The 57671-nt window shown below is 38.8% G+C and carries 55 protein-coding genes and 2 riboswitches (2 of these 57 only partly in view); of the genes, 44 read left to right on the top strand and 11 right to left on the bottom strand.

The genetic code is table 11. The features are described 5' to 3' along the window. Nucleotides 1-296 carry the 5' end (the start) of an AAC(3) family N-acetyltransferase gene (locus tag IRB43_RS13145; protein WP_203363940.1) on the bottom strand. It extends 532 nt beyond the left edge of the window, so 296 of the gene's 828 nt are visible here — the first part of the coding sequence; its start codon is at nucleotides 294-296; its stop codon lies beyond the left edge, outside the window. Between the two features lie 124 nt (nucleotides 297-420). Here IRB43_RS13145 and IRB43_RS13140 point away from each other — a divergent pair, with 124 nt between their 5' ends. The 26 genes from IRB43_RS13140 (at nucleotide 421) to IRB43_RS13015 (ending at nucleotide 27681) form a co-directional block, all read left to right on the top strand. Continuing rightward, nucleotides 421-1830: an anthranilate synthase component I family protein gene (locus tag IRB43_RS13140; RefSeq protein WP_203363939.1), complete on the top strand. Its 1410-nt coding sequence runs from the start codon at nucleotides 421-423 to the stop codon at nucleotides 1828-1830. 167 nt (nucleotides 1831-1997) lie between these two features. Next, the gene (pabA, locus tag IRB43_RS13135; protein WP_203363938.1) at nucleotides 1998-2585 is read left to right on the top strand and encodes an aminodeoxychorismate/anthranilate synthase component II; all 588 of its coding nucleotides are present in this window, start codon (nucleotides 1998-2000) and stop codon (nucleotides 2583-2585) included. A gap of 1 nt (nucleotide 2586) precedes the next feature. Beyond that, complete coding sequence (gene pabC / locus IRB43_RS13130) at nucleotides 2587-3417, top strand: aminodeoxychorismate lyase (RefSeq protein ID WP_203363937.1); 831 nt, start codon at nucleotides 2587-2589, stop codon at nucleotides 3415-3417. Nucleotides 3418-3696: 279 nt separating this feature from the next. Beyond that, nucleotides 3697-5133, top strand: coding sequence for an aspartate ammonia-lyase (gene aspA / locus IRB43_RS13125; protein WP_203363936.1), 1437 nt, complete (start codon nucleotides 3697-3699; stop codon nucleotides 5131-5133). 121 nt (nucleotides 5134-5254) lie between these two features. Further along, nucleotides 5255-6439, top strand: a complete 1185-nt coding sequence (ccsB, locus tag IRB43_RS13120) for a c-type cytochrome biogenesis protein CcsB (RefSeq protein ID WP_203363974.1) — start codon at nucleotides 5255-5257, stop codon at nucleotides 6437-6439. 58 nt (nucleotides 6440-6497) lie between these two features. After that, on the top strand, nucleotides 6498-6983 hold the full coding sequence (gene rraA, locus IRB43_RS13115; protein WP_203363935.1) for a ribonuclease E activity regulator RraA: 486 nt from the start codon (nucleotides 6498-6500) through the stop codon (nucleotides 6981-6983). 432 nt (nucleotides 6984-7415) lie between these two features. Next, on the top strand, nucleotides 7416-8669 hold the full coding sequence (locus IRB43_RS13110) for a phenylacetate--CoA ligase family protein (RefSeq protein ID WP_203363934.1): 1254 nt from the start codon (nucleotides 7416-7418) through the stop codon (nucleotides 8667-8669). A gap of 28 nt (nucleotides 8670-8697) precedes the next feature. Further along, the gene (locus tag IRB43_RS13105; RefSeq protein ID WP_203363933.1) at nucleotides 8698-10050 is read left to right on the top strand and encodes a phenylacetate--CoA ligase family protein; all 1353 of its coding nucleotides are present in this window, start codon (nucleotides 8698-8700) and stop codon (nucleotides 10048-10050) included. 65 nt (nucleotides 10051-10115) lie between these two features. Beyond that, nucleotides 10116-10892 (top strand): amidohydrolase family protein, encoded by a 777-nt coding sequence (locus IRB43_RS13100; protein WP_203363932.1) that lies wholly within the window; start codon nucleotides 10116-10118, stop codon nucleotides 10890-10892. After that, nucleotides 10885-12228 carry a phenylacetate--CoA ligase family protein gene (locus IRB43_RS13095; protein WP_203363931.1) on the top strand — a complete coding sequence of 448 codons (1344 nt, stop codon included), beginning with the start codon at nucleotides 10885-10887 and terminating at the stop codon, nucleotides 12226-12228. Before IRB43_RS13100 ends, IRB43_RS13095 begins: the two co-directional genes overlap by 8 nt. An 89-nt stretch (nucleotides 12229-12317) precedes the next feature. After that, the gene (locus IRB43_RS13090) at nucleotides 12318-13430 is read left to right on the top strand and encodes a 3-dehydroquinate synthase II domain-containing protein (RefSeq protein WP_203363930.1); all 1113 of its coding nucleotides are present in this window, start codon (nucleotides 12318-12320) and stop codon (nucleotides 13428-13430) included. Nucleotides 13431-13453: 23 nt separating this feature from the next. Next, nucleotides 13454-14299, top strand: a complete 846-nt coding sequence (locus tag IRB43_RS13085) for a class I fructose-bisphosphate aldolase (protein ID WP_203363929.1) — start codon at nucleotides 13454-13456, stop codon at nucleotides 14297-14299. Between the two features lie 25 nt (nucleotides 14300-14324). Further along, on the top strand, nucleotides 14325-14846 hold the full coding sequence (locus tag IRB43_RS13080) for a tetratricopeptide repeat protein (protein WP_203363928.1): 522 nt from the start codon (nucleotides 14325-14327) through the stop codon (nucleotides 14844-14846). Beyond that, nucleotides 14821-15762 (top strand): ABC transporter ATP-binding protein, encoded by a 942-nt coding sequence (locus tag IRB43_RS13075; RefSeq protein WP_203363927.1) that lies wholly within the window; start codon nucleotides 14821-14823, stop codon nucleotides 15760-15762. Before IRB43_RS13080 ends, IRB43_RS13075 begins: the two co-directional genes overlap by 26 nt. 15 nt (nucleotides 15763-15777) lie before the next feature. Beyond that, complete coding sequence (locus IRB43_RS13070) at nucleotides 15778-17124, top strand: ABC transporter permease (protein ID WP_203363926.1); 1347 nt, start codon at nucleotides 15778-15780, stop codon at nucleotides 17122-17124. A 10-nt stretch (nucleotides 17125-17134) separates the two neighbouring features. Then, nucleotides 17135-18604 carry a class I adenylate-forming enzyme family protein gene (locus tag IRB43_RS13065; protein ID WP_203363925.1) on the top strand — a complete coding sequence of 490 codons (1470 nt, stop codon included), beginning with the start codon at nucleotides 17135-17137 and terminating at the stop codon, nucleotides 18602-18604. Between the two features lie 57 nt (nucleotides 18605-18661). Next, on the top strand, nucleotides 18662-19414 hold the full coding sequence (locus IRB43_RS13060) for a tetratricopeptide repeat protein (RefSeq protein WP_203363924.1): 753 nt from the start codon (nucleotides 18662-18664) through the stop codon (nucleotides 19412-19414). 654 nt (nucleotides 19415-20068) lie between these two features. Beyond that, on the top strand, nucleotides 20069-20482 hold the full coding sequence (locus tag IRB43_RS13055) for an acyl-CoA thioesterase (protein WP_203363923.1): 414 nt from the start codon (nucleotides 20069-20071) through the stop codon (nucleotides 20480-20482). After that, on the top strand, nucleotides 20483-21448 hold the full coding sequence (gene fabD, locus IRB43_RS13050; protein WP_203363922.1) for an ACP S-malonyltransferase: 966 nt from the start codon (nucleotides 20483-20485) through the stop codon (nucleotides 21446-21448). Nucleotides 21449-21505: 57 nt separating this feature from the next. Further along, nucleotides 21506-22255, top strand: a complete 750-nt coding sequence (gene fabG, locus IRB43_RS13045) for a 3-oxoacyl-[acyl-carrier-protein] reductase (RefSeq protein WP_203363921.1) — start codon at nucleotides 21506-21508, stop codon at nucleotides 22253-22255. Between the two features lie 12 nt (nucleotides 22256-22267). Then, nucleotides 22268-22561, top strand: a complete 294-nt coding sequence (locus IRB43_RS13040; RefSeq protein ID WP_203363920.1) for a phosphopantetheine-binding protein — start codon at nucleotides 22268-22270, stop codon at nucleotides 22559-22561. 1 nt (nucleotide 22562) lies between these two features. Continuing rightward, nucleotides 22563-23057 (top strand): 3-hydroxyacyl-ACP dehydratase FabZ, encoded by a 495-nt coding sequence (gene fabZ, locus IRB43_RS13035; protein WP_238942004.1) that lies wholly within the window; start codon nucleotides 22563-22565, stop codon nucleotides 23055-23057. Between the two features lie 45 nt (nucleotides 23058-23102). Beyond that, a complete protein-coding gene (locus tag IRB43_RS13030; protein WP_203363919.1) occupies nucleotides 23103-24218 on the top strand; it encodes an aminomethyltransferase family protein in 1116 nt (371 codons plus the stop codon). A 16-nt stretch (nucleotides 24219-24234) separates the two neighbouring features. After that, nucleotides 24235-26649 carry a beta-ketoacyl-[acyl-carrier-protein] synthase family protein gene (locus IRB43_RS13025; protein WP_203363918.1) on the top strand — a complete coding sequence of 805 codons (2415 nt, stop codon included), beginning with the start codon at nucleotides 24235-24237 and terminating at the stop codon, nucleotides 26647-26649. A 19-nt stretch (nucleotides 26650-26668) separates the two neighbouring features. After that, on the top strand, nucleotides 26669-27073 hold the full coding sequence (acpS, locus tag IRB43_RS13020; protein ID WP_203363917.1) for a holo-ACP synthase: 405 nt from the start codon (nucleotides 26669-26671) through the stop codon (nucleotides 27071-27073). Between the two features lie 65 nt (nucleotides 27074-27138). Next, nucleotides 27139-27681, top strand: a complete 543-nt coding sequence (locus IRB43_RS13015) for a hypothetical protein (protein WP_203363916.1) — start codon at nucleotides 27139-27141, stop codon at nucleotides 27679-27681. A 326-nt stretch (nucleotides 27682-28007) separates the two neighbouring features. On the opposite strand, the gene IRB43_RS13010 is transcribed toward IRB43_RS13015, so the two are convergent. Next, a complete protein-coding gene (locus IRB43_RS13010) occupies nucleotides 28008-29282 on the bottom strand; it encodes an MDR family MFS transporter (RefSeq protein ID WP_203363915.1) in 1275 nt (424 codons plus the stop codon). A gap of 94 nt (nucleotides 29283-29376) precedes the next feature. Next, nucleotides 29377-29937, bottom strand: coding sequence for a biotin transporter BioY (locus tag IRB43_RS13005; protein ID WP_203363914.1), 561 nt, complete (start codon nucleotides 29935-29937; stop codon nucleotides 29377-29379). 107 nt (nucleotides 29938-30044) lie between these two features. Between IRB43_RS13005 and bioD the strand changes: the two genes are divergently transcribed. The 13 genes from bioD (at nucleotide 30045) to IRB43_RS12940 (ending at nucleotide 42654) form a co-directional block, all read left to right on the top strand. Next, the gene (gene bioD, locus IRB43_RS13000; protein WP_203363913.1) at nucleotides 30045-30776 is read left to right on the top strand and encodes a dethiobiotin synthase; all 732 of its coding nucleotides are present in this window, start codon (nucleotides 30045-30047) and stop codon (nucleotides 30774-30776) included. Continuing rightward, on the top strand, nucleotides 30754-32106 hold the full coding sequence (gene bioA / locus IRB43_RS12995; RefSeq protein WP_203363912.1) for an adenosylmethionine--8-amino-7-oxononanoate transaminase: 1353 nt from the start codon (nucleotides 30754-30756) through the stop codon (nucleotides 32104-32106). Before bioD ends, bioA begins: the two co-directional genes overlap by 23 nt. Before the next feature lie 411 nt (nucleotides 32107-32517). Then, nucleotides 32518-32660: riboswitch (cobalamin riboswitch) on the top strand. A gap of 119 nt (nucleotides 32661-32779) precedes the next feature. Next, nucleotides 32780-33751, top strand: a complete 972-nt coding sequence (locus IRB43_RS12990; protein WP_203363911.1) for an ABC transporter substrate-binding protein — start codon at nucleotides 32780-32782, stop codon at nucleotides 33749-33751. After that, the gene (locus tag IRB43_RS12985) at nucleotides 33714-34775 is read left to right on the top strand and encodes a FecCD family ABC transporter permease (RefSeq protein WP_203363910.1); all 1062 of its coding nucleotides are present in this window, start codon (nucleotides 33714-33716) and stop codon (nucleotides 34773-34775) included. Before IRB43_RS12990 ends, IRB43_RS12985 begins: the two co-directional genes overlap by 38 nt. After that, the gene (locus IRB43_RS12980) at nucleotides 34772-36241 is read left to right on the top strand and encodes an adenosylcobinamide amidohydrolase (RefSeq protein WP_203363909.1); all 1470 of its coding nucleotides are present in this window, start codon (nucleotides 34772-34774) and stop codon (nucleotides 36239-36241) included. The genes IRB43_RS12985 and IRB43_RS12980 overlap by 4 nt, the downstream gene beginning before the upstream one ends. Next, nucleotides 36242-37222 (top strand): adenosylcobinamide-phosphate synthase CbiB, encoded by a 981-nt coding sequence (cbiB, locus tag IRB43_RS12975; RefSeq protein ID WP_203363908.1) that lies wholly within the window; start codon nucleotides 36242-36244, stop codon nucleotides 37220-37222. Next, nucleotides 37179-38237, top strand: a complete 1059-nt coding sequence (gene cobD / locus IRB43_RS12970) for a threonine-phosphate decarboxylase CobD (RefSeq protein WP_203363907.1) — start codon at nucleotides 37179-37181, stop codon at nucleotides 38235-38237. The genes cbiB and cobD overlap by 44 nt, the downstream gene beginning before the upstream one ends. Continuing rightward, nucleotides 38219-38803 carry a bifunctional adenosylcobinamide kinase/adenosylcobinamide-phosphate guanylyltransferase gene (locus tag IRB43_RS12965; protein ID WP_203363906.1) on the top strand — a complete coding sequence of 195 codons (585 nt, stop codon included), beginning with the start codon at nucleotides 38219-38221 and terminating at the stop codon, nucleotides 38801-38803. Before cobD ends, IRB43_RS12965 begins: the two co-directional genes overlap by 19 nt. Beyond that, nucleotides 38800-40296, top strand: coding sequence for a cobyric acid synthase (locus IRB43_RS12960; protein WP_203363905.1), 1497 nt, complete (start codon nucleotides 38800-38802; stop codon nucleotides 40294-40296). The genes IRB43_RS12965 and IRB43_RS12960 overlap by 4 nt, the downstream gene beginning before the upstream one ends. Beyond that, the gene (locus IRB43_RS12955) at nucleotides 40293-41090 is read left to right on the top strand and encodes an adenosylcobinamide-GDP ribazoletransferase (protein WP_203363904.1); all 798 of its coding nucleotides are present in this window, start codon (nucleotides 40293-40295) and stop codon (nucleotides 41088-41090) included. The genes IRB43_RS12960 and IRB43_RS12955 overlap by 4 nt, the downstream gene beginning before the upstream one ends. Continuing rightward, a complete protein-coding gene (locus IRB43_RS12950) occupies nucleotides 41048-41674 on the top strand; it encodes a histidine phosphatase family protein (protein ID WP_203363903.1) in 627 nt (208 codons plus the stop codon). The genes IRB43_RS12955 and IRB43_RS12950 overlap by 43 nt, the downstream gene beginning before the upstream one ends. Further along, nucleotides 41626-42063, top strand: coding sequence for a bifunctional adenosylcobinamide kinase/adenosylcobinamide-phosphate guanylyltransferase (locus IRB43_RS12945; protein WP_203363902.1), 438 nt, complete (start codon nucleotides 41626-41628; stop codon nucleotides 42061-42063). Before IRB43_RS12950 ends, IRB43_RS12945 begins: the two co-directional genes overlap by 49 nt. A 3-nt stretch (nucleotides 42064-42066) precedes the next feature. After that, nucleotides 42067-42654, top strand: a complete 588-nt coding sequence (locus IRB43_RS12940; protein ID WP_203363901.1) for a cob(I)yrinic acid a,c-diamide adenosyltransferase — start codon at nucleotides 42067-42069, stop codon at nucleotides 42652-42654. Nucleotides 42655-43254: 600 nt separating this feature from the next. Here IRB43_RS12940 and IRB43_RS12935 read toward each other — a convergent pair. Then, the gene (locus tag IRB43_RS12935) at nucleotides 43255-45342 is read right to left on the bottom strand and encodes a sensor domain-containing protein (RefSeq protein ID WP_203363972.1); all 2088 of its coding nucleotides are present in this window, start codon (nucleotides 45340-45342) and stop codon (nucleotides 43255-43257) included. A 261-nt stretch (nucleotides 45343-45603) separates the two neighbouring features. On the opposite strand from IRB43_RS12935, the gene IRB43_RS12930 reads away from it, so the two are divergent. After that, on the top strand, nucleotides 45604-46569 hold the full coding sequence (locus IRB43_RS12930) for a lysozyme inhibitor LprI family protein (RefSeq protein ID WP_203363900.1): 966 nt from the start codon (nucleotides 45604-45606) through the stop codon (nucleotides 46567-46569). Nucleotides 46570-46726: 157 nt separating this feature from the next. Beyond that, a complete protein-coding gene (gene acsA / locus IRB43_RS12925; RefSeq protein ID WP_203363899.1) occupies nucleotides 46727-48451 on the top strand; it encodes an acetate--CoA ligase in 1725 nt (574 codons plus the stop codon). Nucleotides 48452-48488: 37 nt separating this feature from the next. On the opposite strand, the gene IRB43_RS12920 is transcribed toward acsA, so the two are convergent. Together IRB43_RS12920 and IRB43_RS12915 are read right to left on the bottom strand one after the other, a co-directional pair. Then, the gene (locus IRB43_RS12920; RefSeq protein WP_203363898.1) at nucleotides 48489-49052 is read right to left on the bottom strand and encodes a beta-class carbonic anhydrase; all 564 of its coding nucleotides are present in this window, start codon (nucleotides 49050-49052) and stop codon (nucleotides 48489-48491) included. 74 nt (nucleotides 49053-49126) lie between these two features. Further along, complete coding sequence (locus IRB43_RS12915) at nucleotides 49127-49447, bottom strand: thioredoxin family protein (RefSeq protein ID WP_203363897.1); 321 nt, start codon at nucleotides 49445-49447, stop codon at nucleotides 49127-49129. A gap of 96 nt (nucleotides 49448-49543) precedes the next feature. On the opposite strand from IRB43_RS12915, the gene queF reads away from it, so the two are divergent. Beyond that, on the top strand, nucleotides 49544-50041 hold the full coding sequence (queF, locus tag IRB43_RS12910; RefSeq protein ID WP_203363896.1) for a preQ(1) synthase: 498 nt from the start codon (nucleotides 49544-49546) through the stop codon (nucleotides 50039-50041). A gap of 158 nt (nucleotides 50042-50199) precedes the next feature. Here queF and IRB43_RS12905 read toward each other — a convergent pair whose 3' ends face one another. Both IRB43_RS12905 and IRB43_RS12900 read right to left on the bottom strand, forming a co-directional pair. Beyond that, on the bottom strand, nucleotides 50200-50400 hold the full coding sequence (locus IRB43_RS12905) for a cold-shock protein (RefSeq protein WP_203363895.1): 201 nt from the start codon (nucleotides 50398-50400) through the stop codon (nucleotides 50200-50202). Between the two features lie 162 nt (nucleotides 50401-50562). Further along, nucleotides 50563-50772, bottom strand: coding sequence for a hypothetical protein (locus IRB43_RS12900; protein ID WP_203363894.1), 210 nt, complete (start codon nucleotides 50770-50772; stop codon nucleotides 50563-50565). A gap of 76 nt (nucleotides 50773-50848) precedes the next feature. On the opposite strand from IRB43_RS12900, the gene IRB43_RS12895 reads away from it, so the two are divergent. Continuing rightward, nucleotides 50849-51487 carry a pentapeptide repeat-containing protein gene (locus tag IRB43_RS12895; RefSeq protein WP_203363893.1) on the top strand — a complete coding sequence of 213 codons (639 nt, stop codon included), beginning with the start codon at nucleotides 50849-50851 and terminating at the stop codon, nucleotides 51485-51487. 106 nt (nucleotides 51488-51593) lie between these two features. On the opposite strand, the gene IRB43_RS12890 is transcribed toward IRB43_RS12895, so the two are convergent. The 3 genes from IRB43_RS12890 to IRB43_RS12880 all read right to left on the bottom strand — a co-directional run bounded on the left by IRB43_RS12890 (nucleotide 51594) and on the right by IRB43_RS12880 (nucleotide 57215). Further along, entirely contained in the window at nucleotides 51594-51764 is a 171-nt protein-coding gene (locus tag IRB43_RS12890) for a hypothetical protein (RefSeq protein WP_203363975.1), read from the bottom strand. 164 nt (nucleotides 51765-51928) lie between these two features. After that, nucleotides 51929-55372 carry a methionine synthase gene (metH, locus tag IRB43_RS12885; RefSeq protein ID WP_203363892.1) on the bottom strand — a complete coding sequence of 1148 codons (3444 nt, stop codon included), beginning with the start codon at nucleotides 55370-55372 and terminating at the stop codon, nucleotides 51929-51931. Then, the gene (locus IRB43_RS12880) at nucleotides 55350-57215 is read right to left on the bottom strand and encodes a bifunctional homocysteine S-methyltransferase/methylenetetrahydrofolate reductase (protein WP_203363891.1); all 1866 of its coding nucleotides are present in this window, start codon (nucleotides 57213-57215) and stop codon (nucleotides 55350-55352) included. The genes metH and IRB43_RS12880 overlap by 23 nt, the downstream gene beginning before the upstream one ends. Before the next feature lie 138 nt (nucleotides 57216-57353). Next, nucleotides 57354-57463: riboswitch (SAM riboswitch) on the bottom strand. A 180-nt stretch (nucleotides 57464-57643) separates the two neighbouring features. On the opposite strand from IRB43_RS12880, the gene IRB43_RS12875 reads away from it, so the two are divergent. Next, nucleotides 57644-57671: the 5' portion of a PaaI family thioesterase gene (locus tag IRB43_RS12875; protein WP_203363890.1), read on the top strand. It continues 377 nt past the right edge of the window; only the first 28 of its 405 coding nucleotides appear in the window; the start codon lies at nucleotides 57644-57646; the stop codon falls past the right edge of the window.

The raw sequence follows: 57671 nt of genomic DNA, 5'->3' as shown, positions 1-57671 counted from the left end.
ATCATATAACGAATACTTGGCCACCATTCTTCAGGAACCGGTGGATTCTCCCAATATTTTGGATCTGTGTTATGAGTAGTTTGAGCAGGCATAACAATCGATCCTTTTATAGTGATTGTATCCATTAACGCTTGAATCACCGCAATCTCTCCGCCGGCTACCCAGCCGATGGAACTTAAAGAAGAATGAACAATTACATAATCTTCGGATTTGAGTCCAACAGCTTGCAAATCCTGTCTTAACGTTTCTCTTGTAATTAAAGACTTCGTCCGAGCCATTAAATCCTTACTTCCCATAGACATTCCCCCTATATTTAACTCAGTTTCTTCTATTATATATGAATCTTCCTTCGGAGAAAAAAATTTAGTATGATAAAAAAGCGGAAAACCTGTTTAGCGGAACAACACTATTTAAAAAAGGATGAAGCAAGTGAATAATCAACGTGTATTTTACCGAACGATTACTTATACGAAAGAACAATTTTTTCATCAATATAAAGCGTTAACTGTCAATCAGTCTCATCACGTCATTTTAGAAAGCGGGCGAGGGGGAAGATTGAGCATTGCAGGTCTTTCTCCATTTGCCATTGTGCAGTCTACAGAAAACGGCATTCAAATAGACAGCGTGACTGGCCAAGAAAGTCGTAAAGGAGTTCCACTTCATGAACTGGAACAGTGGATGAAGTCGTATGAACTGCCGAAAGCGAAAGAGTTACCAGACTTTCAAGGTGGTGCGATTGGCTATATTAGCTATGATTATGCTCGTTACATTGAGAAGTTGCCGGAACAGTCCGCTGATGACTTAGGATTGCCCCTTATTTATTTTCTAATGTTTGATGAATGGGCTGTGTTTGATCATGAAACGAAACAACTCTGGTTGATGACTTCTTCTAATGAGGAGGAAAAAGCGAAGGTAAAGCTAGATCGGGCAGAAGCAAGCTGGACCACTATAGTAGAAAATCAACCTTATTCTCCTGTTGCACTAGCGAATCAAGAGTTATCCGTTTCTTTTTCGGAAGAGTCATTTAAAGAAGCGATTGAGAAAACAAAGCATTACATTTCTCAGGGAGATGTATTCCAAGTCAATTTATCGGTTCGCCAGTCTCGGGAATTAACAGTTCCAGCTCTTGCCGTATATGAAGAATTGCGAGAGTTGAACCCTTCACCGTATATGGGGTATATTCATACGCCGGATTTTCAAATTGTCTCGGGATCACCCGAACTATTAATAAAAAAAGCAGACTTGGAACTTAGCACCCGTCCGATCGCCGGCACTCGTTCTCGTGGAAAAGACGAAGCGGAAGATTTGCGCCTTGCCAATGAATTAATTGAAAATGAAAAAGAGAGGGCAGAACATGTGATGCTTGTCGATCTAGAACGGAATGATCTTGGGCGTGTTAGTAAGTACGGAACAGTAGAAGTAAATGAGTTTATGGTCATTGAAAAATACTCTCATGTTCAGCATATCGTTTCGAATGTCCGTGGCGAGCTGGCAGAAGGAAAAACAAATGCTGATGTGATCGAAGCCGTTTTTCCAGGCGGCACAATTACGGGGGCACCGAAAATTCGCACGATGGAAATTATCGAGGAACTCGAACCCGTTCGCCGTGGCATTTATACAGGATCCATTGGCTGGCTCGGCTTTAACGGGGATATGGAACTGAATATCGTTATTCGTACGATGCTTGTGAAGGACGGACAATGCCATGTTCAAGCCGGAGCTGGTATCGTGATCGATTCTGATCCGAAAAACGAATATAAAGAATCCTTGAAAAAAGCAGTTGCTGTTTGGAAAGCGAAAGAAAGTGCTGAACGTAAACTAGTGAAGTAAGTGAAGAAGCTTAAGGGTCGAGGGCTCTTAAGCTTTCTTCATGCCAGAAAGTCGAAGAAAGTACCAGAACAGCGAACAATCTCTAGTCAAAATTTAGTGGTAGACGCAAAGGCTGCTTACGGGCGATAATAAAGCTAAATAAGTGATTGTTTCTGGAGGAATGAACAATGATTTTAATGATTGATAATTACGATTCGTTTACATATAATCTTGTGCAGTATTTAGGGGAGCTTGGTGAGGAGCTCGTCGTAAAGCGCAATGATGAAATTACCATTGAAGAGATTCGGGCAATGGCTCCGGATTATTTGATGATTTCACCTGGTCCATGTACCCCGAATGAGGCAGGAATAAGCTTGGAAGCGATTCGAACGTTCGCAGGAGAAATTCCGATTTTTGGTGTGTGCCTTGGTCAGCAGTCGATTGCACAAGTGTTTGGCGCTGAAGTGGTGCAGGCGGAGCGGTTGATGCATGGAAAGACATCGGATATGCTTCATGATGGCCAGACGATTTTTGAAGGACTGCCGAATCCATTTCCAGCAACTCGTTATCACTCGCTGATTGTGAAAAAAGAAACGCTGCCAGATTGTTTTGATATTTCGGCATGGACGGCAGAGGGGGAAATCATGGCAATTCGTCATAAAGAGCTACCGGTAGAAGGCGTGCAATTTCATCCGGAATCGATCATGACGTATGGTGGTAAAGAAATGCTCCAAAGCTTTATTCGTCGCTATCGTCGAGTAGAAGCTGAGGTGTAAAATGTATATTTTTTTAAATGGACAATGGCTCCCGAAAGAAGAAGCAAAAATCTCGCCATTTGATCATGGTTTTCTTTATGGACTTGGTGTATTTGAAACGATTCGTACATATGAAGGTCAGCCTTTTTTATTAGAAGAGCATATCGCGAGACTGCAGCAAGGCTTGTGTGAGATGCAAATTGACTGCTCTATCACAACAGAAGATGCATCGAAAATTATTACAGGGCTTTGTGAGAAAAACAACTTGCTTAATTCCTCTGTGCGACTAAATATTTCGGCAGGGGAAGGAGCGATGGGACCGCAAATTGAGCCTTTTAGTGAGCCGACAGTATTTGCTTTTCAGCGCCCTATTTTTCTGCCTTCTGAGATCGTGGAAAAAGAAGTGGTCTTATTGAACCTTCGCCGCAATACACCAGAAACTGAATGGAGAATGAAATCTCATCATTACTTTAATAATATTGCGGCCAAACGTGAAGTGGGTGCTGACCCAGCAAAGGAAGGTCTTTTCTTAACGAAGGAAGGCTATGTTGCAGAAGGGGTAGTATCCAACATCTTTTGGGTGAAGGCAGGGACACTCTTCACACCGGCTCTTGAAACGGGTATTTTGAACGGCATTACCCGAATGTTTTTGCTGAAGCGGGCAAAAGAATTGAAAATCCCTTTTGTAGAAGGTTTGTATTCTTTTGCTGAATTACTGACAGCCGATGAAATCTTTTTGACCAATTCAATTCAGGAAATTGCTCCCGTCCACTTGTTAGAGGGAAAGGCATTTCCGGGGAAAAAAGGGAAGCTTACTAAACTTCTTTATCAAGATTATCAGCGTTCAATATAAAGTCTCCTATACTAGGGGACTTTTATTGATTCTTGAATCCTTTTCCAATGACTGTTTTCTGTATGATAAGGGTTTCTAGTATCATCAGGTGCATTTCTTCATACTGTCTTTTTCAATCACATTAGCAAGCTCTTTATCAATCATTATTATTTTATTAATCAAAACTTTCTGGGTATTTTTCCATAAGTAATAATGGTAAGATAGGCTTGGGAGATATCCTCCACTTTTATTCACATGGTCCGGTTCTTGAGGATATACATATACTAAGGAGTGACTTTTATGGGAGAACAACTGTTGTTTCGGGTAGAGAAAGATTTTTTAGGGGAAAAAGAAGTACCTGCACAAGCGTATTATGGGGTGCAGACATTACGAGCTGTGGAAAACTTTCCAATTACAGGCTACCAAATTGATGAAAGCTTAATTAAAGCATTAGGGATCGTAAAGAAATCAGCTGCTCAAGCCAATCGGGATGTTGGTTCGCTAGATGAAAAGATCGCGGCGGCTATTATTCAAGCAGCAGAGGAAGTTATCGCTGGACAGCTTCACGATCAATTTATCGTTGATCCAATTCAAGGGGGAGCAGGAACGTCCATCAATATGAACAGCAATGAAGTCATTGCTAACCGGGCACTAGAAATTTTAGGTGAGGAAAAAGGAAACTACAAAGTCGTTTCACCTAACACGCATGTCAATATGGCGCAGTCGACGAATGATGCGTTTCCGACAGCGATTCATATTTCTGTTATTGAAAAAGTAAAGATCTTGCTTGAAGTGATGAAACAGTTGCATGCAGCCTTTCATGATAAAGCGTTAGAGTTCAATCATATATTAAAAATGGGACGTACCCATCTTCAAGATGCCGTGCCGATTCGACTAGGACAAGAATTTGAAGCTTATGCACGCGTATTAAGCCGTGATATTGACCGCGTGGGAATGTCTTTACAGCACTTATACGAGGTGAATATGGGAGCGACCGCTGTGGGAACTGGATTAAATGCGGAGCCACTTTATATTGAAAAAGTAGTGGAATATTTAGCGATAAACAGCGGATTTCCAATTGTCCAGGCGTCTCATTTAGTAGATGCCACGCAAAATACGGATGCCTATTTAGAAGTGTCGGCTGCTTTAAAGGTTTGTATGATGAACATGTCTAAAGTAGCAAATGACTTACGGATGATGGCATCCGGTCCGCGTGCAGGCTTAGGAGAAATTATCTTGCCGGCACGCCAGCCAGGCTCATCGATCATGCCTGGGAAAGTCAATCCGGTAATGGCAGAAGTGCTGAATCAAGTCGCATTTCAAGTTATTGGTAACGATCACACCATTTGTCTCGCTTCAGAAGCAGGGCAATTTGAATTAAATGTCATGGAACCTGTGCTTGTGTTTAACTTATTGCAATCGGTCAAAATTATGACAAATGTCTTTACTGTTTTCCGTCAATATTGCTTAGAAGGTATTCAAGCCAATGTGGAGCGGATGGAAAACTACGTCAATAACAGCGTAGGAATTATTACAGCTATCAATCCGCATGTCGGTTATGAAATCGCGGCATCTATTGCGAAAGAAGCGATTGATACAGGCAAATCCGTACGCGAAATTTGTGTGGCTCGCGGCGTTCTTACGCATGAACAGTTGAACATTATTTTACATCCGTATGAAATGACTGACCCTGGCATCGCAGGAAAAGAGCTATTAATAGAAAAGAGCCAATTATAAAGTAGAAAGCTGTCCAATCGGGCAGCTTTTTCAATTCTTCTAAATAGTCGGAATAGGGGAAACGTGGTATGTTAGAATGTAAATAAACATACATGGGAGAGAGAAAATGTCTACAACAACTATCATTCAATGGAGCAGTACATCATTGTATATTTCGTTTATCTTGTATTTAATCGCCATTATCCCTTTAGCACTCTCGGTCAAGTCAAAAAAGAGCCTATTTGCTAAAATAGGGATATCACTTACGGCCGTAGGTTTTGTTTTGCAAATCGTTTACTTTATCACTAGATGGTATGCTGCGGGTCACGCGCCTGTCAGTAACTTGTATGAATTTATGACATTTTTCGGCATCATGTTAGTAGGAAGTTTTTTAATCATTTATTTTATGTATCGTCAGCCCGTCATTGGCTTGTTTGTTTTACCGATTGCTTTGCTTGTACTCGGTTACGCAAACGCTTTCTCTAAAGATGTGTCGCCGCTCATTCCGGCTTTGCAAAGTGAATGGTTAACGATCCATGTAATCACCGTTGCGTTTGCGAGTTCTGTTTTATCGATTTCTTTTATCACAGGAGTCATTTATTTACTAAAAACGATCGATCCACAAGCAAAAGGGAAGAGACCTTTCTTTTTAGAATTAGTGATGTATTTTCTAGTCGTCGTTGTCGGGTTTATTACGATTACCACTACCTTTAACGTAGCCGGTTATTCCAAGTATATGCAATTCGAAAATCAGAAAAAACAAGCGGAAGTGGCAGAGTATACTTTGCCTGCGATCACGGCCCCTAACAATGCCATCGTTGTCAATAAGACGGGGGAAAATGAATACGAAGAGACGAAGCAACAAAGTGGTCTCATGGAGATTCCAGCAAGTATCGACGCGAAAAAATTAAATACAGTCCTTTGGTCATTTTTCACTGGCACGATTTTGTATGTGCTTATTCGCTTAATCACAAGAAAGAGAATTTTTACTTTACTGAGTCCATGGACGAGCAAAGTCAATGCGGATTTGATGGATGAAATTTCTTACCGAGCGATTGTTGTTGGCTTTCCGTTATTTGCTCTTGGCGGTTTAGCTTTTGCGATGATTTGGGCACAAATGGCTTGGAGTCGATTCTGGGGCTGGGATCCGAAGGAAGTATGGGCTCTTATCACCTTTTTGTTCTATGCTGCCTTATTACACTTGAGACTCGGACGTGGTTGGGAAGGCGAAAAAACGGCTTGGATGGCGATCGTTGGTTTCGGTATTATTATGTTCAATCAAGTATTTGTAAATTTAGTTATATCTGGACTTCATTCCTATGCATAAAGAGGAAAAACCGGGAAATTGTCGAATAAGTACAGCGATGAGGAAAGGGGAGATTTTAATGGTGAAAACAGCAGATTTATGCGATGATTTCGCAGAACAACTAAAGGTTTGTAAGTTGGAAATGAAGTCTTATGGCGGAAAAAAACGTTTTTCCGGTCCAATTTCTACAGTTAAAGTGTTTGAAGATAATGTGCTTATTAAACAAGCATTAGAAACCATTCCAGCCGGGCATGTTCTCGTGGTCGACGGCGGCGGGTCAAGAAATTGCGCCTTGCTTGGAGATCGTCTCGGAGCGATTGCTGAAGAGCGGCAACTCGCTGGAGTCATCGTTTATGGCTGCGTACGTGACACAGCTGACCTCTCCGAGCAAAATATCGGTGTCATGGCGATCGGCAGCAACCCGTTAAAAAGTATTAAAAAAGGCGAAGGCGAAAGCAATATTCTCGTTCAATTCGGTGACGTTGACTGGAAACCAGGCCACTACGTTTATGCCGATGAAGATGGCATCGTCATTGCCGAAAGTGAACTACCAGTGAAGCAGTAAATAGGAACCAGCACTCTTTATAAGGGTGCTGTTTTTTTGCGTCATCATGAAAAAGCAAGTTATTTAATAAAAAACGGTGTTTGGTTTTATGAAGTCATATATGTTTGATTTTTAAGAAAAGCTTAATCATATTGTAAATAAAACCAAGGTTCGTAGACGATTTTGAACGAAGTCTTATTTCCAAATAACAGCATCGCTTTTCTGTAGAGGAATGTAAATAATGTAAATTTTAATTTATATTTTTGTTAATTTATATTTTGTAAATGTTAATAAATTCCCAATTCTGTTGACAACTCATATTAGCTAATTCACAATAAAAATTGTTAAAAATATAAATAATAACCTTTATAATCAATATTATATTTATTTTTACATTTTAACCACTTTTTATACTACCATCTGATGATGTACTTTTTGGAGAGGAGAAAGTTTATGGAGTACGATAGTAATGCATTGAAAATCGTTGTAGAAAGAGCAATTAAATCTAAATATTACCAAAAAAAATTAAATGAATCAGTTATAGAAAATTTACATAATTTAAAACTGGATGAATTACCTTTTACATTCAAAAACGACCTAACATCCATAGGTAAGAAGGATATAATAACTTGCGATTCTGATCAGAGCGTAAACTATCATGAATCTTCGGGAACATCTGGTGTGCAATCCTATTCTTGGTTAACGAGAAACGATATTATTTCAAATGCCAAAAGCATACTTTCAAGAGGAATTCAAATAATTAACAGTGATAATGTATTGATTCGATTTCCATTTTCACTATCACTTCCAGCTTACTTTATGCAGGAAACAGTTTATCAATCAGGCGCTAATTTGATTCCAGCTAGCAGCAGAAACTCTATTGCCACTTATCCTAAGGTTTTGTCGTTGCTTGAGGAGTTAGAAGTAACCGTCTTTGCAGGATTACCACGTGAATTAGAATTATTAGCTGAAACGGCAAAATATACTCACACTAATTTTGAAAAAATCAAAAAAAATATGCGATTAATTATTTTATCAGGGGAGTTAGTTACCAAGAATAGGATTATGCATTTAGAAAAACTATGGAATACACCAGTTAGATTGATGTATGGGATGACGGAGCTAGGTAATATAGCGACCCATTGTGAATACGGAAAATTCCATTTCAATTCCTCTGATTATTTTATTGAAGTGTTTGACGATGAATTAAAAAATAGAAAAAAAGAAGGCGAAAAGGGGATTGCTGTAGTAACATCCTTAAATATTGAAGGGTCTGCAAAGTTAAGGTTTGTTACAAATGACATTGTCTCTTTACATAATAATCAATGTAAGTGTGGTACTACAGATTACGAAATTAGAATTCATGGCAGAGCATCGGAAAGAGTGGTGTTAAATGGATTATTTTATAACAGTGCTGATATTCATGAAATTGTTTATGGATTACCGAAAGTTCCTTTTGATTGGAAATTAAAAATTAATGAGAAACATCTAGTTTTTTATTTTCAATATGAAACAGTAAAAGAGATAAACAAACAGGAAATCGTAAGACATTTAAATAATAAGATTCCCAATACTGAAATCAAAGTTTATTTCGTAAACAATTTATTTGATATTGATACTTTATTAAGTAACACAGTAAGCGTAAAGCCTAGGTATATTGAAAACAATCATCCGTCAAATACATTGGAAAATATTATGGGGAACTAGAAGTTTCTTCCGAAAAGGAGTTGGTTACATGATAATCCTTGATGATTCTCGCTCAAAAAAAACAACAAATGAGTTTATTTCTTACGCTGCCAAGTTTAATGAAAAATTGAAAGAAGAAGGAAGGGATTTTGAGAGTATATTGATACATGAAAAACAAGAATATCACCTTGAAATGTTACAAAAGTTGCTTAGATATGCAATGGATAATAATAAACATTATCAGGAGTTTTACGGAAACTTATTAGATAAGGATTTTTATAATTTCTCCTTAGAAGATTTTGCTAAACTTCCCTTCTTAGAAAAAAAACATCTTTATGATAACCTACATGAAATTTTATGTGTCAATCAAGAGCTTATTGCTCAATACCATTCCACTTCAGGAACATCAGGAAAATCTATTTATACATGTTTAACACTAGATGATATGTATGTACACGAGACAATTCCAAAATATAAAACAAATATTTTTACAGATATACATGCCTCAGATGTAGTTGCAATTGCGCTTCCTTATGAATTAGCCCAGCCGGCTTTAGGGTTTCATAGAATGTTTCAAATAGGTTACGAAACTTCTATTGTCTCATTGGGAAAAGGCGGGTATATGGCACCACCGAAAAGATCAACAATCATCTTAAAAGATCTAAATGCAACGATATTAATAACTACACCATCGTATATTTCAATCCTGTTAGAAATGGCTGAGGAATTAGGGATCGATGTTAACAATGAACTAAAGGTGAGGAAATTAATTTTAACAGGAGAAGGATGTTCTACTACTTTTCTCAGTAGATTAAAAGAAATGTGGAATGTTGAAATAGAGTTTATTTACGGTTCAACAGAATGTGGGTTAGTAGGAGTTCAAAAAGATAGTCAATCTTATTATACCTTGCTCGAAGGAGGAAACTATGTAGAAGTTGTTAATCCTGAAACTTTAGAACCAGTAAAGGATAATCAACTGGGGGAAATTGTGATCACTACCTTATTGAAAGAGGGAATGCCTTTTATTCGGTATAGAACAGGTGATCTTGGCTTTCTGCAAGATTCAAATAAAGAAAATGGACTCAAGAAATTGTATTTAAGAGGAAGAAAAGGGAGCACAATTTTAGTAGAAGGTGTTGAGTATAATCCAATTGCTATTGAACATTTCTTATTAATGCATAAAGAGGTTGGATTATGGTATCAGTTAATTGTAGAAGATGAGAAATTAATCATAGAAATCGAGCCGAAAAGTAAAAATATTAGTGAAGATTACTTAAATGAACTTGTGTCTTCTGTCAAAAGGCATATGTTTAGTAAAGCAGGGATTCCATGTGATGTGCAAGTAAACTTAAAAATGGAAAGACAGTTTACTAAAGTTGTGCGAGTAATAAAAAATAAATAGAAACTTAGACATTAAAACAATGAATCTGATTATAGTACAAATAAATATTTAATGAGGTGGAGACATTGATCATTGATGGACATGTTCATATTTCAAACGAAAGTTATTCGAATTTAGAAGCTTTAGAAGCTGCAATGAAGGATGCTAATATTGATAAAGCAGTGCTTGTACCAGGTGGAATGATTGATGTTAGAATAATGACAAAATATGTAACTGGGAAAGAATTTCCTAAAGTAGAAGAACCACCAAATCAAGTTGTGCAAGATCTCATTACAAAATACCCTGATAAGTTTAAAGGATTTTTTATTGTAGATCCGAATAAAGGAACAAATCACTGTTTAACCAAAATAGATGAGTTTAAAAAGGCAGGATTCCATGGTATGAAATTTTCGCCTATAGTATTCCAATTCTCTCTTCTGGGAAAAGTATCAAAATCAATTGTTGATTATTGTGGACAATTAGATTTACCTGTTTATACACATACGTTATTTCATCCAAGTGCAAGTGTATCTGCTGTAGCAACACTAGCAAAGGAGTTTCCGCATACAATTTTTATTATTGGACATTTAGGGTTTGGTCCATCAGATCAAGAAGCAATGGAGTATGCGAAGGAACTAGATAATTTATATTTAGAAACATCTACAGGCAATTATTTAGCTGTGAAGGAAGCTGTAAAAATTTGCAGCTCTGAAAAGCTTATATTTGGTTCAGAATTCCCACTTTCAGATCCATGTGTTGAAAAACTTAAAATTGAAAGACTGCCAATTAGTGATCAAGCAAAAGAAAATATCTTCTCAAATACTATTAAGAATATTTTAAGAAAGGATTTACAACATGCTTAAGGAATTGAAAAGGGAAAAAGACGAATTATATTTAGATGCTTTAACCAGATGGTTTGATAAATTCGAAGAAGATGAAAGTATTGAGCAGTTCACAAGAGAGCAACTTGATCAATACCATGAATTCTGTTTAAGAGGATTAATGCAATATATAAAGGAGAAAAGTTCTTATTACGCTGAGAAGTTGGGTTCTTTGCTGAATGAAAATCCAACAAACTATATAGATTTTTTTGAAAATATCCCCTTTACGACAAAGGATGAGATCAGAGCTAATTTTAAAAAAATGATTGTGAATAAAGAAATTGCACAGGTATCAAAATCGACTGGTACGACAAGCGGTCCTCCTACTTATATAGGATTAACATTGAATGATTTAAAAAAATATTATCCAGCTATCCAATATAAGGATTTATTGGGGAAGATTAGAAAAAGTGTTGTTGCAAACGCACTTCCGTATGAAATGAGTTCATCGGGCCTTATTTTTCATCACTCTTTTCAAAATTCTCTTGACTGTAATGTTATACCGATTGGAAAAGGGGGAGCCTATTCAGATCCGAGAGATGCATTGCAATTCATGATGGACTGGGATGCTAATGTATTAGTAACGACACCGTCCTATGCAATAATATTGAGTGAAATGGCAGAAAGAGAAAACATAGATATCAGGAAAATAAAACTAGATTCCATGTTTTTAACAGGTGAAGGTACTTCAAATAGTTTTAGAAAAAGAATTGAAAAAATTTGGAACTGTAAAACGAATATATTGTTTGGATCTCTAGAAGCTCAATTAATAGGAGTTGAGTGTAATGAACAAAATGGACATCATCTGGCAGAAGGGAATCTTTATGTAGAGGTAATTGATCCTAAAACAGGGGCTAAGCTCGATGATGGAATGATTGGAGAAATTGTTGTCACCACATTATTAAGAGAAGGTATGCCTTTGATTAGATACAGAACGGGTGATATTGGCTACTTAGATGGAGCACGATGTCCATGTGGCGTCACTAGCAGAAGACTAATTCTTCGGGGAAGAAAAACAGATCAAATAAAATTAACAAATGGAAATTATTCTCCATTCTACTTAGAAGAAATATTGATGAGAAACGAAAAAGTTGGCAACTGGTATAAATTCCACATAACAGACAATAATTTGACCATAGAGGTTGAGCCTTTAGATAGCACTGTTGATCATGATGAGCTGGCAGATTCGATTATTAATACTTTTGAGTTTCACTTAAATGAGACAATTGATGTTTTAGTTCGTGATGTAATTGATAAAAATTATTCCAAAAAAGTAAAAAGAGTGTATTTTGATGAATTACAAATGATTAAGAAGTAGATAGAACAACTAGGATAGTAAATCGATTCTTCAATAATTATAAAATTATATCATTTTAATAATATTTCAATCTAATAGGGAGATAGGACATGGAACGTAAAATATGGTTGGATGCTAGAAGGAAAAATGCAAAAGAACTTGTTATTACAGCAAATCAAATATCTTGTTTTAATGGTGTTTTATTCAGTGCAGAAACCTATGAGGAAAATGCAGTGAATTTTTCAGAGAGAATGCAAATTGCCGTATTTCTAGAAACAAGAGATCAGCTAAAAAAATTATCTTCATTAAAAAAAGATAAGGTCACTATTATTTCTAAAGATACAGTTTTATTAGATGAAGCCAAGAAGTTGGGATATAAGACCGGCTTTTACATATTTATTGTAGACCAGAAAACGATGAATATGTCTTATGAGATAGGAGCAAATCATAGTATCGTTATCGCAGAGTTTAAAGACCCTACTAATATTCCGCTAGAACTTATCATTGCTAAATTACAAGCTACGAATGTAGATGTATTGAAGTATGTGGTTTCATTAGAGGAGGCCAAAATCTCATTTGATGTGATGGAGATTGGTTCAGAAGGCGTTTTGTTTGAGACTGATCAAGTTGAATCATTATTTGAGTTTAAAAATCAATTTCAGAATATAGAAAAAAATAAGTTAGAAATAGTCAAAGCAAAGATCACTAATATTGAACATATAGGACCAGGCTACAGATCATGTATTGATACGACAAGCATTTTAACAAATAAAGAGGCAATGATTATTGGTTCAACATCTAATGGCGGTTTTTTGGTATGCTCTGAAACGCACTATTTACCATATATGGATTTGCGTCCGTTTAGAGTGAACGCGGGTGCCGTACACAGTTATGTATGGTGTCCAGAAGATACTACTAAATATTTAACGGACTTAAAAGTTGGAATCGAAGTATTGGTAATCGATGTAGATGGCAATACTAGAAATGTTTCTATTGGTAGAGTAAAGACGGAAGTTAGGCCACTTTTGTTAATTGAAGCAGAGTACCAAAATCAAAAAATCAATACAATTGTTCAAGATGATTGGCACATTAGGATTTTTAATGGGAATAAAGAACCTCAAAGTGCTACAACATTTAAAATTGGAGATGAAATTCTAGCATATGTGTGTGAGACAGGTCGACATGTTGGAGTAAAGATCAATGAAACAATCGTAGAAAAATAAATGCTTTTTTAGGAGGAAAAGAGATGGGAAAGGCTCATAGATTAAATAAGCTAATTGATTTCAAATCCCAAAAATCAATATTTCTACCAATAGATCATGGCACTACATTAGGACCATTAAAAGGTATTAGATCATTAAATAAACTTGTAGATTTATCTGCAGAGAATAACATCCAAGCAATTATTGCTCATCAAGGGGTCATTCAAAATATAGTTTCCAAGGGGACAAATACAAAAAAAATAGAGTTTTTACTCCATATCTCCTGTTCAACCGAAATGTTTAAAGATCCATCTAGCAAGCAAATTGTCTCTTCTATTGAACATTGTTTGAGATTAGGAGCTGTAGGAGTATCCATTCACGTTAATTTAGGAGTAGAAAAAGAAAATGAAATGGTTAAAGATCTAGGTGCTGTATGTGAGAAGGCATACGAATGGGGATTGCCTGTGTTAGCGATGATTAATGTCCATGATCAAACAGATGGAGCATCACGAAAAGAATTTTCCAAAAAAATTTCTCATGGTGTTAGATTAGCTGGAGAATTAGGGAGTGATTTTGTGAAAATTCAGTATCCTGGTAACTTTCAAAATATAGTAGATGCTGTTTCAGCTTTTGATATCCCCATCTTACTTTCTGGTGGAGAGAACACAGAAAATAGTAGGGAATTGTTTATACAGTTGAGAGAAGCTCTAGATGCAGGTATCAAAGGTGCGTGTATAGGCCGTAATTTATTTGATGCCGAACATCCTAAGTTAATAAGCAGCTGTTTAAGTATGATTGTTCATGAAAATAAGTCTATCGAAGAGGTTTGGGATTATTATGAATCTTCAACATTACAAACAAAAGATAATGAGTTTATGAACTTAGTATAATTGTTATCGGATTATGAGGTGAACAATGAAAACACTTGAAAATCAAATGGTCAAGTATATCAATAATAGACAATATGATGAAGCCATTAACTTTTTAAAAGAGTGTCAAAAAGAGAATCCTACAGATGGGGAAATATATGCGTGGTTAGCAGCGGTTTATGGTGGTATTACTGGGGAAGTGAACTTTGCTGAAAAATTAAGTTACCTTGAATTGTTACAAAAAAACATATTAAAAGCAATTGAGTATAGCCCAAACTCCAAATTAGTAAGAAGAGTAAATGGTATTCGCTTAATTAAGACTCCTGATGAATATGGGGGCAATAGCGAAGAAGGCATAGCGATTTTGTTAGGGCTGATAAATGAAGGTGAAAGAGACTATGAAGTATTTTTAAATATTGCGGTAGCATATACAGAAATAAACAATATTGCATTGGCAAGAAAATATATTGAAACAGCACTAGCAATTGATCCACAAGGTGTAGAAGTACATGATTTAAAAAAATATATAGGGATTGTTGGAAATGAAGAAAATGATCGAACTGAGTAATGTCTCGAAATCGTATGGTGAAAATACAGTAGTTAAAAACATCAATTTGAATGTATACGAGGGAGAAATATTTGGTCTGATCGGACCGAATGGTGCTGGTAAGTCCACATCTATCTCTATGATGAGTGCACAGCTTCAACCTTCTAGCGGTAGTATAAAAATTGATGGTGAACAATTAACTAATCATAATGATTCGATAAAAAGCAAAATAGGCATAGTCCCTCAGGATATCGCGCTTTACGATACACTAAGCGCCTATGACAATCTTGATTTTTTTGCTTCTCTTTATGGAATTGGGAAAAAGCAGAGACAGGAAAAAATCAAATGGATATTACAAATGGTCGGTTTAGAAGATCGCTCAAAAGAATTAATAAAAAACTACTCTGGCGGGATGAAAAGAAGAATAAATATTGCTGCAGCACTCATTCATGACCCTAAAATTATCTTCATGGATGAGCCTACGGTGGGAATTGATCCACAATCCCGCAATAGTATATATGAACTGATTAAAGTATTGAAAGATATGGGCAAAACGATTATTTATACAACACATTATATGGAAGAAGTCCAGTCCATGTGTGAACGAGTGGCAATTATTGATGAGGGAGTCATCATAAAAGAAGGGTCAGTGGATGAGTTAGTCCAAATAATTTGTGATGGGTTATTAGAAATAAAGCTGGAAGAAAGCCTTCCTCGTACTATCATACATACTTTACAGGCATTGGATACAGTCATTCAAGTTGATGAAAATAATGAGACTGAACTATCTATCATTATTAAAGATCCTCAGCAAGTGATAAGTCAAATTATGAATGTATTAAACGAAAATAAAATCGTTGTAAAAAATATTCAATTATTACCTGCCAATCTAGAATCATTATTTCTTCATCTAACAGGTAAAAAATTGAGAGATTAAGGTGGAGTAGTAACTATGAAGCTAAGGGCAATAATTAAAAAGGACCTGAAGATATTATTCAAGGATAAGGCTGCTTTAGTCGTACTTTTTTTGCTTCCACTTATGTTTATTACAGTGATGAGTTTTGCATTAATGCCGGTTTTTAACTCTGATGGGGGGAATATTGTTAAAATTCTTGTTGTTGATGAAGATAAAACGGAACGATCACAAGAATTTATTAACCAGATTAATGAAGTAGGCGGAATAAAAGCTGTAACTGAAATTGATCAAAAAAACGTAAGTCTAAAGGAAGGTAAAGAGTATATTAAAAAAGGGAAGTACCCGATGCTCTTACAGATACCTAACCATTTTGAAGCTAGAGTTGTTAAAAATGAAAAGTTAACTATGAATGTTTATGAGGACCCCGCTCAAGCGAATACAAACTCTGTTATTAAAAAAGCAATAGAGGGAGTTTCTAGGGAATTTTCGGTGGAATTTTTAGTAGCTAAACTGGCAGATAATCAGATAAAGGATATTAAAAATACCGTTAATGAGGAAATCAATTCAATCAGAAATGAAACAAATGAGTTACTTCAAGCAGAACAAGATAAGATTCAGAAAGCAAGCGGTACTGTTATAGAAATGCCGGAGATTTCTCAAGGTAAAGAAGATATAGATTATGACGGAATAAAAAAAGAACTAGTAACCGCAGCAGAAAACTCATTAAATCAACCAGCTATTCAAACAAATTCTGTAAATGTGTCTGGAGGTAATAAAAATAAAAATCCAGATTCGTTTCAGCAAAGCGTGCCAGGATACACTGTTATGTTTGCATTTTTTATCGTATTGTTCGCTTCTCGTTCTTTTGTTACTGAACGAAATGAAGGAACTTTTAATCGAATTTTAGCTGCTCCAATTAGTAAAATGAGCTTGTTGGTCGGAAAAATGATACCTAATTTAATTATTGGACTAGTTCAAGTATTTACAATGTTTTTGTTTGGTAGATTTGTTTTTGGAATGTCACTTGGAGATTCTATACTAGGAATCGTTTTTTTATCAGTAGCAGTGGTTTTTGTGAGTTCAAGTTTAGGGCTATTTGTAGCTTCTTTTGTGAAATCAGAAGCACAGGTTGTTGGTGTATCGATGATGATTGTCTTGACTTTGGCTGCACTTGGCGGAACTATGGTGCCACTTTTCATTATGCCTGAATTCATGCAAAAAATTGCATTAATCACACCTCATGCATGGGCATTAATAGGATATCAGGATTTATTAGTTCGGGGCCAAGGGTTAGAAGATATCTTTTTAAATATTTTTGTCTTATTTTGTATTGGAACTGTGTTAACGGCTATCTCAACTTTTAAAATGAAGCTTGATCAATAGGTGGGAAACGATGAGTATTTTTTATTCACATTTGAAGATGTTTAGTCTGTTAAAAAAAAATCATCTTGCTTTATATCACAATAACAGGACAACCTCATATGGAGAATTATTCAGAAAAACCATTTCTTTAAACCATTATTTATATAATAAATTTGGAGAAGATAAATCGTGTTTTGTTGTTTATTTAGAAAACGGGATTGATTTGGCAGAAGTTCTGATTTCCCTAGATTATTTAAATGTAAATATTATTTTAGTTCACAATGACACATCTATAGAAGATTTATTGGATATCTTTAAAGACATAGATTCACAAGTATTGATAACCACTAGAAAGTTATTAAGTAGTTTTAGGAGTTTTTTTGAAAATATCAACATCGAGATAATTGAAGAAATAGACTGTACAGATGTGTCACAAAGCAGAAAGGTTTCTATAGAAAATAATAATTGTAAAATAATCTTTTATACTTCTGGCACTTCAGGAAAACCAAAAGGGGTGATATTCCCAAAATATATATTTCAGACTGCTACTTTAAGGAACTTTAGAGAACAGAAGAAAGTGTATTTAAATACAAGACCTCTTTATTTTAAAGCGCATTTTTCATTATTTACTTTGTATATTCAATCAGGGCATACGATAATTCTTCAATCTAAGGAGTATAACGAGGAGACTTTATACGATCATATTGAGCGCTTTAATCCAAGTGTTATTATTATAAGCCCTTATGAGTTATCTGCTCTTCTTGCTTACATATCAGATAACAATAAGCAACTTCCGAAGCATGTCAATGAAATTTGTTGTTTAGGTTCTAGTGTTTCTAAAAAGTTAGTTGATAATTTTGCGAAACTATGCAATTGCAGATTTACAACTATTTATGGAACGACTGAAACAGGAGCTATCTCATATAATAGTGATTTATTGACATCTGATGTAAAAAGTGTCGGTAACATACTAATGGGTGTAGACGTGAAAGTTCTTAGTGACAAGGGACAAGAGTTGGAAGTAAAGCAGATTGGTGAAATAGCTATAAAAAGCAAAGAGATGATTGAGAGTTATTTGGGAAGTTCAATCCCTATATCAGAATGTATGTTTAAAGGTTATTTTTTAACTGGAGATTTGGGTTATGTAAATGACCGAAATGAATTGTTTATCCTGTCAAGGAAAAATGGAAGGGTTAATAAGGATGGTAATCAACTCTATATTCAAGATATAGAGGATGTAATGGAACAACTTGATTTTATAAGAGAGTGCATTGTTTATTATCAAAAAAAAGATATAAAGGACAAAATAGTCGCCTTTGTACAATTATCTAAAGGGATAAATTATAAAGATGTTAAGCAACAATTGAAATTCTATTTAGATTTAAAATTGCCTAAATACATGCATCCAGATGAGATTATTATTGTTTCGGCTTTCAAACCCTCCCCTTCTGGAAAATTTAATACTCAATATTTAGATGAACTTGTAAATTCAAAGTATTAGTGAGCTTAATAACAAATTCCAATAAATAAAGAAGGATGGAAAATGAAGAGGTCATTCATGATTACAGTTTCTATTATTATTCTTTTAATCGTTTTGATTTTTGGGGTTTATTTCTACAAACAAAGTAAATTACATAATAGTAAAACTCAAACTATATCTAAAAGCGAGGAAGTGAAAAATGGAAAGATAGATCTTGAACAACAGAATGAATCCAATATTTCCTCAGCCAAGACCGATAGTGAAGATAAAAAGACTCATGAAAAGCTAAATGAAGAGAATACTTTGAATGATGCTGATGAAAAGCAGTCCACAGTTGTTGAAAATGAAGATGTGAATAATTTTACAATGGATGGAGAAGCGAAAGAAGCATTTATATTAATTGATGAAGGTAAAATTGATCAAGCTATTACTTTACTAGAGGAGAATGCAAATAGCAAACAAACAGCAGATAGTTTTGCTTGGTTAGCGGCAGCTTATGGGAAGAAAATAGACTCTACAGAAAATATAACAGAAATTATGACATTTAATAAAAAAATGATAAATTCTCTTAACACAGCTTTTAGTATAAAATCCGACTCGTTAGAAGCAACTTTTGTTAGAGGAAATAAATACTTGAATACTCCAAGCATGTTTGGTGGAGATGTAAAAAAAGCATTAGAGGATTTTCAAAAATGTTTAAATAGTGGAATCGTTAATGAAGACTTATATGCTGCCGCTGCAGAAGCATACAGGAAAATTGGTGATACTGAAAAAGAGAAAGAGTTTACTGATAAAGTTCAGCAAGTGATGCAAAATAAAAACACAAGATAAATGTAATGGGAGATTCATTTTAATATGAAGCTTATTATGATTATTGAAATAAAGTTTTGATTTTTCGAGAAAATAGAAAGGTGTGATCCATTATTATTCAACACAATAAAAGATATCTAGGTTATTTTCCTTTGCTCTATGGATTGTTGATCTTTGTTATGTTGTTTAGGATAGATCAGATTGCATTCGAGGATTTCTTTCCAATGTTTACGCTTATTCCTTTCGGAGTATTATTGATGATAATTTATTTGTTTTTATCGACAGCTCAATCGAGGTGGATATTGCTGCCAGCGGGAATACTCATTACTTTAGGCGCAATATTTCAACTATTTATTTTTATAGATATTTTAGAATATGCGTGGGTTGGCATACCTATAGCCTTGTTAGCAGGCTACCTTTTGTTAAGATGTTCTGGAGAAAAAAACAGAATAACGAATCGTATATTTTTTATAATTATCAGTGTCAGTTCCGTCGTTGTATTATTAATCTTGTTACAATTAATTGTCAGCAATATAGCTGTATATGTTATAGGGTTCCTGTTTTTAAGTATAGGATCTTATATTCTACTTTTTAACAGATGAATATCTTTGATAATAACATTGGAGTTTTTATCATAAATATTTTTTCGGTATAAAATAGGGTGGTGTGTGTAATATGAGAAAAACGATGATAAATACAGAAGTATTATTTCATGATTGTGATCCAACTGGATATACTCATAGTTCTCAACACTTTCTGTGGTTTGAACAAGGAAGAATAAAATTACTAAAAGAAGCCAATATTAATCTTAGTTTAGTTAAAGACTTTAATTTTATGACAGTAGAGAGCTATTGCAAATACAAAAATGCTATTAGATTTGGTGATCTATTAGTTGTTGAAACGGTATTAAAGCAAACTGAAATAAATAGAATAATTGAATTCGATTATAAGATCAAGAAGAGGTTAGGTGGAGCTGAAGTAGCTAATGGTAAAACGAAGCATGTCTTAACAAATATGGAAGGGAAATTAATTCCAAAAATTCCGGTGACAATTAAAGATAAATTAATGAGATATTTAGAAGGTGAGTAAATGAAACAAGCATTTATGTTTCCCGGGCAAGGTGTCCAAAATGTAGGTATGATCAAAGACTATTTTAGTAGATATCATTCTGTTTTTCAGCCTTTATTCGATGAGTCTAGTAAGATATTAGGCTTTGATATTAAAGAATATATGTTTAAAGGTCCTCAAAAAATCTTAGATCAAACTGAAATAACACAGCCCTCTATTTTAATTGCAAGTGTTGGAATATCTTTATTATTAAAAGAAAAAAATATTGTTCCTGATATTGTCGCCGGACATAGTGTTGGTCAATTTTCTGCACTAGTTGCTGCGAATGCGTTGACATTTTCGGATGCTGTAAAAATGACCTATCTTAGAGGAAAATGCATGAGTTCAGTCGAACGAGAAGGAGCAATGATCGCTGTTCATTCAAAAGATATAGAAAAAATAGAGGAAGTTATTCAGTTTGCCCATGAAAATACTGTTGATATTGCTGCGTACAACTCGCCTTTTCAAATTGTAATTTCCGGTGAAAAAGATAAGTTACAAGATTTACAAATGATTCTCTCTCAAAGGGAAGGCATTGTTATTAAACCTTTAAAAGTAAGCCAAGCTTTTCATTCTAGATTAATGGAAGCTGCGGAGTATCAGTTTTTACAAGAGGTGGATTTAAATGTAGTAAAAAAACCAACTATTCCTATAATTTTAAATAGTAAAGCGGATGTTTCTACATCAATAACAGAAATAATTGAAGATATTAAACTTCAATTTACCCAACCTGTATTATGGTCTGATACAGTTCAGAAGATGTCAAAAGAAGGTGTAAGTATCTTTACTGAGGTGGGGCCGGGTAAGGTATTATCAAAATCATTAAGGAGTTTTGATCTAAATTACACCTCTTTTTCAACTGACGCATTGAGCAACTTTAAAAAATTAATAAAGACAAATTTAGTAGAGGATATTTCTACTAATGAAAAAGAATTATTAAATATTTAGTAACTATTTGTTGAATAGATAAAGAAGAAATAATAATTAGAATGGGGGGACATGTCTTTGTTTAATGGTAGACAGATCGTTGTTATTACCGGTGCATCACAAGGGATTGGAAAGGCAATAGCAAAAGAGTTTGCTAATTATGATGAATTAACTATTATTGCTACTTATAACAAGAACAAAGAAAGTATGGATGAGCTTATTCGAGAGATTGATGAGATAGGGCAGAAAGTTTACGCTTACAAAGTTGATATTGGAAATGAAGAAGAAGTGAAAGAGTTTTTCAAAAATATTAAATTGAATTTTGGAAAAATTGATATCCTTGTCAATAATGCAGGGGTTACAAATGATGGATATGTTTCAATGATGAGTAGCAAAAAATGGGATGAAGTAATCGGTATCAATTTACGCGGTACTTTTATTTGTACAAGGGAAGCGGTAAAGCAAATGATTAGCAAAAAATGCGGTTGTATTATAAATATTTCTTCAACAAGTGGTGTTTTTGGTTCAAAGGGACAAAGTAATTATTCTGCTTCTAAAGGCGGAATCATCTCGTTTACTAAGAGCTTAGCTTTGGAGTTAGCAGAATATAACATAAGAGCAAATGTCGTAGCACCAGGATATATAGATACAAATATGACTAAAGTCCTTCCTAAAGATATGGTAAAAAATATACTCGAAATGATTCCATTAAAAAGATTTGGTACTCCTGAAGAGGTTGCTGGAATTGTGGCATTTTTAGCATCCAAAAAGGCGAGTTATATTACTGGTAAAACTTTCACTGTAGATGGTGGTTTAATCAATGGATAGGGGACATGAAATATGAATGATATCAATAAATTATTGTATCAAGCTAAGAAAAGAGTTCAGTTAACAAATTCTCTGAAAAAACTAATCATAGAGGCGCTAGATTTAGATATTGCCTTGGATTTTATTACAGATGATCAACCAATCTTTGGACGGGGATTAGGCTTGGATTCGATTGATGCCTTAGAATTATTTATTGCCCTTGAGGATAAATACGGTGTAACGATTTATGATGATGATGTAGAAGTATTTTCTTCCATTAATAAACTTGCTGATTACATTGAGAAACATGCAAAGGAGGAAGAATGACTTGAATAAATCTCTGAATATAACTGACATATTGAGAATACTTCCCCATAAATGGCCTTTTCTTTTAATTGATAAAGTAATCAATATTGAGCCTGGAAAAAGTGGGATTGGTATTAAGAATGTAACCATTTCAGAACCTTATTTTGAAGGTCATTTTCCTGAATTTCCAATAATGCCTGGCGTATTGATTGTAGAAGCAGCTGCTCAAGCAGCAGCAATAGTATATGCTGCCGGGGAAATAGAAAGAATTACGAAAGAAAGAAGGGAAGGGCGAGAGCAACTTCTGTTAGAAGATTCAAAAGAGAGCACATTCTTAGGCTATTTGTCTTCTATAAAGAAAATGAAATTTAAAAAACCCGTGGTACCAGGAAATCAAATGCTAATAAAAGTGAAAATTGGTGCTAGTTTAAATGGCTTAACTCAAGTCATCATCTCAGTTACAGTAGAAAAGGAAATCGTAGCTGAAGGAGAAATTATTATTGCCAGAAAAAAATAGCTTTACGTCAGAATATTTTTATTTATGTTGAAGGAGACGAGAAATTTGAATAAAACATTGAAACTCCCGTCTTTTACCAAGAGTATTTTTGATAATTATCAGTTGGTAGATAAAGGTGGATACGGTGTTGTACACAACTATAGAGATGTAGAGGAAGAATACGCAGCTATTCGTAATAAAGCGGGCATATATGACGCTACAGCGAATGGGTTATTTAAAATCACTGGAGATTCTTTTTTAGAATTTACAAATGAGTTGATTACAATTGATATCGAGTTTTTGGACATAGAGAAATCGGTATTCACATTGATGTTGGAGGATTCTGGAGACATTGTTGATTTAGTCACTTTATATTTAGATGAGGATCATATTCTTTTAGAAACTTCACCTGAAAGACGAGAAATTATTTTTCAAATGCTGAATGAACATAATTCCAAACAACAAGTAGAAATAGAAGATTTATCTGAAGAATTTGCTATTTTGCAAGTTGAGGGGCCTTTAGCTTGGAAGGTATGTGAAAAATTAATTGATTTTGAAATATCCGCTCTACCTTTCCAGTCTTTTTGTAAAACAGAGATTGAGGGTCAAAGTACAATGTTGGCTCGGACTGGTCTTACAGGAGAGTACGGATACAAAATATTTATTAGGTCTGATCAAGCTAACGGACTAGTAAATTTCTTATTGGATCAGCAAGAATCAGATGGTGATGTAATATTAGTTGGACATAAAGCATTGAGCATCACAATGCTAGAAATACGCCAACCAAATATTGAGTTTGATTTGAATGGCTTATCTGTCTTTGAAGCAGCTGTTGAGTGGTTAATTACTTCTAATAAAGAATATTTTATTGGGAAAGAGAACTTAATGAATAAACAAAGAAAAAATCACAGCAAAGTAGTTGTCGGATTCTCAGTAGAAGAGAATATTGGAATACAGCGTGGGGATGTAGTGCTTATGGATAAAATTGTTGGGGAAATTATCCAGATAGAATATAGTTATAGTTTAGGAAAATATATAGGCCTGATCCTTATAGCTAAGGAAATAGGTGTTTCAAATTTAACGATGGACGTAGTAATTGAAAGATTGAACTGTCCTATTCAACTGAAAACAATTTCTTCTCCATATGTAGTTCCACTGTCGTGGACAAACAAAATAACTTAATAAAGGATGGAGGAATATGTACATAAAACAAGAAATAGCCGTTACAGGTATGGGAATTATTTGCTCGAATGGACAAAATATTCATGAATTTTCTAGAAATATTAAAAAGGGTGTATCTGGGATTAGTCTTTCATCATTCAATAATGATGATTTCGAAGGGCTTTATACAGGAGAGATAAAGAAAATAAACCAAGAAATTATTGAGAAGTATAGCTTAGATCACTTGGATGATATTTCGAAATATTCTTTAATCTCAGCTTATGAAGCATTTAATATGTCAGAATTGGATTATTCTAAATTAGATCCCTATCGGATAGGGATTTTCTTAGGTACATCATTAGGTGGAATAATTAATGGAGAAAAATTCCTAAGACAGTGGCTTGAAGAAGGAATTGAAAAGGCGGATGGGTCTCTCATCAATCATTATCCTTTACACTCGCCCTCTGATGTAGTAGCTTCAGCGCTGGGAATAAAGGGACCAAAAACAACCATTTCAAATGCTTGTGCTGCTGGTTCAAATGCTATTGGAGTGGCTTTGAATTATATTCGAGCCAATATGATTGATGTTGCTTTGGTAGGAGGAGCTGATCCGCTTTCTAAACTATCCCTCTCAGGTTTTAATAGCTTGAATGCTTTATCTAATGGACAATGTGCTCCATTTTCAAAAAGTGACGGAATTAATATCGGTGAAGGTGCTGGGTTTCTGGTTCTTGAAAGAAAGGATAAAGCGAAACAAAGAAATGCCCATATTTTAGCTGAAGTATATGATTATGCATTGTCAGCTGATTGCTATCATCCAACAGCTCCTGATCCAGCAGGTTCGGGTGCCTTACAAGCAATGAGGGCAGCTTTAGAAAATGCGAAAGTGAAACCAGAAGAAGTTTCGTATATCAATGCTCATGGAACAGGAACATTAGCAAATGACATGTCTGAACCAAAAGCCATACGTTCATTGATGAAAGAGAATATCCCATCAATCTCTTCCACTAAATCAATGACTGGGCATATGCTGGGGGCTGCTGGAATTGTAGAGGCGATAACAAGTATATTAGCCATACGAGAAAATATGCTTCCGCCAACGATTAACTTTGATTTCAGCGTAGCTAAATATAACATGGACTTTGTACCTAATCGAGCCAAATCCGCTAAAGTAGATATTGTTCTATCCAACTCATTTGCTTTTGGAGGGAACAATTGTTCTGTTCTGCTAGGGAAATATAAAGAAAACTTAAATTGTACACAATCTTTTCCAGAACCTAAAGTAGTGATAACTGGTATTGGAGCGATAGCTGGAAACGCTGAAAATATTGATGAAGTTTTTCAAGTTCTATCAGGTGAAAGAGAGGCTCTATTGAATAGAAATTATGGAAAGATTAATGTCTTTACAGGTGAAATAGGTCAAATTAAATATGAGAAATTTATTAATCCAAGTTATGTCAGGAAAATGGATAAGCTGAGTAAACAAGCAGTTCTCACTGCTAAACAAGCACTAACTGATGCAGAGCTGAGATTTAATAAGAATAACAGTGAAAGAGTAGGATTAATTTTTGCTACTGGAACAGGCCCACTGGAAACAGTTCATTCATTCTACAAAAAAGTACTATTAGAAGGCCCGCAAAAGGCAAGCGCGAAATTATTTCCAAATACCGTAATGAATGCTGCTGCTGGGCATATTGGGATGAACTTAAAAATCAAGGGTCCCACATCTACTATATGTGCAGGTGGTGTTTCAGGAATTAATGCTCTATATTATGGGAACTTATTGATCAAACAAAATGTGTGTGATCAGGTAGTTATTGTAAGTTCTGATGAATTTAGTGAAACATTGTTATTAGGTGCATCAAGAATAAAAGATTTTTTATCTGCCAAGAGAGCAAGACCATTTGATAGGAGAAGAAGCGGTTTGAACTTAGGCTCTGGCAGTGTGGCAATTATTCTTGAAAATGAGGAAATCGCAAAAGAAAGAAATAAAGAACATTATGCTTCTTTATCTGGATTTGGAATGACAAGTGATAACGCGCGTAATGGATCTATTGACTCGAAAGGATCATCTTGGAAAAGAGCGATGGAATCAGCACTGACAAATGCGGGGTTAGTACCTGAAGAAATTCAATTAATATCTTCAGCTGGATCTGGACATAAAATAGATATTTTAGAAGCGAAAGTGATTGATAGTGTATTTAATGATAAGGTCATGGTTAATGCAACGAAATCATTATTTGGAGAAACACATGCCACTGCTGGTATGTTAGGTGTACTAGATGCAATTAATGCATTTTCAGGTACAGTCTCTGGTATTGGGAAAGAGTTAGATTCATTATTAGAGTTAAATTATGTAACAGAACCTTTATTCAATCAAAATATACAAAATGTATTCATCAATGCCTATAGTTTTGGGGGAAATTATCAATCTTTAATCCTGAGTAAATAATGGGAGGGGAATATAAAGTATGGCGATCGGGTTAGGAATTGATTTAGTTGAAATAGATAGAATAGAGGTTTTATTAGAAAGAACTTCAGGGAAAGTATTAGAAAAGGTACTACATCCTCAAGAATTGGAATTATATGATCAACTAGAACAGAGTAAAAGAAAAACGGAATGGTTCGCTGGAAGATTAGCAGTAAAGGAAGCAATTAAGAAAGCCATAGGATCCGGAATACAAAATAAGTTGCGATTAATAGATATAATTATAACAAATGACAGTTTTGGTAAACCAATAGCAACATTTTCTAACCATATAAAAACAATATACGAAGAATATCAGATAGAAATTTCTATTACTCATTCAGAAAAGTCTGTAGCTGCAATTGCTATTCAATATCCTGCAAAAACCGTACATGATCATATTAGCTAAGATAACAAAGGGTTATATTAGAGGGAGTATCAATTTAGAAATCTTAAGGTCATGGAGGCGAATAGATGCTTACTAAAATAAGATCTTCTAAAGAGATCATATTCGAAATGTTACTAATTTCAGAGAATAGAACAACTGATATTTTAGAAATCATAACGAATGAAAAAATATATCCAGTTGTATTAAATCAACAGGAAGCTACAGATATTTTTAACGAAAAAATAAAAGATGAGGCTCGTAAGGGTAAACATGTTATTTTACGAGAAACCTCTTTGTATACTAGGGATACACATCGTGTTGTTTCTGTTAACTCAGGGTTTATTTGTAAAGAATATGTACCGCCAGAACTTTATTTAGGGATTATCGGTAAAGAAAAAGGCATCGGAGAAATAATGGCGGGAATGAACATAAATTCTTCTAGGAGAATTTTACAAAAAGGATGGCGTAGCGAGGATAGTTTAGTTGACATATGTGATAAAGGCTTCTCTAATAACTTTGGAACAGTTGAAACATTAATACCTTTTAAAAAATATGAACTAATGTTTGCGGGGTATGCCCAACCAGGAATTTACTTAATAGAATACTATAATCCTTATGTTTTAAACTGATAACCGAAGGTGCAAAGGTTTTTTGAGAATTTTTTCAACAGAGCAGCACCGATATGTGTGAAGTCCAATTTCATTTTTTGATACGGCTTTCGATTGAATGAAAGTAGAAACAGGCTGACTATAGCTTTGGTTTTTAGGGTGGGAAAAATATCAGACATTTTTCATTTATCCAGCATTAATGGGGTTGCAAGACCCCCACCTCAACATGGCAGAAGCAAAGCATACATGCAAGTGGGGAACCCCCCTTTTACACCTATGCCCAAAGCATGAAAAAGTCACAATCTTATCGCATGTAAAACCATACTAACATTAGTATGGTTTGTCTATTATTCCACTGAGTTAATTACTCGCTGCCGCTCATATTTTATAAACATATAGTAGTATACGCCAGCACTGATAAGAGAGAGCAAGGCTAAAATAGTAAACGTCCATAAGTAGCCAAACCAAACGGTCATTGGGATAGAGACGGGTGCGATCGTTCGGCCGAGCGTGTAGCGCAGGCTAGCCGCCGCAAAATATTGTCCGCGCATATCTTCTGGAGCGAGCTTAGAAATGAAGCTTTGCTGAAGCCCGACGATCATTAATTCACCGAATGTGAAAATTCCCATAGCTAGCACCAGTCCCCAGAACCAATTTGTTAAGCCGAACATCCACATGGATAATGCATATAGAATAGAAGAGAAAGCAAATACATTTTTTTCCGGATAGCGAGTTGCCCATTTAGAAATTGCAACAGTCATTAAGGCGACAAGCAGTCCATTTTCTGAGATAAGCAAGCTGAAGGCTTTTTCACCTGTAATAGTCAAGTTCCAGTTGCCTATGGAAAAAATGGATTGCACATCGATGACTTCTTTCGTATAAACAGGGATCAATAAGTCCAACTGCATAAATGTTTGCGAACTTAAGATGCCAGCGATAATAAAAAGCATAAATAGTTTGTCGCTAACAATGATTCGGTAATCCTTTATTTGAGCTATGATGACAGCCCACCATGTTTTTTCTTTTACTGAGATTTCTGCCTGAGTATCCGGAACAGTTTCCTCCGTCCATTTAAATAAAATAAATGCAAGAGTAAAACAGACGAGTGCGGCGAATAGCATTAATTCAAAGCGATAGCTGAAAAAGAAGATGCCTCCAAGGATCGGACCGAGCACGACAGCTATATTAATCGAGGTGTAGAAAACAGCAAATACGTCACTTCGGTCTTTTTCTTCAACGACATCCGCAATCATTGCTTGACTTGCTGGCCAATAAAGCGATCCAAACACGCTGGCGATAGAAAAGGCGATAAAGCCGAGCAGAGCGGATTGATACGAAGGAGAGTTAGCGAAAGCAAAAAGCAGAAAGGAGAAGCCTTGGCCGATGGAAGCAAGAATCATCATATACTTGCGGCCGAAGCGGTCGGCACAATATCCGCCAATTAAATTAGCTACGACGGAAAATACTTGAGAAAGAATGAGTAGCAGTCCTGCTTTACCTTTACCAAACGCCTCCGCAAAATAAATCGCGAGAAACGGAAAAAACATCCAAAATGTTACATTCATAATCCCTTCACCTAATAGACGTACCTTTAAACTTTGATCCCAATCCCGAATTCTCATCATTTCACTCCCAAGCTACCAATATATTTCTACTATACAGAGATAATGAGAAAATAAAAAGAGGTTCTGTCTCCGTTGGAAACAGAACCTGGGATCAGGCAGTTCGAATATTTCGTTGTTTTAACGCATTTCTCAGTTTGGGCAAAGTGATTAAAGAGGCAATGATGACAATAGTATCGAGTGGAAGATAGGCGGCCATCCATGTCCAAGCCACCGCATAACTGAACCCTTCAGGAGCGTCAGCCCACCATTTAAAAGCGGCATACATAAAATTGGTGCCAATTCCATAGTTGAGCAGCAGAGTGAGTAGCCCCGCATAGAGATAGTTCGCTTTTTGATTGCTGTGCTCAAGGCATTTTCCAACGGCATAAGCGACAAAAATAAAAGAAATGATGAAGCCAAATGTCGGACTTAATACACTTGCAGGCCCTCCTTTAAATTGAGCAAATACCGGGGCTCCAGCTAACCCGATAAACATATATGTGATCATCGACCAAGCACCTAAGCGGCTGCCTAATAATCCTCCCGCCATCATTGCAAACATTAATTGCAGCGTCACCGGAACGCCACCAATTGTTAAAAATGGTGATACATTGGCTCCCACAGCCATTAAAGCAGCAAATAAAGCACCTAGCACAATTTCATTCGCTTTCATGTAAGCGATCCTCCTTTTTTTAAAAAAAATATAATTGTCTAATATTTTTTCATATGTTAACATTTTTGTAAATACAGTTAACAAATGTTTTAAGGAGGGTAACATATATGTCTGGAGTGTTTTTGACAGGAACGGATACAGACGCCGGAAAAACGATTGCTACGCTTTTGTTGACCCATGCGCTACGGCGAAGAGGAGTAGATGCTTGTCCTTATAAGCCGGTGCAAAGCGGAGCGGAAGAAAGAGACGGAAAGCTTATAGCTCCTGATGCGGAGGTTTATCATTTACTGTCAGAGCTTAAAGATCAAGAATTATCTACATATTTATATAAAATGGCCAGTTCGCCTCATTTAGCCGCTGAACAAGAGGGAGTGGCTATTCCGATCGAAGCAGTACGGACAAACATTCAAGAGAAAGCAAGCCAAAAAGAAATAGTGCTCGTTGAAGGGGCAGGTGGACTGTACGTCCCTCTTACTCGCAGCGGATATTGCATGATTGATTTAATGGAAGAATTAAAGTTTCCGGTCATTATCGCTGCTAAAGCGAGTTTAGGCACCATTAATCATACGATGATGACGGTTGAATCATTGAAAAATAGAGGGCTGCATGTAGCCGGTATTATTTTATCAAGTACGGTACAGGAAGATGAAGCGATAGAGAGTGATAACCGGCAAATGATTGAACAGTTGACAGGCGTGCCGATTATCGGAACGATTCCTTTCATTCCAAACATCTCGAACTATTTAGCCGATGAATCAGCCCGTTCAGAAATTACGAAAAATTGGAACATTAAATCGTTACAGGAGGTACTTGCTGATGGATACGAAAAGACTATATGAAATTAGTAAAAATCATATGTGGCTTCCATTTACTCAAATGAAAGATTATGAGGAGGCGCCGCTCATTATTGAAAGCGGGGAAGGAATCAAGCTCAGGGATATTCATGGCAAGGAATATTTAGACGGCTATTCTTCCCTTTGGCTCAACGTTCATGGCCATCGCCGCCAAGAAATCGATGAGGCGATCAAAGAGCAGCTTGATAAAATTGCGCATTCTACCTTGTTAGGAGCGGCTAATGTTCCATCCATTCAACTCGCCGAAAAATTAGTGGAACTGACACCCGAAAATTTAACGCGTGTCTTTTATTCCGACAGCGGAGCGGAGTCTGTAGAGATTGCGATTAAGATGGCATATCAATATTGGCAAAACAAAGGGGTTACAACGAAGACGAAATTTGTGACCATGTCTAACGGTTATCACGGGGATACGGTAGGAGCGATCAGTGTTGGAGCGATTGATATTTACCATCGCGTCTACAGCTCGTTAATGTTTAACTCTTATGTCGTGCCATTTCCTGCTGTGTATCGCCATCCGTCTGGCGATGAAGAAACAGTGAAACAAGAATCATTGTCGGCTATTCGCCAATTGTTTACAGAGAAACATGAAGAAATTGCAGGTGTAATGGTGGAGTCGATGGTGCAAGGGGCAGGCGGAATGAATATGATGCCACCAGGTTATTTAAAAGCATTGGAAGCACTTTGCCGCGAGTTTAATATTTTACTTGTTGTGGATGAAGTAGCCACAGGCTTCGGTAGGACAGGAAAAATGTTTGCTGTGGAGCATGAAGGTGTTCAACCGGATATTATGACGATTGCTAAAGGAATCACTGGAGGCTACTTGCCAATTGCGGCAACAATGACGACGGAAAAAATGTATGAGGCTTTTTATGCAGATTATACGGAGATGAAAACCTTTTTCCACGGTCATTCTTATACAGGTAATCAACTTGGCTGTGCCGCTGCTTTAGCGAATTTGGAGGTTTTTGAGAAAGAATTGTTAGTTGATCAAGCGGCCAAAAAAGCGGAATATGTGAAGGAGATTCTAGCGGAAATCGCTCAATTGCCTCATGTTGGGGATGTTCGTCAACTTGGTTTGATGTGCGGGATTGAGCTCGTACAGAATAAGGAAACGAAAGAACCGTTCCCGTGGGAGGAGCGTGTTGCATATAAAGCAACGTTGCGAATGAGAGAGCTGGGGATGCTGACAAGACCGCTCAGTGATGTCATTGTCTTTATGCCGCCGCTCGCTACTAGCTTTGAAGAACTCACACAAATGGGACGAATTATGAAACAAGCGATTGAAGAAATTCAGCTTGTTCAGCAATCATAAAAAATCCGCAGAGTTGATCTCTGCGGGTTCTTTCATCTTCAAGCGGATTCATCCAATCCATTCGCCGCTAAAGAGCGTCTGCCGCTTTAGAATTTACATACTTGCGTCTTGGCCGGTACCTTGTTTTGTAAAGTGATTGCTAGGAATCTTGTCTACTTTTGATGCGTCATGAGAGTGTAGGACTTGACGTAAACCAAATACTAGGTAAACCCCGATAGCCATTAACAGAATGAATAGTCCGATAACGATTACCAATTTCATATATATTCACTCCTTTCTATTTATGGAAAACATACACGCTACTATTCTATCTAATATATATAGAAAATTCAAACTTACCTTCATGAATCTTCTAAGAAAAAAATAGAATGGAAGTAAGGGTGAAATTGTGTATAATTAACCTTAACAAATACTACATATGCTTGATCAGGTGGAGCCGTTATGAAGCGGCTTCTTAAAAGGGTAAGCTGGTGCAAGTCCAGCGCGGTCCCGCCACTGTAAGCGAAAGAACGAATTTCGCAAGCCAGAAAACCTGCCTGCATCACAGCACCGGTAACCTACGAGGATAGGGTGGTGTGAAAGAGTGGATTTCGCTCTTTTTCACTGCACCTCTCTGTTTGTAGAGGTGTTTTTATTTTTTTCATATAAATAATGAAAGAGGAGAACAGACAATATGAACAAAGTATCGACTTCTATTTTATCTATGCTGCTAGCAGCGGGCGTATTAGCTGGCTGCGGCGGAGAGAAAGCAGCTCCAGAAAAGGAGAAAACGAATCAGCCGAAAGAAACACAACAAGCGGCATTTCCAGTGACTATTAAAGATGGTCTAGGTAAAGAGGTTGTGATTGAGAAAGACCCTGAGCGCATTGTTTCACTTATTCCGAGCAACACAGAAATCGCTTTTGAACTGGACTTAGATAAAGAAGTTGTTGGTGTAACGGACAATGACAACTATCCAGAAGAAGTAGCGAAAATCGAAAAAGTGGGCGGCATGGAATTCAATGTTGAGAAAATTATTAGTCTTGATCCGGATCTTGTGTTGGCTCATGCGTCAGGTGCCCATAATTCCAAAGATGGCTTAAAGCAATTAGAGGATGCTGGCATTGAGGTGCTTGTTGTGAATGATGCTCAAAACTTTGATGAAGTGTATGAATCAATCGAAATGATTGGGCAAGCGACGGGCAAAGCAAAAGAAGCGGATGAAATCGTTGCTGATATGAAAGAAGATGTAGCAGAAATTGAGAAACAAGCAGAAGTAATTACTGAGGATCAAATGAAAAATGTGTTTGTAGAAGTCTCACCAGCGCCAGAAATGTATACGCCAGGAAACAATACATTTATGAATGAAATGCTTGAAATGATTCATGCGAAAAATGCTTCAGCCGACTTAGATGGCTGGCAACCAATTACAGAAGAAGCGGTCATTGAGAAAAATCCAGATGTAATCGTGACAACTTACGGCTATTATACTGAAAAACCAGTAGAGCAAGTGTTAAGCCGTAAAGGGTGGGAAAATGTTTCAGCGATCAAAAATAAAGAAGTGCATGATGTCCATTCTGACTTAGTATCTCGTACAGGTCCACGTTTAACAGAAGGATTAGAACAACTTGCTGAAGCGGTTTATCCGGATGTTTTTAAGAAGTAAAATTTCCGCTTATTTGATGTCTGTTGTTTTTTTTATCATAGCGGTATTAGCCGGTATCTCGATCGGAACGATGCACGTTCCGATTCGGGATATCGTCTTCTTATTATCCCACCATTTTTTTGGCACATCGATTAATGGTATTGATCCTTCTTTTGACAATGTCGTTTGGAAGATTCGCCTGCCGCGCGTATTGCTAGCTGGATTAGTTGGTGCATCTTTGGCAGTCGCTGGTGCGGCGTTTCAAGGGTTGTTGCGCAATCCGCTCGCTGATCCTTACACGTTAGGGGTATCGTCTGGTGCATCGGCTGGTGCAGTGATGGTACTGTTTTTTAATCTTCAGCTTCCTTGGTTTGAACAATTCACCTTGCCGATTGTGAGCATTTTTGCCGCTATTGGGACGATTTTTATCGTTCTCTTATTTGCTCAAACGATTGAACGGTCATTAAAAGTAGAGACGATTATTCTCACAGGAATCATTTTCAGTTCTTTTTTAGGGGCGATTATTTCCTTAATGATTGCGCTTACAGGAGAGGAGCTACGTCAAATCATCGGTTGGCTGCTCGGGAGTGTTTCGATGAGAGGATGGGATTATATTCAGTTGATTTTCCCGTTTTTCCTGATTGGGACGCTGTTGTTAGTCATCCATTCGTCTGAATTAAACGCGATGACGTTTGGCGAGGAGAAAGCGCAGCATTTAGGTGTGGACGTGCGAAAGAAAAAATTGCTCATTTTGGTTGCCGGTTCGATTTTAACGGGAGCAGCGGTGGCTGTTTCAGGGACGATCGGCTTTGTTGGCCTCGTTATTCCTCATTTGATCAGGTTAGTGTGGGGGCCGGATCACCGCCATTTACTGCCATTATCTATATTCATTGGCGCTGGCTTTTTAATTTTAACAGATTTAGTGTCACGAACGATTATTTCGCCGACAGAATTGCCGATCGGTGTCATTACTTCAGTGATTGGCGCACCTGTATTCGCCGTAATTCTACTTCGTAAGCAAAGGAAAGGGAGGGGAGCAGCATGATTCGTGTAGAACACATTGTTGGTGGCTATGGTCATAAACCGATCGTCCAACAGCTTTCTTTTTCCGTACAAAAGGGGGAGTTGTTTGGGATACTAGGCCCTAATGGCAGCGGCAAAACAACTTTAATGAAAATGCTGAGCGGTGTCGTCCCGATCCAAGCGGGAGAAGTCACGATTCAAGGGAGAAAACTGAGTCATTTTTCTCCAAAAGAATTAGCGAAAGTGATTGCGGTGCTGCCGCAAGACACCTCTTTGCCCTTTGCGTATACGGTAAAAGAAACGGTCTCTCTTGGACGCTATGCTCATCAAAGCGGGCTGTTTCCGGTATGGAGGAAAGAAGATGAAGAGGCCGTGCAGCGAGCAATGGAAGGAACGGGAACGAAGCATTTTGCCGATACGCCTCTAGATGCGTTATCTGGCGGTGAGCGGCAGCGCGTGTATTTAGCGCAAGCACTGGCGCAAGACCCGGAAATTTTGTTGTTAGATGAACCGACAAACCATCTTGACCTTTCGTTTCAAAAAGATTTACTCGATTTGTTGAAAAAGATGACTAGAGATACAGGATTGACGGTGGTTTCTATTTTTCATGATTTGAACTTGGCCTCGCTTTACTGTGATCGTTTGCTGATGATGAAGGCGGGACGCATTCATAAATTAGGTGCGCCAAGCGAAGTGTTAAAGGAAGAACATATTCATTCCGTTTATGAAACCGCTGTGCAAAAACGGCCGCATCCAGAAGTACCTAAACCTCAAATGAGCATTATGCCGCTAAAAATTGAGGAAGATGAGACGCCAGTTGAAATTGATAGCTCGCTCATTCGGCAAAATGAAGCCTTTATCGCCTTAGATTCACCGATTTTATTAAAAACTTTATCAGCAGGAGTGATCGGAGCTGGTTGGGGCTGGCATCGAAGTTTTGTGAATCGTCATGTGGATAAAGATTATAACCATGATGACTTTAAAGAAGAGATGAAGCAATTTCTGAAGGCTCATGATTTTGATGTGAATGAGACAGTCGGTATGATGACAGCGGTGGATCTACAATACGCTGCACATCAGTTTATTGAACAAGAGGAAATGTCTGTACTGGCTGTCGTAACTGCGGGTGTTGGCAATGCGGTTGACGTGTCACGAGCGATCAAATATGAACGGATGATGCAACCTGGGACAATTAATATATGGGTCTTTGCCAACGCTTATCTATCGGATGAAGCGTTTGTGCAAGCTGTGATGACGGCTACAGAAGCGAAAGTGAAAGCGCTAATGGAACGAGGAGTCACAGATCCGCTCACTGGTACACTAGCTACAGGTACATCAACGGATAGCATCTTAATTGCAGCAACCCAGCGCGGGGTAAAGCAAGATTTTGCCGGAACGATCACACCGATTGGCCAAGCGATTGGAAAAGCAGTGTATGAAGCAACCATTCAAGCGCTTGAAAATAATCAGGGGAGGGGGGCATTATAATTGCTTTATCATTTATTGGCGATGACGCTCGCGTTGATTATTGACCGCTTGATTGGAGATCCTCCTCAATGGCCGCATCCGGTTCGCTGGATCGGTTCATTGATAGCGTTTTTAGAAAAGCGGCTCAATAAGGGGATACAAAGAAGGCAAAAAGGTGTATGGATGCTGCTAGCTGTTCTACTGGTCACTGGAGGCTTGAGCTTGTTGCTGATTTCATTAAGCTATGTCATTCACCCGATCGTTGGCGTGTTAATTGAAGCGATCATTATTTCTACGACGATTGCTTGCCGAAGTTTAAAGGAAGCGGGAGCAAGTGTTTATGAACCGCTTCAGGCAGGCGATTTACAAGAAGCACGAGTCAAATTATCCTATATCGTTGGCCGTGATACAGACAACTTAGACGAAGCAGATATTACGCGCGGCGCGATTGAGACGGTGGCGGAAAACACGAGTGATGGCGTAACGGCTCCGCTTTTTTGGGCTTTTCTTTTGGGAGGCATGGGAGCGATGATGTACCGGGCTGTGAACACGTGTGATTCGATGGTCGGTTATCAAAATGAGCGTTACGGCGAATTCGGTTGGGCTTCCGCTAAATTCGATGATATTGTCAACTGGTTCCCTGCTCGTCTAACTGGCTGGCTGATGGTCTGGTCTTATCCAGAAAGTGACTACTCCAAAAAGCAAGTGTGGTCGATTGTCCGCCGCGATGCGAAGAAACATCCAAGCCCAAATAGCGGCTGGTGTGAAGCGGCAGTGGCCGCCCAGCTAGGCATTGAGCTTGGCGGAATGAATACATATAAAGGACAAGTCTCTCATCGGGCGAAAATGGGGGAACCGTTACACGAAAAGAAAGCAGCCCACATTTTGCTCGCAAACAAAATTATGCAGCGGTCATCGTTATTATTTTTACTCACTTTGTGGATAGGAGGTCTGCTTTATGAACTTGCCCGCACATGGGGCGAATCCGGCTTATTTATATGAAAAAATGAATCTAGCTCGGCCTGCTCGCATCATTGATTTTAGCGTCAATACAAATCCGTATGGGCCTCCACCATCGATAAAAGCAAAATGGAGCGAGTGGCTTTCAGCCGTTGTTGATTATCCCGATCCAGAAGGGCGATCGTTGACGCAGTTGCTGGCATCTCAAAATGATGTCACCACTGATCAAGTGCTTCTTGGAAATGGAGCGGCAGAAGTGATTCAATTCATTGGTCAGCATTTGCAAGGGAAACGTGTAGGAATCGTGCAGCCGGCATTTTCTGAGTATGAAACAGTTTGCCGGACGTATCAATGCCACTTGGAGTTTCTTCGTTTTGAGGACGAAGTGGAACGAATGATTGCAGCGGCAACAGAACTATCCGCTTTATTTATTTGCACACCGAATAATCCGACGGGCTTAGCTTTTCCGAAAGAGAAACTTCTGTACCTTTTAGACAGCTTAAAGGAAAGCTCATGCTTGGTGATTGTGGATGAAGCTTTTTATGACTTTGCTGGGTCCTTTACATTTGCTCCTTATTTGCAACACTATCCACAGCTTATCATTTTGCGATCTTTGACAAAAATGTATGCGATCGCAGGGCTGCGAGTCGGTTATGCCCTTTCTTCAAATGAAGTAATCCACAAGCTGGCTCGCTTCCGGCCGCAGTGGAATGTGAATGCCTTAGCTTTGCTTGCCGCGGAAACAGTGTTAGTTGATCAAACATTTGTCGAAAACACGCGCCAGCGCATTCAAGCAGAGCGTGAACAGATGTTTGAATTTTTAGAGAAAGAGGGCTTCTGCTTTACTCGTTCGATCGTTAACTTCTATTTGTTTCGTGACCCAACACAATCCGATCAGCGGCTTTTGCTTGACTTTTTAATGAAAACAGGGCTGGTGCTACGCCATACATACAATTATCCGACCTTAAACGGCCGATGGCTTCGGGTAGCTGTGAAAACAAAGGAAGAAAATGATCAACTGAAAGAGGCGCTTCTAGCATGGAAAAAGCAAAGTTAACCCTTATTATCGGCGGTGTTCGCAGCGGAAAAAGCCGTCTTGCAGAAGAGCAAGCAGTGAAGACGGCCAAACGGCTAGGAGGCAGACTTCATTATATTGCTTGCGGAACAGTGACAGATGAGGAAATGGCTCAGCGTGTGAGGCTTCATCAAAAGCAGCGGCAACAAGCGGATATCGCTTGGACGACTTGGGAACAGCCAACCCAATTAGATCAATTATCCGATCGGTTCAACGCTAACGATGTGATCTTGGTTGATTGTTTAACCACTTTAGTGACGAATGAATGGTTTTCAAGTAGTCATGATGAAGCGGAATGGGAGCAACCTGTCTTTCATACAAAGATCAAACAGCGAGTGATCGCAGAAGTGAACAGTCTGAGGCAAGCGGCGTCTGAGGTAATCATCGTTTCCAATGAACTGGTCTTTGAACCGCTCTCATCTCCGCTCGTTTTCTTTTATGCGAAAACATTAGGGGAGCTGCATCAGTACTTTGTATCAGAAGCGGATACAGCCATTGTTGTAGAACATGGGTTTCCGCTACTTTTAAAAGGAGGGGATGAACGATGAAAGGCGTCATGCTTCAGGGGACGGCTTCCGATGTTGGAAAAAGCTTAATCGCTACCGCTCTTTGCCGGTTACTTTGGAAAAAAGGCTTTAAGCCAGCTCCATTTAAATCTCAAAATGTCTCAAATAATTCCTATGTGACGGCCTCAGGGAAAGAAATCGGCCGCGCTCAAGGGTTGCAGGCCGAAGCTTGCAGGCTCGAAGCGATTCCGGTTATGAATCCGATTTTATTAAAACCATCCGGCTCTGGCCGTTCCGAACTTGTTTTGCGAGGCGAGCGGCAACAGACGATAGCTGGCATGGCTTACCGTGAACACTATTATGAAACAGCACTGCAAGTGATTGAGCAATCACTCGATGAATTGAAGGGACTGGCTGACTTTCTTGTCATTGAAGGTGCGGGTAGCCCAGTGGAAATGAATTTGAAGAAGCGGGAAGTCGTCAATATGAAAGTAGCGGAAATGGCGGATGTTCCCGTCATTTTAATTGCCGATATTAATCGAGGAGGGTTGTTTGCTAGCGTTGTTGGGACGCTAGAACTACTAGAGCCACATGAAAAACAGCGGGTGAAAGGGTTGATCATTAATAAATTTCACGGCAATCCAGATTTGTTTGCAGAAGGAAAGAAATGGCTGGAGGAACGGACCGGTCTCCCGGTGCTGGCTGTGTTGCCGTACTTGCCTAATCATCAGCTTGAAGGAGAAGATTCACTATCACTGTCAGCTCGCTTTTCTTCACAAACACAAAAAGAGCTGGATATTGTAGCGATTAAACTGCCTTACGTATCGAACTATAGTGATATGGAACCATTCTTACTTGAAGAAGATACGAGCGTTCGCTGGGTCGATTCACTTGAAGCATTTGGTGAACCGGATGCAGTGGTGCTACCCGGAACGAAAAGCACGCTGCATGATTTGCAGTTTTTAAAAGAGAACGGATTAGCGGATCGCATCATTCAATTTGTGCAGGCAGGAGGGACGGTTGCTGGCTTATGCGGCGGCTATCAAATGCTTTGTGAGCAACTAAATGATCCGGATGGGTATGACGCTGGCGTGAAGGACTATGCAGAAGCTGGGCTTGGATTAATTCCAGGAAAGACGACCTTTTTTAATGAAAAAACAACGGTCCGTATGCAAGGGAAAGTAGCGATGCTCCCAATGATTGAGGTGAACGGCTATGAAATTCATATCGGCCAAACGGTAATAGATGATTCCGCGCCATTTATTATAAGAGAAGACGGCAGCGAGGAAGGATATTGCTCTAAGGATGGACATATTATCGGTACTTATATGCATCACGTCTTTCATAACGATGCGTGGCGTTCTGAGTGGCTGAACCGTTTACGCCGAAAAAAAGATCTGCCGCTTCGAGAGTTGAATATTATGAAAGAAAAGCAGCAAGCTTTTGATCAGCTAGCGGATCATTTAGAGAAGCACCTCGATTGGGTCGCCTTTACAGCAATTATTGATTCAGATGAAAAGGAAAAACGGCAATGAAGTGGAAAACTTATATTAATGGATTATTATTAAGCTTTCAATTTTTCACGATTGTTCCAATCCACCGGGCGCTGCCGATGGATGCTGTACATTTGCGAGCAGTATTGCGGATGTTTCCCTTGTTCGGTTTAATAAGGGGATTGCTGTATGCTAGTGTTTTTTTTGTACTCATTGAATGGTCACCGCTTTCTACCTTAGGTAATGCTTTTCTGTTTTGGCTGTTGCCGATCGTTTGGACAGGAGCCTTGCATTTAGATGGTTGGATTGACACGAGCGACGCCTTTTTCTCGTATCGAGATCGTGAGCGGCGGCTCGAAATATTAAAGGATTCCAGAGTCGGCGCTTTTGGGGTGCTTTCACTCATTGTGCTGCTCGCTGCTCGCTTTCTTTTCTTTTATGAAATCATCGCAGCTGGTCGTAGTGAGCTTGCTTGGTTCGTCGCCTTCATCCCATTTTATAGCCAAATGACGATGGGATTATTACTAAATGGTGTGCCGCCGGCTAAAAAAGAAGGGCTTGCTTATTATTTTCAGCAAGGAAAGGATGCAACTATTGGACTTCGTTACAGCGTATGGCTTACTGTTATTAGTGCGATTGTCATTTGGTTCGGCGGTGATCTTGCTTTATTTCTTATTTTTTTGATCGTGACAGGTTTATTCTTCGCCTTTGCGCGGCGCGGCACAATGAAGCATTTTGGCGGGATTACCGGGGATGTGCTCGGGGCCAGCTTGGAAGGAGTGGAAACAGCATTATGGATGACGTTGTGGTTATTGGTCTCTATCGGCATGGGATAACGACAGACAATGAACGAAAAGCGTTCAGCGGCTGGACGAACTCGATGTTAAGTGAACGGGGAATACATGATTTGCATACAATTCAGTCGCTTATTCCCCAGTATGAAAAGGTCATTGCCAGCGACCTGCAGCGCTGTGTCGATACAGCAAGTATTCTGTTTCCGAAAGCAGAGGTTGACCTTTGGTCGGAGTTTCGGGAAATGAACTTCGGAATATTAGAAGGAAAACGGCATCAAGAGCTTGAACATTTAGAGGAATACACGGCTTGGGTGAATGATCCGTTTACAAGCTTTTTGCCGGAAGGAGAGTATTTTCATGAGTTTGGCAGTCGCATTCTCTCCGCCTGGAACAAATGGATCGATGTAATGGAACAACATGAACTGAAACGCGGAGCAATTGTCACTCACGGCGGTGTCATCCGCCATTTATTAACGGAGTTCGCTCCAGAAGAAAAGCAGTTTTGGGAATGGAAAGCAGACAACGGTCGCGGCTATGAGCTGACTGCCTCTCTTTCTGCATTAAGGAGGGGTGAGCGATGCATTTCATTACAGGCGGTGCCTTCAATGGAAAAAAGCAATGGGTAATCGAAACATACGAGCTGCAAGCGAATCCGCATCAGTGGGTATCATTTTATCAAAAACAACAACCAGAATGGACGGAAAATTTCACCGTGCTTGAAGGAATCGAAGGCTATATTAAGCGGCTCGTTGAACAAACGAAAGATGCCCAGCAAGCAAGGAAGCAATGGATACAAGATATGCAAAACTGGCTGGAGTGGGAGAAAGAAGAGCCTGGCCGAAAGCTTGTGTTAATCGGTTCGGATATTACAAAAGGCATTGTCCCGATCGAGGCAATAAACCGAATGTGGCGTGATGCTGTCGGCTGGTGTTTTCAAGAAGTGGCGAAACAAGCGGAACAAGTAACTGCTATTTCATATGGCATCCCGCAAATTTTGAAAAAACAGGAGGAATAATAAATGAGACTATATACGCGAACTGGAGATAAAGGAAAAACAAGCATCATTGGCGGACGAGTGGATAAAGATGATTTACGAGTAGAAGCTTACGGAACAGTCGATGAAACGAACTGCTTCGTCGGTCAAGCGATGACAGAACTAGATCCTGAACTATTTAAGGACATTTTAGAAGATCTTGAAACGATCCAGCACGAGCTGTTTGACTGCGGAGGCGACTTAGCGACAGTTTCAGGAGCAAGAGGATGGAAGCTCCAAGCCGAGGCTGTGGAAGAACTAGAAAAGAAAATCGACCAATACATTCAAGAAGCCCCCGCACTAGAGCGCTTCATTTTACCAGGCGGTTCCAAAGCAGCGAGCATCATTCACGTTGCTAGAACCGTCGTGCGTCGCGCGGAACGCCAAGTCGTCAGCTTAATGAAAGTCGAACCAGATATCCATCTAGTTACCTTGCAATACTTAAACCGTTTATCCGATTACTTCTTCGCCATCGCCCGCGTCATCAACGCCCGCCTTGGCGTCAAGGACGTCGAGTATGTAAGAAGCGCGAAGGTGTTTAGAGAAGGGAAGCGGATGGAGAATAAGGAGTGAATATTCATAGGCGTCCAGGGCTTGTTTTACTGTATTTGCAAATGAACCAATTTGCCACAGAATAGATGAATTCTTGATAGTTAATAGAGCTGTTAATAAAGATGAGCTATAATAAGAAGTGTAGAACAAATTGTTTGGTAATTGCAGTGGATCGGATTTTTTTATAAAACCTGAAACCCCTTGATGTATATGGGTTCAACGAAGATTTTAATCGTTTTTCCAAAACACGATTGCCGATCCACTGCAAACAGTTGAAAGTTGATGTGACAGAAATGTTGATAAATCAAGGGTTTAAGCGTGTGAAAATGAGGCGTTTATCTGAACGTAGTGGGATATAAATTTTGATCCGGCTGTTTATCGCTATGAAGTTGGTGCTATGTTTTACCTCAACTAAGTAGAAATTAAATAAACTTGACGGTGGCTTGTAAATCTCTATCAAGAAGAATATAGTAAATTTGAAAAAATAGTAGGCGAAAAAGAAATCGAACTCCGAATGTAATGCTTAAAAAGCAGATATATTCGGAGTTCGATTTTTTTAAATTAGACATGTATGACAGAAAAAAGCATTGGCATAGGGCCATTCAATATTTTGTTCGGCACTCACCCCACAACACTCATCTTCTTCCGCAAATACTCCTCAAAATCTTCACTACATAATGGTTTGCTGAAGAGATAGCCTTGTCCTTGAATACATCCGTCTTCGATGAGGATTTGGAGCTGATCAGCGGTTTCGACTCCTTCTGCGACGACGTTTAAGCCGAGTGCGTGCACAAGGGTGAGCATAGCTTTGACGATGGTTCGGCTTTCTTTGTTTTCGTGAATGTCGTGGATAAAAGATGCATCAATTTTTAACGTATCGATTGGCAGTTCTTTCAGGTAGTTGAAAGAACTGTAGCCTGTGCCGAAGTCGTCGATCGAGATGGATATGCCTAGGTCTTGCAGTTGTTGCAAAACTAATGTGGCGCTATCAATGTTGATAAAGACGCTCTCGGTAACTTCGATTTCAAAGGATGAGGCATCAAGGCCAGTTTCTTTTAGAATGTTTTGGACACATTGGACAAAGTTTGGTTGTTCTAGTTGATAAGGTGATACATTGACAGATAGTTTCAATGAAAATCCTAGGTCGTTCCACTTTTTTGCTTGTTGGCAGCTTTCGCGCATGACCCATTCGCCGAGCGGCAAGATGAGACCTGATTCTTCGGCAAGCGGGATGAATTCAGCAGGAGAGATTCTGCCGAGTTCTGGATGGTTCCAGCGAACGAGCGCTTCCATACCGATGGTTTGTTTTGTCATTAAGTCTAGCTTTGGTTGATAATCGAGATGGAATTGGTTGTTTGTTAATGACTCTTTTAAGGCGTTTTCTCTTAAAATTCGTTCAATGGACTGCCGCTCCATCTCCTTATCAAAAAATGCATAATCGTTACGATTTTGGTTTTTTACTTTATATAAAGCCATATCAGCGTGAGTGAGCAGAGTCCCAGCATCTTTGCCGCTTTCCGGAAAAACAGCGGCTCCAATGCTGCATGATATCGGGTAATGTTGGTCAAACACTTCAATCGGGTGACTGAAGCTTGAGCGAATTCGTTCAGCTATTCGCTCCACTTCTTCTTGACTCTTAATATTTTTTAATAAAATAGTAAATTCATCACCGCCATGCCGAGCGATAATGTCATTTTGACGGATACTATTTTTAATTCGTTTCGCTGCTTCTACTAAGACACCATCTCCTTTATCATGGCCTCCTGAATCATTAACGTTTTTAAAATGATCGAGGTCGATGATCAATACAGCTAAAGCTGTATTCTGTTTTTTCACGATTTCTATTTCATCATATAGTGAGTTCATAAAACAGCGTCTATTAGGCAAGTTAGTTAAAGGATCGTGATAAGCAAGATGATGGATCAATTCATCTGACTTTTTTCGATCTGTTATGTCACGGGTCACAAGTACAAAATTTTGACTTAAATTGGCATTGTCATAAATAGGATTTAAGTTTGTTTCCCCATCCATATATGAGCCATCCGCCTTTTGGAAACGAAATTCTAATTTCGCAGATGTTTGCTTTTTTTGAGCAACTTTTTTTAATTCGTGCAACACTTTCTTTTGGTCGTCTTTATGTACTAAGTTTAGTAAAGTCCGAGACTGTAATATTGAAAGGTCATATCCAAGTAGGTTTTCGTGTGAAGGGGATAAATAATGAAAATGCCCTTCTACATCGATGATAGAAATAAGGTCTGATGAGTTTTCAGTAATAAGCCGGTACTTTTCCTCCATGGATTTGCGGGCTGTAATATCATTGCGAATAGAGACATACTGATAAGGAAGCCCTTTTTCATCTAGAAACGGGACAATCGTTGTATCCACCCAATATAAAGAGCCATCCTTTGCTTTATTTCGGATTTCCCCGTGCCATATTTGACCTGAACCGATCGTTTTCCACATTGTTTTGAAAAAGGATGGGGGATGGAAGTCGGAATTTAAGATATTGTGATTTTGCCCGATTAATTCTTCGCGACTATACTTTGAAATATGACAAAACTGATCATTGACATAAAAGATATTTCCTTTTTTGTCTGTCATAGCAACAATTGAGGATTGATCGAGTGCATATTGTATGTCAACTAGTTCTTTTTTCATTCTTTTAAATAATTCATCTTCAGTGCAAAAATTATAAACAGTACTGTCCATCAAGTTAGTTTCCTCCTATTTATCTAGTTGGATCACACTAAATTTACAAAAAATTAATAATATATTTACATAAAATTTACTTTGTGTTTTTATATTAACTATATCACAAGTAGTCGGGTTTATTTTTCGTAAAAGGGAGAAGGATCAAGATTTTTGTGTTATTTTGTCTAAAATAGAAATTTCCTTGAAAAGTAGAAAGTGATACTATATGAGTAGGATCATTTAATGGGATAAATTCCAATTTGAGGATGGGGAAGATAGATGAAGAGATTATTAGTGGTGGTTTTGGTTTTGATCGTTTTAACAGGCTGCGGCAGTAGTCTATATGATGAGTCGATGGAACAAGCGAAATTAGCGATGGCTAATGGGGAGTTTGACAAAGCGAAGGTATCATTTGAATTGGCACTGGAGGAAAAACCGGATGACCCAGAAGCTTCAGGAGTGTATCAGCAATTAGTTGTATATGAAGATGCTCAAAAAGCGCTTGAAGATGGTCAATGGGATGAGGCGTTAACGAAAATCAAGGGGTTGCTGAAAGAAAAGAATATTGAAAAAAGTCTTAGACAACCGTTTGATGAACTAGTAAAAGCTGCAGAAACAGGGAAGGAAAATGAGCGAATTCTATCAGAAAAAGTAGGGAGCATAAAAAAACTAGTGCAGGAAAAGAGCTATGAAGAAGCTCAAAAGTTAATGGATGAAATAAAACAAAATGAACAGATGAAAACCGTCTATCATCTTTTCTCTGAAGAGGTTGATCAGCTGTCTGTGGAGATTCAGTCAGGTATGAATCATCAGGTAGAGGTGGAGAAGGAAGCGGCGATTCAGGAAGCTGAAGCGAAAGTCGCTCAACAAAAAGCTGCCAATGAAAGTAGAAAGGCCGAATACTATTCAAAGCTAGAGCGGACTGAAATGGGGATGATAGACTTTGAATATATATATGAACAAGGTACGACGGTTGAAGTGAGAGAGGCAGAATCCGAGCGTTATAAACGTTGGGATGACTTGTTAAATGAGATATACGGTGTATTAAAGCAGCAGTTGTCATCCAATGAAATGGAGCAATTGAGAACAGCACAGCGCAAATGGATCACGTATCGGGATGAGTCAGCAGAAAGTGCGGCGGCTAGCTTTGAAGGCGGATCATGGGCGTCGGTACAATATGTTAGCACACAGGCTGATTTGACGAGGGAAAGGTGCTATGAGCTTGTGGAGCGGTATATGAAATAGGGAAGATTAGAAACGACAGAATGGAGGACATTGTTCTTTTAAGCTGTCGTTTTTTGTTTTTCTAAAAAACAAAAAAATATTTTGAAAATTCAAATGGTTTTGTTGTATAATAATTTTTAAATAAACACAACTGTTATATAACATAGGAGGGGTACATATGGGAGGAACGGTTTTTACAAAGGAATTAGCACCTGTTTTAGAGAATGCGAATTTGCAAGATTATGAGGAAGCGGTGCGTCAAGCCGATTGGGAGAAAGTGGCTGAGCATTTTACTTGGTTTCAAACAGGGAAAGTCAATATGGTGTATGAGGCGATTGATCGTCATGTGAACGAAGGAAAAGCAGAAAAAACAGCCTTATTTTTTACCGATGGGGATCGGGAGGAACAGTATACATATAAGAATGTTCAAGAACAGTCTTGCCGCTTTGCGAATGGATTAAAGTCGCTAGGGGTAGAGAAAGGGGATCGTGTCTTTATTTTTATGCCGCGCAGTCCAGAACTTTATTTTTCTTTACTGGGTATTGTGAGAATAGGCGCGATTGCGGGACCGCTGTTTGAAGCATTTATGGAGGAAGCGGTGAAAGATCGCTTATTAGATAGCGGAGCGAAAGTAGTAGTCACAACGCCACAGCTACTAGAGCGGATCGCAGTTGATCAGCTGCCGAGTTTGGAAAAAGTGATCGTGGTTGGATCTGATGAGAAAACGGCGGATTACATTGTACCTTTCAATGAGTTGATGAATGTATCAGATGAGTACACGATGGAGTGGGTTGAACGTGAGGATGGTATGCTGTTACATTACACATCTGGTTCAACCGGAAAGCCAAAAGGAGTCCTGCAAGTTCACGATGCGATGCTGCATCAATACGTGGCAGGAAAATGGGTGTATGATCTTCATGATGATGATATTTTTTGGTGTACGGCCGACACGGGGTGGGTAACAGGGACATCTGCGGGAATTTGGTCTCCATGGTTAAATGGTGTGACAAATGTATTGCGAGGCGGACGTTTTAAAGCAGAGGACTGGTTTGCGACGCTTGAAAAATATGGGGTTACCGTTTGGTTTAGTGCGCCAACCGCTTTCCGTCTGTTGATGGCGAGCGGAAATGAAATGCCGAAAAACTATGATTTATCTAAGCTACGCCATATTTTATCCGCAGGCGAGCCGCTTAATCCGGAAGTTATTCGCTGGGGACTGGATACATTGAATTTACGCATTCATGACAATTGGTGGATGACAGAAACCGGTTCTTCTATTTGCGCCAATTTCCGCTGTAACAGCATTCGCCCAGGCTCCATGGGGAAACCGCTGCCGGGAATTGAAATGACCATCATTGACGACGACGGTCAAGAATTGCCGCCTAATCACATGGGGAACTTAGCCATTAAACCGCAATGGCCGGCGATGATGCGTCAAGTGTGGAACAATGAAGAAAAATACGAAAGCTACTTTTTAAATGGCTGGTTTGTGACAGGAGATTCGGCTTACCAAGATGAAGATGGCTACTTTTGGTTTGAAGGTCGTGTCGATGATGTCATTAACACATCGGGTGAACGCGTCGGACCGTTTGAAGTTGAAAGCAAGCTAGTGGAACATCCAGCTGTAGCTGAAGCAGGCGTGATCGGTGTGCCGGATCCGCTGCGTGGGGAAGTCATTAAAGCGTTTATCACTTTGCGACCAGGTTACACTGAAAGTCCAGAATTGCTTGAAGAGATTCGTCAGTTCGTAAAAACGCGTCTCGCAGCTCATGCGGCACCAAGACTGTTTGAAGTGCGCGACAAGATGCCAAAAACTCGTTCAGGCAAGATCATGCGCCGCGTGTTAAAAGCGTGGGAGCTTGGGTTGCCAACTGGCGATTTATCGACAATGGAAGATGATTAATAGAAAAAGCCCGGGAGCGTTCCCGGGCTAATTGCATTTAGTTTGTATATCCATCCACAATCAAATCTAACTTTCCGCTTGCTGGATTGATGACTAATCCATGAACAGGAATATTCTCTTGCATTAATGGATGATTTTTCACCATATTTACACTATGAGACACACTTTCTTCGACACTATTAAACCCTTGAAGCCAAGTGTCAATATCGATGCCTGCATGTCTTAACGTGTCGATTGTTTCTTGTTTCACGCCGCGCTCTGTCATCGCTGATAAAATGTTTTCGCTTTTTAGCGAGCTCATGCCGCAATCATGATGTCCTACGATGATGACTTCATCTGCTTGCAATTGGTAGACGGCTACAAGTAAACTGCGCATAATGCTTCCGAACGGATGGTTGACAATGGCGCCGGCATTACGGACAATTTTCACATCGCCATTTTTGAAGTTCATCGCTTTTGTTACAAGCTCCACAAGACGAGTATCCATACAAGTTAAGATTACTACTCGTTTATCGGGAAACTTATCGGTTGCAAATTCTTCATATTGCTTGCTTGCCACAAATTTCTCATTATACGTTAATATTTCTTCTAGTAATGTCATCTCGTCATTCCCCTTTCTTACATCTACTATTTTACACGAAATTGAAGAAAGTGAGAATTTTTAATTTATTTTTTTTAGATTAAATCAACAATTTTTCGGATTGAATAGTTAAGCTCTTCCATCGGAATAAATCGTGCTTTACGAAACATTTCTTTACCTTCGACGAAGAAAAGAACGACAGGAATCGTGAAAATCGAATATTCTCCAGCAATTTCAGGTACCTCATCGGCGTTGACCTGGAAGGACTGGATTTCAGGATAATTTGTTAATAGCTTTTCTACTTGAGGTAAAACCGCATGACACACTGAGCAATTAGGACGTGAAATATAAAGCAATGTTAATTTATTTTCAGTTATTTTTTCATGAATTGTGGATAATGATGTGATATTTTCCATGTGAATTACCTCTCTTTTTTATTCAATTATACCAATAGGGGTATGTTTGTGCAAGAGTGATGGCTTTATAATACGAATAGACAAGGAGGAATCAACATGGCAGGAAGAAAAGAAAACGAATTACAAGATATCACCCTTTTAGGTAATCAAGGGACAACATATAAATTTGCATACGATCCATCGATCCTTGAAACATTTGATAATAAACATCAAAATCGTGATTATTTCGTGAAATTCAATTGTCCAGAATTCACAAGTCTATGTCCAATGACGGGCCAACCTGATTTCGCAACGATTTACATCAGCTACATTCCAGATGTGAAAATGGTCGAAAGTAAAGCATTAAAGTTATACTTATTTAGTTTCCGCAATCATGGCGACTTCCATGAGGACTGTATGAACATCATCATGAATGATCTGATTGAACTAATGGACCCGCGCTATATTGAAGTATGGGGCAAATTCACGCCGCGTGGAGGCATTTCAATTGACCCATACACGAACTACGGTCGTCCAGGTACGAAATACGAGAAAATGGCCGAATACCGCATGATGAATCATGATTTGTATCCGGAGAAGATTGATAATCGGTAAAAATAATTAGTGATGGTAAGGATACTATGCTATACTAACCTTACCATTTACTATTACTTGTTTCGATATTCCCTATTCATTCGTGAGTAGGGTTTTTTATGTTCTATGAAAACAAAAAACAGACTCCATGTGTAGAGTCTGTTTGTATATGGTAGCAATTATGCTTTTTGAACGTTAGTCGCTTGTAATCCACGTTGACCTTGTTCAATATCAAATGTTACCGCTTGACCTTCGTCTAAAGATTTGTAACCTTCACCTTGGATAGCTGAGAAGTGAACAAATACATCGTCTCCGCCTTCACGTTCGATAAATCCAAACCCTTTTTCACCATTAAACCATTTCACTTTACCTTGTTCCATTGTTGTTTCCTCCTCGTGTGATTTACACACATTTTGTTACTATCCTTGCTCTCAAATCTTCCAGACGGAAAGTTGCAACACTTATCAATCTTTACTGAACAAAAATAATTCTACTTAAACATAGCACACAATGTTATACAATACAACAAAAACAAAATATGGTTATTTTTCGCAGGAAAAAGAGTACTCTAAATTCATAAAGCTCATTTCTACAGTTGGCAGTCCGTTCATAGTATGGCAGTTCTCAGATAAGCTATGCAATTCTTTCGTGTTAAAATAGCTTTTAGAACCGATTAAAAAAGCAACCAATACAAGAGCTAGTGACATGATCAGTGATAAACGCTGTAAGTTTGTTAGCCTTGTTCGTTTCATAAAATTCCGTCATTTCCAATGTTTTTTATTTTACCATATATGTAATTAAATTCACTTTAAGAAAGTGGGCGAGAAAATGGCTAATTTATTTAAACTTCAAGAACCGAAGCTTCCGCAACAAGTAAGTTCAGCTAGTTTTGAGGAAGGGAAAGAAGAACGGTATGTTAATCGATGTATGATTAAAGATTGTTCCATTATAGGGGAAGACATTGAGCGGCTAAAGTTTGATCAAGTGATTTTTGAAAATGTGTCATTTGTTGATGTGAATTTCCGCTTTATTGAATTGGTAGATGTGATTTTTAATCGATGTGATTTATCTAATGCTGACTTTAGTGATGGAAATGTTCATCGTGTAGAGTTTCATCATTGTAAAATGGTTGGTTTGAACTTTGCGGACACGAAGTTTTGTCACGTGGTGTTGGAAGAGTGCCAAGCTAACTTTACATCGTTTAGCTACGCTCAATTGAAACAAGTAAAGTTTGAACAATGCCTGCTTCAAAGCGCTGATTATTTTGAGTGTCAGCTGGACAAGGTTGCCTTGACTGCCTGCAATTTAGACGGAGCTAACTTTGAAGGGACATCGCTAAACGGCATCGACCTAAGCAGCTGCCAGTTTCATGAACTTAAAGTATCAACAGAAAAACTATCAGGCTGTACGGTGTCTGAAGAACAAGCCATTGCATTTTCGCGATTGCTTGGCTTGAATATTCATTGAAGGTTGAAGAAGTGGCGCCAAAGTGGAAGAAAGCCCTAGAAAGGTCGAAAAAATAGCTCAAAAAGTTTAAGAACGCCAAGCGCCTCTCAAGCGCCACTTCGCTGTTTTACAAATTTTCATTTTGTTGCCCGATTTCGTTGCTAGCGATCATCTCGTTAGCGTCTTTTAAGTTTTCGTATTCGTCCACCGAGTCACCTCGGGATTGTTTCACATCTGAATGGATCGCAAATTGGGGATCATGTGAAATCTGTTCGGTCATTTTCAATTTTTTCTTCATTAGTATCAGCTCCTTAGGATTAGTGTGGATCGAAAAGCAAGTATTATGCGAAAAAAGCAGACAATAGTCGTCTGCTTTTTTCGTGGTCTAGCTCCGGCGACCAGACTTTTGGGTATCAGTTGTTACGTCTGTGCGGTAAAGAACGCCGCTTTGCTAGCTTGTTGTTATTCGACATTAAAGTATCTGGCATCTGGATGGGCGAATACAATGGCTGATACGCTGGCTTCCGGTTCCATCATATAGCCTTCGGTGAGGCGGACGCCGATGTCTTCCGGCTGCAATAGTTTAAATAGCTTGCCCTGGTCTTCGAGGTTTGGACAAGCTGGATAGCCGAATGAGAAGCGCTGGCCTTGGTATTTGGCGGCAAAGCGTTCTCTCATCGTAAAGTCAACCGGATCCGGGAAGCCCCATTGGTCGCGCATTTCTTGATGGATGCGCTCGGCGAATCCTTCCGCTAGCTCTAATGCCGTTGCTTGGATAGCGTGGCTTTGTAGGAATTCGCCTTTTTCTTTGAATTGAGCGGCTTGGTCACGAACACCGAAGCCGGCTGTGACGACGAATAAGCCGACGTAATCCATTTCGCCGCTGTCGACCGATTTTAAATAATCGGCTAAGCAAAGGAAGGGTTCTTTTTGTTGGCGTGGGAAGGTGAACCGTTCAATTTCCGTTTTCGCATCAACCGGATTGTAAATAATAACATCGTCTCCATCTGATTGAGCTGGGAAAAATTGATACACGCTTGCTGTTTTTAACACATCTTCCTGTAAAAATCCATCGACTGTCTCTTTAAGTAACAGCGTACGTTCGTCCTTTTCTGCTAGCAATTTGTCAATTTTGCCTTTTAACCCAAGATGGTGGCCAATTAATGTTTGCATATTAATATATGGCTTTAAATGAGTGACCGGGTAATCTCGCTGAATGTGCTTGCGCAAATCGCGCGGCTGATAGACCAGAGCATCTTGCCGAACGGTTTTCTTTGGCTTGTCTAAAACCGCTACCGCTGGTTTAGCCGTTTCGCGGTACGCTTCGATCTCTTTTCGTTTTTCTTGTTTTTCTTCTAGTTCATGAAGCAGCTTTGATTTTTCCTCTTCGTCTTGCAAGCGGCTCGCAATCGACAAACCATCCATTGCATCTTTTGCGTATAACACGGGACCCGTGTACTCTGGTGAAATTTTTGTTTCCGTAAAGCGACGGGAGAGAGCCGCGCCTCCGACTAAAATGGGTACATCAATGCTCGCCGCTTTCATATCCTGGGCAGTCAACACCATTTGCTGAGCGGATTTGACGAGCAGTCCAGACAGGCCAACCATATCGGGATTCTCTTTTTTAATCGCTTCAATTAGTTCTGATGGTGTCACTTTAATTCCGAGATCAACGACTTTAAAGCCGTTATTGCTTAAAATGATGTCGACTAAATTTTTTCCGATGTCATGCACATCGCCTTTGACTGTAGCAAGAACGACTTTTCCTTTGCCGTTGTCATTTTCTTTTTTCTCCATATATGGCTCTAAAAAAGCGACGGCGGCCTTCATTACTTCGGCACTTTGCAATACTTCTGCGACGATTAATTGGTTGTCATTAAATAGACGGCCGACTTCTGCCATTCCTTTCATCAGTGGGCCGTTAATAATGTCGAGTGGCGTGTCGTATAGGTGAAGTGCCGCTTCCAAATCAGGAATCAATCCTTCTTTCGTTCCTTCGACAACGTAATAAGCGAGGCGTTCCGGTACTGTTTTCGGAATGTCTGCTTCTTTTTTTTCTTTCTTTTTGTCACGGTAAAAGTCGGTAAAAGCCGCTAATGTCTCATCATTTGTATGAAATAACAACTTTTCTGCGAGTTCGATTTCTTCCGGCGGAATCGAAGCAAAACGTTCTAGTTTTTCGGTATTGACGATCGCATAATCAAGCCCTGCTTGCGTACAGTGGTACAAATACACAGCATTTAATACTTCGCGGCCAACGGGAGGGAGGCCGAAAGAGACGTTGCTGACACCAAGTACTGTTAACGCGTTCGGTAGTTTTTCTTTAATCAATCGAATGCCTTCAATCGTTTCTTCAGCAGATCCAATATATTGCTCATCACCTGTGCCGACAGGGAAGACGAGTGGGTCAAAAATAATGTCCTCAGGAGCCATTCCCCATTTGTTGACTAAAAGGTCATACGAGCGAATAGCCACTTCTAGTTTACGCTCCCGGGAAACGGCCATCCCTGTTTCGTCAATCGTTCCAACGACGACTGCTGCTCCATACTTTTTCACGAGCGGCAAGACCGCTTCAAACCGCTCTTCGCCATCTTCTAAGTTAATCGAGTTAATGATCGCTTTCCCTTGTGAATATTTCAGTGCTTTTTCAATGACCTTTTCGTCAGTGGAATCGATGACGAGCGGCACTTTCACTTTTTTCACGACTTCTTTCATGAAGTTTTCCATATCTTCTAGTTCATCGCGATCTGGATTGGCTAAACAAATATCAATGACATGAGCGCCGCCTTTGACTTGAGCGCGAGCGACTTCTGCCGCTTCTTCAAATTTGCCTTCAATGATCAGGCGCTTAAATTTGCGTGAGCCAATGACATTCGTTCGTTCTCCGATAAATAATGGCCTCATCGTCTCATCGTATAAAAGCGGTTCGATTCCCGATACGGCATGATCATGAGGATGATGCGGTCGAGGTCGAGGAGGCAGATCCTTTACTGCTTCTTTCATCGCCCGGATGTGGTCAGGTGTCGTTCCGCAACAACCGCCTACAATGTTGATCCAACCTTTTTCTGCAAAGCCTTTGAGCTTTTGGGCTAATGATTGTGGAGATTCGTGATAACAGCCTTCTTCATCGGGCAAGCCGGCATTTGGATAACAGCTGACGAAGCTTTTCGATAAAGCTGACAGTGAGCGAATATGATCGGTCATAAATTCCGGTCCAGTCGCGCAGTTTAAGCCGACGGAAAGCGGGTTAATATGTTCAATTGAGATATAAAATGCTTCAATATTTTGTCCTGCCAGTGTTGTTCCCATTGGTTCGATTGTACCTGAGATCATAATTGGCAATGTTTTTCCCGTTTGTTCAAAAGCGCGCTGAATGCCGAGCGTTCCGGCTTTAACATTAAGCATATCTTGGCTTGTTTCCATTAAGATTAAGTCCGCTCCGCCATCAATTAAAGCGATGGCTTGCTGTTCAAAGTCCTTGCTGAGCGTTTCAAAGTCAATGCCGCCTGTGACTGATAGTGTCTTTGTTGTTGGTCCAATGGCTCCTGCTACAAAACGAGGATGTTCTGGCGTAGAGAAGTCATCGGCGCATTTTCGAGCAATTTCAGCTGCGCGCCGATTAATTTCATACGCATGTTTCCCAAGTCCATATTCATTTAACACGAGTGCAGTGCCGCCGAAGGAGTTGGTTTCAATAATATCTGTGCCGGCTTCGAGGTAGGCGCGATGAATGCGGTCAATCACATTGGGTGACGTCATATTTAAATATTCATTGCAGCCGTCATATTCTTCACCGCCGAAGTCATCGGCTGTTAAATTGGCTTGCTGAAGCATCGTCCCCATCGCCCCATCAATAATGAGAATGCGTTTTTCTAGCTCTTTTTCAATTAGATGTTGGTTGGACATGAGCGATCCCTCTTTCATTTGTTTTTCGATCTAGTTGTTGAATATAACGGATTAATTCGATGGACATGTCATAACGCAAGAAAGGCGTGATGATATAAATGCCATTAAACAACTGGGCAGCTGTGTCAATTAACTCTTTCGTGATGCTGATTCCTTCTTTGGCAGAGGCTTCTTTGTCCCCATCACAAGCTTTCATGCGCTTTAGTGTATCCTCAGATAGTTTAATTCCCGGTACTTCATGATGAAGAAATTCAGCATTTCGCGCATTAGTTAAAGGCATAATTCCGATAAAAATAGGAGTTAGTAAATGCTTTGTCGCTTCATATACTTCGATGATTTTTTCCTTTGTAAATACCGGCTGGGTGATAAAATAATCGGCTCCACATTCAATTTTTTTCTCTAACCGCTTCACGGCTCGATCAAGCATGCGTACATTTGGATTGAAGGCAGCGGCAACGGAGAAGTTGGCTTTTTGTTTAAATGGTTTTCCGGAAAAAGAAATACCTTCGTTCATTTGTTTAATCAACTGAATTAATTCTAAACTTGATACATCATAGACGGAAGTGGCCCCCGGAAAGTCTCCCACCTTTGTTGGGTCACCGGTGACGGCCAACACATCATGCAAACCTAAAGCATGCAGCCCCATTAAATGAGATTGTAGTCCGATTAAATTACGGTCTCGGCAAGTAAGATGAATGAGCGGGCGAATTTGATGATTCATTTTTAATAAAGAGGCCATCGCTAAGTTGCTTATTCGCGGAGAAGCTAATGAGTTATCAGCCATGGTGATAGCGGCAATGCCTGTTTCTTGCAAAGCTTGAGCTCCTTCAATATAGGCTGCTGTGTCCAATTGTTTCGGTGTGTCTAGTTCTACGATAATCGTTCGTTCCGTTTTCACTTTTTCATGCAGGCGAGGCTCTGCAGGTGTAACCGTTTCTTTAATGATAATCGGCTGTGGGATTTTCACTTTTTTCTCGGTAATGGGAGGGAGGGAAGCTAATGCTTTTTTGGCCGCTGCGATATGATTTGGTGTCGTTCCGCAGCAACCGCCAATTAAGCGAACTCCCTCATTGCGCAGATGAACCGCTGCTTTTGCGAAATAATCCGCTTCTGATTCATAGACGATGCGCCCATCCTCTACATCTAATAAACTAGCATTTGGATAAGCCGATAGAAACGCTTTTTTCGGTAAGGCGACTTCTTCTAAGGCTTGAATCGTATGATGGGGACCGAGACGGCAATTCACGCCTACCACATCCGCTCCCAGTTCTTCGAGATGCTGAAGAGCCTTATTTAATGCCAGACCATTTTGAAGCACACCTGGTTCATGCATCGATACTTGGGCAATAAGCGGAAGATCGGTTAGGTGGCGGATCATTTTCAGCACAGTCGTTAATTCATCGAAGTCATAATACGTTTCTAAGAGAAGACCGTCTGGCTGTTCGGTCAATAAACTATCTGCTTGTTCACGAATAGTTGCTTCAATTTCTGTTAAAGTAATGCTGCTTTTGCGCATTCCGCGTATGCCACCAATTGTTCCTAGCACCAATCGGCCGTTAGGGGTTGCTGCTTTTTTAGCGATTTGCACCGAAGTTTTATTTAATTCCCGCACGCGATGCTCTAAGCCGTAGCGAGCAAGTTTATAGGCATTAGCACCATAGGAGTTTGTTTGAATCACATCGGCTCCTGCTTTAATGTAATCAAGGTGGATTTGCTCAATGACTTCCCGTTTTTCTATATTTAATTCCTCATAGCAAAAATCAATTCCATATGAATAAAGCAATGTTCCCATCGCGCCATCGGCTGTGAGTACCTCATGCTTCAATCGATCTAAAATACTCATTTTCTTTCACCCTCTCTAAAATAAAAACTATGTGAATGTTTATTAATCGTTTGTGACTTATTGTAATTAGCTGAAAAATGGAAATAAAAAAAGCCTTCTTAAAAATAAGAAGGCTTTGTAATCATCGATCGTTATTCCTTCTTATCTTTCAAACGAAAAGTTCGTTTGCTGGAGTTAGCACCGGGCCAGGAATTGGCTGGTTGCTGAAGCGTCTCAGGGCCAGTACCCTCGGCTTCTCTTGATAAGAAATGCAATATTTAATTGATAGAAACATCATAGCTGTTGCTGAAAGAACAGTCAAGTGAATATTTAGAATTTTTATTTTTTTATATCAAGAAATATGCAAGGCCGTTTTTTCTTTGCTTTTGCAGGTTTTTTGCGGCTATGAAAGAATTAAGAAGGTAGGAAAGCAGAAAGGGTGATGACCATTGGCGACAACATTGGAGTTTGTGAAAC

The sequence above is a fragment of the Bacillus sp. REN10 genome, from assembly GCF_016820555.1.
Lineage (GTDB): Bacteria > Bacillota > Bacilli > Bacillales > Domibacillaceae > Bacillus_CE.
Note: the sequence above shows the minus strand (reverse complement) of the source record. Positions and strands in the feature narration are given on the sequence as shown.

Bases quoted from the DNA above. Each gene is read 5' to 3' on its own strand.
- IRB43_RS13140 (WP_203363939.1), top strand. From the start codon at position 421: ATGAAGCAAGTGAATAATCAACGTGTATTTTACCGAACGATTACTTAT.
- pabA (WP_203363938.1), top strand. From the start codon at position 1,998: ATGATTTTAATGATTGATAATTACGATTCGTTTACATATAATCTTGTG.
- pabC (WP_203363937.1), top strand. From the start codon at position 2,587: ATGTATATTTTTTTAAATGGACAATGGCTCCCGAAAGAAGAAGCAAAA.
- aspA (WP_203363936.1), top strand. From the start codon at position 3,697: ATGGGAGAACAACTGTTGTTTCGGGTAGAGAAAGATTTTTTAGGGGAA.
- rraA (WP_203363935.1), top strand. From the start codon at position 6,498: ATGGTGAAAACAGCAGATTTATGCGATGATTTCGCAGAACAACTAAAG.
- IRB43_RS13110 (WP_203363934.1), top strand. From the start codon at position 7,416: ATGGAGTACGATAGTAATGCATTGAAAATCGTTGTAGAAAGAGCAATT.
- IRB43_RS13105 (WP_203363933.1), top strand. From the start codon at position 8,698: ATGATAATCCTTGATGATTCTCGCTCAAAAAAAACAACAAATGAGTTT.
- IRB43_RS13095 (WP_203363931.1), top strand. From the start codon at position 10,885: ATGCTTAAGGAATTGAAAAGGGAAAAAGACGAATTATATTTAGATGCT.
- IRB43_RS13090 (WP_203363930.1), top strand. From the start codon at position 12,318: ATGGAACGTAAAATATGGTTGGATGCTAGAAGGAAAAATGCAAAAGAA.
- IRB43_RS13085 (WP_203363929.1), top strand. From the start codon at position 13,454: ATGGGAAAGGCTCATAGATTAAATAAGCTAATTGATTTCAAATCCCAA.
- IRB43_RS13080 (WP_203363928.1), top strand. From the start codon at position 14,325: ATGAAAACACTTGAAAATCAAATGGTCAAGTATATCAATAATAGACAA.
- IRB43_RS13075 (WP_203363927.1), top strand. From the start codon at position 14,821: ATGAAGAAAATGATCGAACTGAGTAATGTCTCGAAATCGTATGGTGAA.
- IRB43_RS13070 (WP_203363926.1), top strand. From the start codon at position 15,778: ATGAAGCTAAGGGCAATAATTAAAAAGGACCTGAAGATATTATTCAAG.
- IRB43_RS13065 (WP_203363925.1), top strand. From the start codon at position 17,135: ATGAGTATTTTTTATTCACATTTGAAGATGTTTAGTCTGTTAAAAAAA.
- IRB43_RS13060 (WP_203363924.1), top strand. From the start codon at position 18,662: ATGATTACAGTTTCTATTATTATTCTTTTAATCGTTTTGATTTTTGGG.
- IRB43_RS13055 (WP_203363923.1), top strand. From the start codon at position 20,069: ATGAGAAAAACGATGATAAATACAGAAGTATTATTTCATGATTGTGAT.
- fabD (WP_203363922.1), top strand. From the start codon at position 20,483: ATGAAACAAGCATTTATGTTTCCCGGGCAAGGTGTCCAAAATGTAGGT.
- IRB43_RS13040 (WP_203363920.1), top strand. From the start codon at position 22,268: ATGAATGATATCAATAAATTATTGTATCAAGCTAAGAAAAGAGTTCAG.
- IRB43_RS13025 (WP_203363918.1), top strand. From the start codon at position 24,235: ATGTACATAAAACAAGAAATAGCCGTTACAGGTATGGGAATTATTTGC.
- acpS (WP_203363917.1), top strand. From the start codon at position 26,669: ATGGCGATCGGGTTAGGAATTGATTTAGTTGAAATAGATAGAATAGAG.
- IRB43_RS13015 (WP_203363916.1), top strand. From the start codon at position 27,139: ATGCTTACTAAAATAAGATCTTCTAAAGAGATCATATTCGAAATGTTA.
- IRB43_RS13010 (WP_203363915.1), bottom strand. From the start codon at position 29,282: ATGAGAATTCGGGATTGGGATCAAAGTTTAAAGGTACGTCTATTAGGT.
- IRB43_RS13005 (WP_203363914.1), bottom strand. From the start codon at position 29,937: ATGAAAGCGAATGAAATTGTGCTAGGTGCTTTATTTGCTGCTTTAATG.
- bioD (WP_203363913.1), top strand. From the start codon at position 30,045: ATGTCTGGAGTGTTTTTGACAGGAACGGATACAGACGCCGGAAAAACG.
- bioA (WP_203363912.1), top strand. From the start codon at position 30,754: ATGGATACGAAAAGACTATATGAAATTAGTAAAAATCATATGTGGCTT.
- IRB43_RS12990 (WP_203363911.1), top strand. From the start codon at position 32,780: ATGAACAAAGTATCGACTTCTATTTTATCTATGCTGCTAGCAGCGGGC.
- IRB43_RS12980 (WP_203363909.1), top strand. From the start codon at position 34,772: ATGATTCGTGTAGAACACATTGTTGGTGGCTATGGTCATAAACCGATC.
- cobD (WP_203363907.1), top strand. From the start codon at position 37,179: ATGAACTTGCCCGCACATGGGGCGAATCCGGCTTATTTATATGAAAAA.
- IRB43_RS12965 (WP_203363906.1), top strand. From the start codon at position 38,219: ATGGAAAAAGCAAAGTTAACCCTTATTATCGGCGGTGTTCGCAGCGGA.
- IRB43_RS12960 (WP_203363905.1), top strand. From the start codon at position 38,800: ATGAAAGGCGTCATGCTTCAGGGGACGGCTTCCGATGTTGGAAAAAGC.
- IRB43_RS12955 (WP_203363904.1), top strand. From the start codon at position 40,293: ATGAAGTGGAAAACTTATATTAATGGATTATTATTAAGCTTTCAATTT.
- IRB43_RS12950 (WP_203363903.1), top strand. From the start codon at position 41,048: ATGGATGACGTTGTGGTTATTGGTCTCTATCGGCATGGGATAACGACA.
- IRB43_RS12945 (WP_203363902.1), top strand. From the start codon at position 41,626: ATGCATTTCATTACAGGCGGTGCCTTCAATGGAAAAAAGCAATGGGTA.
- IRB43_RS12940 (WP_203363901.1), top strand. From the start codon at position 42,067: ATGAGACTATATACGCGAACTGGAGATAAAGGAAAAACAAGCATCATT.
- IRB43_RS12935 (WP_203363972.1), bottom strand. From the start codon at position 45,342: ATGGACAGTACTGTTTATAATTTTTGCACTGAAGATGAATTATTTAAA.
- IRB43_RS12930 (WP_203363900.1), top strand. From the start codon at position 45,604: ATGAAGAGATTATTAGTGGTGGTTTTGGTTTTGATCGTTTTAACAGGC.
- acsA (WP_203363899.1), top strand. From the start codon at position 46,727: ATGGGAGGAACGGTTTTTACAAAGGAATTAGCACCTGTTTTAGAGAAT.
- IRB43_RS12920 (WP_203363898.1), bottom strand. From the start codon at position 49,052: ATGACATTACTAGAAGAAATATTAACGTATAATGAGAAATTTGTGGCA.
- IRB43_RS12915 (WP_203363897.1), bottom strand. From the start codon at position 49,447: ATGGAAAATATCACATCATTATCCACAATTCATGAAAAAATAACTGAA.
- queF (WP_203363896.1), top strand. From the start codon at position 49,544: ATGGCAGGAAGAAAAGAAAACGAATTACAAGATATCACCCTTTTAGGT.
- IRB43_RS12905 (WP_203363895.1), bottom strand. From the start codon at position 50,400: ATGGAACAAGGTAAAGTGAAATGGTTTAATGGTGAAAAAGGGTTTGGA.
- IRB43_RS12900 (WP_203363894.1), bottom strand. From the start codon at position 50,772: ATGAAACGAACAAGGCTAACAAACTTACAGCGTTTATCACTGATCATG.
- IRB43_RS12895 (WP_203363893.1), top strand. From the start codon at position 50,849: ATGGCTAATTTATTTAAACTTCAAGAACCGAAGCTTCCGCAACAAGTA.
- IRB43_RS12890 (WP_203363975.1), bottom strand. From the start codon at position 51,764: ATGAAGAAAAAATTGAAAATGACCGAACAGATTTCACATGATCCCCAA.
- metH (WP_203363892.1), bottom strand. From the start codon at position 55,372: ATGTCCAACCAACATCTAATTGAAAAAGAGCTAGAAAAACGCATTCTC.
- IRB43_RS12880 (WP_203363891.1), bottom strand. From the start codon at position 57,215: ATGAGTATTTTAGATCGATTGAAGCATGAGGTACTCACAGCCGATGGC.